Source organism: Nonomuraea antimicrobica, from assembly GCF_039536965.1.
GTDB lineage: Bacteria > Actinomycetota > Actinomycetes > Streptosporangiales > Streptosporangiaceae > Nonomuraea > Nonomuraea antimicrobica.
This window is the reverse complement of the sequence record NZ_BAAAZP010000003.1, coordinates 96,393-151,918: the sequence shown is the minus strand read 5'-3', so window position 1 is coordinate 151,918 and position 55,526 is coordinate 96,393. Positions and strand designations below refer to the sequence as shown.

Below are 55,526 nucleotides of genomic sequence, written 5' to 3'. Positions count from 1 at the left end.
CCCGCCGCCGGCCAGGGTGCCGCTCGTGTACGGACGGGCGCCGAGCGCGGCCAGGTTCAGCTCGGCCGGGTAGGACAGCTCCGCCCGCGACCCGTCGGGGAACGTGACCCGCATCGCCCTGGTCCCGCCCGTGCCGTGCGGGTCCGGGTAGACGGCGTTGGGCGTCACCCCGGCCGCATGGCGTACGGGCGAGGGGGAGACGACCGGGCCTGGCCCCGGATCGTCCCGGCGCTCGGGCACGTCGGGCGCGGGACCGAGCACGGGTGTGAGCAGGGCGATGAGCAGGGCCAGGGCCGTCAGCGCGAGCAGCGCCGCGGTCCCCGCCCGGCGCGGCCCGCGCGGGGTCTGCTCGACGATCTCGGCACCGCCGTCGGCCATGGTCTTCCTCTGTCGTACGACTGTCGCATCAAGTTCAGATCATCGGCCGCCATGGGCGCAAGCGGGCACCTGAATGTCCGGCATCGCACTGTTGCCGTTAACTTTTCTGACGGTCTGATGTATCTTCAGCCGACTTACTGTCAGCGGAGCCGCACCCCCCCGGTCATGGAGGTTTCGTCGATGGAACGCCGTAATTTCCTGCGCGCATCGGTGCTCGGCGCGAGCACCCTCGCCTTCTCCGGCAGTCTCTGGCAGGGCGCGGCGCTGGCCGCCCCGGCCCAGAACGCCCCCGGCCCCTACGGCCCCTTACAGGCCGCCGACGCCAACGGCATCCTGTTGCCGGCCGGCTTCACCAGCCGGGTGGTCGCCCGTTCCCGCCAGGCCGTCCCCGGCACGTCGTACACGTGGCACGACGCCCCCGACGGCGGCGCCTGCTTCGCCGACGGCAGCGGCTGGATCTACGTGTCCAACTCCGAGATCAACCCCGGTGGCGGCGCCTCGGCGATCCGCTTCGACTCCGGCGGGGCCGTCACGTCGGCGTACCGGATCCTGTCCGGCACCCGGACGAACTGCGCGGGCGGGAAGACGCCCTGGAACACCTGGCTGTCGTGCGAGGAGGTCAGCCTGGGCCTGGTGTACGAGACCTACCCGTTCGGCGGCACCGCCGTGCAGCGGCCGGCGATGGGCCGCTTCAAGCACGAGGCCGCCGCCGCCGACCCGGTCCGCCGGGTGATCTACCTCACCGAGGACGAGACCAACGGGCGCTTCTACCGGTTCGTCCCGACGACGTGGGGCGACCTGTCGTCCGGCACCTTGCAGGTCCTGGTGGCGGGATCCGCCACGTCGGGCTCCTTCACCTGGGCGAACGTCCCCGACCCGGACGGCTCGCCCACGGCCACGCGCAGCCAGGTCTCCGGGTCCAAGTCGTTCAACGGCGGCGAGGGCTGCCACTACGCCGACGACACGGTCTGGTTCACCACGAAGGGCGACAACCGGGTCTGGCAGGTCAACCTGACCAGCGACACCTACGAACTCGCCTACGACGACAGCCTCGTCAGCCCCGGCACCGCGCCGCTCACCGGCGTCGACAACGTCACCGGCTCCACCTACGGCGACCTGTACGTGGCCGAGGACGGCGGCAACATGGAGGTCTGCCTGATCACGGCCGACGACAAGATCTCCCCGTTCCTGCGCGTCAACGGCCAGGGCTCCTCGGAGATCACCGGGCCGGCCTTCAACCCCGCGGGCGACCGGCTCTACTTCTCCTCGCAGCGCGGCACCTCGGGGTCGTCCTCCGGTGGCATCACGTACTGCGTGACGGGGCCGTTCCGCACCTGAGGCCCGTGTCTCCGCGCGGCGGACGCCCTTTACATGGTCATATTTTCTGACTTGTATGGGGGTGTTGGCCGACCACCCGGAGGTTTCATGGTGCGGGCATGGCTGGAGGTGGTCAGGGCACCGGCCGCGGTGTCGGTGCCCGGCGACACGATGGCGGGAGCGGCGGCGGCCGGGCTGCGCTGGCGGCCGGGGCTGGGCGTGGCCTCCACCCTGCTCTACTGGGCCGGGATGGCGCTCAACGACTGGGCCGACCGCGCCGACGACGCCGTCGAACGGCCGGAGCGGCCCATCCCGTCCGGGCGGATCACCCCTGGGCAGACGCTCGGCCTCGCCCTGGGTCTGACCGGCGCGGGTCTGGCCGCCGCCGCGGTGTCCGGCGGGCGGCGCGGGCTGGCCCTCGCCGGGCTGCTCGCGGGCGCCGTGTACGCCTACGACCTCGGTCTCAAGCGCACGCCCGCGGGACCGGCCGCGATGTCCCTGTGCCGCGCCCTCGACGTGCTGCTCGGCGCCGACGGACGGCCCCGTGCCCTGCCCATGGCGCTGGCCGTGGGGGCGCACACGTACGGCATCAGCGTCCTGGGCCGGGCCGAGGTCGAGGGCGCCACTCCGGCCACGGCCCACGCCGCGCTCGCCGCCACGGCCGCCGCCGCCGTGCTCAGCCTGGCGGCCTGCCGGGACGCCACCGTGCCCGGCCGTCTGGCCGCGGCGTCCGCGCTGGCCGGGTACCTCGCCGTGGCCGTGCCCGCCCAGGCGGGGCTGCGGGTGCACGCTGGCCCGGAACAGGTGCGCACGGCCGTCCGGTCGAGCATCCTCGCCCTGCTCCCGCTCCAGGCCGCCGCGGTGGCGGGCCGGGGCCGCCTGGGGCAGGCGGGTGCCCTGCTGGCGGCCCATCCGGCGGGCCGCTGGCTGTCGGCGCGCATGGCGACCTCCTGAACCCCGCGGCGCACGATCACCCCGTACGCCGGGCGTCGACCACGAGGGCCACGGCCAGCCCGGTGACGGCCAGGGCCAGCGCGGGCACGACCGCCAACCGGGGAGCGGCGACCAGCAGCGGCGTGGCCTCGCTCACCATGCCGCCCCAGTCGGTGTCGGGCGGTGGCAGCCCGACGCCGAGGAAGCCCAGCGACGTGACGGCGACCAGCGTCCTGGCGAAGTCGGCCGTGGCCACGGTCAGCACCGTCCCCGCGATGTGCGGCCCGATCGTACGGCGCAGCAGGTAGGACGGCGACGCGCCGATCGCCCGCACCGCCAGCACGTAGCCGGAGGCGGCCACCCGCCGGGTGGCCGTGGCGGTGACCAGCCCGCAGTTCACCCAGCCGAGCGGCACCAGCGCCACCAGCACGGTCATGGCCCCGGGAAGCAGCACGCCCGCCAGGGCCAGCGCCAGCGTGAGGCCGGGCAGCGCGAGCGCCACGGTGGCGGCGAAGCGCAGCAGCCGCTCGGCCCACCCGCCGGCCAGCCCCGCCGCCGCGCCGGACACCGTGCCGAGCAGGGTGGTGACCGCCGTGATGGCCAGCGCGAACAATAACGACGTACGCCCCGCCGCGGCCGTCCTGGTGAGCAGGTCGCGGCCGAGCTGGTCGGTGCCGAGCCAGTGCTCGACGCCGGGCGGCAGCAACGCCCGCCCCAGATCGGGCGCCCGCGGATCGTGCCCCGACACCACCGGCGTGACCAGGCAGAACAGCACCACCGCGGCGAACGCCACCACCCCGGCCCGGCCCTTCACCGGCGCCGCACCCGTGGGTCGCAGACGGTCAGGAGCACCTCGGCCACGGCCAGCACCAGCACCGTGGCGACCGCGGTGACCAGCACGTACGCCTGCACCACCGGCAGGTCCCGCTGCCTGATCGCCGACACCGCGAGCTGCCCCACGCCCGGCCAGGAGAACAGGGTCTCCACCACCACCGCCCCGGCCACCAGCTCAGCGAGCACGAGTCCCGTCGCGGTGACGGCGTTCGGCGCGGCCACGCGCAGGGCGTGCACGACGACCGTGCGCCGCGGACGCAGCCCCTTCGCCGCGGCCAGCCTGGCGAACGGCAGCCGCAACGCCCCGGCGAGGTCGGCCCGCAGCAGCCGCAGCAACGTGGCCGCGCCCGGCAGCCCGAGGGTGAGCGCGGGCAGCACGACCGCGCCGGGGCCGTCGTCCCCGCCCGTGGGCAGCGCCCGCAGGCCGACCGCGACCACGCTGATCAGCAGGATCCCCACCACGTACGGCGGCACGCCCGTCACCGCCACCGTCACGAACCCGATCGCCCGGCTCACGAGCGAGTGTGGCCTGAGCCCCGCCCACACGGAGGCGAGCACGGCCAGCCCGACCGCGACCAGCGCCGCCGCCCCCGCCAGCCGCAACGTCACGGGAACCCGCGCGAGCACCTCCCCGGCCACCGGCGACCGGTCGGCGTAGGACCGGCCCAGGTCGCCGCGGAGCACGTCGAGCAGCCAGCTCACGTACCGCTCCGCCAGCGGCCGGTCTAGCCCCAGCTCGGCCCGCAGCGCCGCGACGTCGGCCGGCGTGGGCTGGACGCCCCCTCGGCGCAGCAGCTCCTCGGCCGGGTCGCCGGGCGCGAGCGACGTCAGCAGGAAGACCAGCACCGACAGGGTCAGCAGCGTGAGCAGCAGCTCCACCGCCCGCCGCAGCAGGACCGCGGTCATCTCACCGGTACGAGCTTGCCCAGGTCGACCACGTAGGCCGCGTTCTGCGTGACGCCGCCGACCTTGGCGGTCGTCACGATCGGGTTGTCCTGGTAGGCCAGCGGCACCATCGGCCGGTCGGCCGCCAGCAGCCGCTGTGCCCGGTGGTAGAGGTCGCGGCGGGCGTCCGCGTCGGTCGTGGTCGCGGCCCGGTCGATCAGCTCGTCGAACTCGGGGCTGCGGTAGCCGAGTCTCCGTTCGACGTTCCAGGCCGCGTCGGAGCGCAGGAACCGCCGGAACAGGTAGTCGGCGTCGCCGTTGGGCACGCTGTACGCGCTGAGGAACAGGTCGTAGTCGCCCGCCTCCATCACGGACTTGGTGGCCTCGACCACGCTCACCTTCGCCGGCAGGCCCGCCTGCTCCAGGGCCGCGCGCAGCACCTCGGCGACGTCGGTGTAGGGGAACTGGCCGGTCTCGGCCGAGGAGACGAGGATGGTGACCGGCTCGGCGGGCGCTCCCGCGGCCGTCACCAGCTCGCGGGCCCTTGCGGGGTCGCACGCGGGGGCGGGGCCGGGGTCCGCGAGGTCGCCGAAGGCGGGGGACAGGAAGGCGCCGCCGGGCCTGGCCGTGCCCGCGAGCAGCTTCTCGGCGATGGCCCGCCGGTCGATCGCCAGGTCGGCGGCCTCCCGCAACCGGGGGTCGGAGAACGGCTCGCGTGACGCGTTGAACGTCAGGTAGTGCGTCAGGACCGACGGGCTGCGTACGACGCGGTAGGCGCTGTCAGCGGCCACCGCGGCGACCTGCCCCGGCAGCAGCGCGCCCTTGTCGATCAGCCCGTCCACCTCACCGGCCTGCAACGCCGCCACCCGTGCGTTGGCGTCGGGGATCACCCTGACCTCGATCCGCCGGTACGCCGGGGCGGCACCGTGGTAGTGCGGGTTGGCGGTGAGCACCGCCCGCTGCCCCTTGACCCACTCGGCCAGCGTGTACGGCCCCGTGCCCACCGGCCCGCCGGCGAAGTCGCCCGAGGCGGCGAACGCCTTCGGCGACTGCACCATGCTGAAGAAGCCCGCGAGCCTGCCGGGCAGGTCGGCCACCGGCTCCTCCAGGGTGAACGCCACCTTGCCCGCCTCGGCGCGCACGCCGGTGAGCTTGCCGTAGGCGGCCTCCATCCCGGCGTCGAGGCTGAAGAACGCCGACGGGCGGGGTGCGATCCGCCGGAACCGTTCGATGTTGGCGACCACCGCCTCGGCGGTCAGCGTCGTGCCGTCGCTGAACCGTACGCCCTCGCGCAGCGTGAACGTCCAGCGCCGCCCGTCCTGGGCGCTCTCCCACGAGGCGGCGAGGGCGGGGACCGGCCGCAGCCGGTCGTCCACGGTCACCAGAGGCTCCCACACCCGCAGCGTCTGGTGTGTGTAGTAGGGGTCCTGAGGGCCGGCGACCAGGTCACGCGGGGCCGCCAGGGTGAGCTGCCCGCCGTCCTGCCCACCGTTCTGCCCGCCGTCCTGAACACTGTTCTGAACGCTGTCCTGAGCGCCGTTCTGGGCGCCGCACGCCGCGAGCACCGCTCCGAGGAACGCCAGCAGCATGATCAAAGCTCGTCTGCGCAACCTGACCTCCCCTCGGGACGGTAACCGTGTTCATCCGGCTTGACGAGATCGATCGCGCTACTCATCGGACGCAGGCCGCGCGCATGTGGTCGTCTGCCACCTTCGCCCCATCTCAAAGAAGTGATAATCATAATCGTTTCATGAGATTACGGACATGTCCGATGGGTCGTCAAGGGCCATCTTTCGCCGGGGTGCGAGGGGCGGGCGCGCTCTCGTTCCGCTATGGGTTCACTCTTTCCCGCTTGCCCGCGAGCACGACAGATGGTCAGGATGATCGGTGCGCACGTCCCCGTCCCTCCGGAGGTGCTCCATGACCGCCTTCCTGCGTGTCCTGCTCGCGGCAGCCGTGGCTCTGGCCGCGCTGCCCGCCCTGCCGGCCGCCGCCGCGGCCCCGGCCGGCATGTACCGGTTCGTGGTCGCGATCGGCGGGCTGAAGACCACCTCGCGAGAGAACTGGGTACGCCTGGCGACCTACTCGCTCACCGCCGACGGCCAGGCGTACGACTCACACTTCCACTGGTCGCAGCGCGTACGCGTGAACCGCAGCTACACCGGCGTCAGGGGCTCGGGCTGCGGGGCGCGCGACTGCGAGGTGCAGACCGCGAACGGATTCCAGGCGACCAGTTCCCCCAAGCAGCTCAGCGGCACCTACACGCTGACCGGCTCGGTGTTGCGGATCACGTGGACCGGGAACGGCTGGGAGGAGTGGACGGTCAGCGAGCCGATCCCCGGCCAGCTCGCCAAGCTCAGCTATCGGGGCAGCTCGTTCGGGGCGACCCACGGCTACGGATACGGCAGCAACGCCACCTGGAGCCAGCGGGCGTCGATGGCCCAGATCGCCGCCTTCGACCATCAGCGACTCAAGCACGACTATCACCTGTGGAAGACCGACGCCGGGACGCCTTACCTCGACGAGGGGGCCGGGGCGCCGTTCTGGATGACGGGGTGGCGGCGGTGCGCGAGCGGGCGGTGCCTGGGCGGCGCCAACAGCGCCACCGACTACTACCTGGCCACGGCGAACGCCACCTCCACCGATCGCCGCGACACCATCTGGCACTGGCGGCGCGAGCTGGCCGACGGGCGCGGCGAGCACTGCTACACCGGAAACTCGCACGTCAAGCCCATGTTGCAGATCATCGACAGCTCGGGCGGCTTCCATGGCTGGGTCGCCGTGGAGGCGTCGCTCAACCAGTCGTCGCCCAGCCAGGGCACCTCGGCCGACGACATCGGCGTCTTCGAGCTGAGCGAGTTCTGACCCACCTCCCGTCATGTCCCTCGGCCGGCATGCGCACGGCGCCGGGGCGGCGTGCGCATGCCGGCGGATCGTTTCCGGGCGGTCAGTCCTCGCTGACCTCGATCGCCGCGCCCGGGCAGACGGCGGCGGCCTCACGGACCGCGTCGTACTGGCCGGGCGCGGGCGTGGCGTCGAGCAGGATCACGATGCCGTCATCCTCACGCTGGTCGAAGACCTCGGGTGCGATCAGCACGCAGTTGCCCGCGCCGCAGCACTTGTCCTCGTCGACGGTTACCTTCATCTCGGCTTCCTCTCGTTCCGGGCTCTCGGCCTCACCAGCGGACCGGCACCGTACGCAGACCGCCGACCGCCAGCCCCTCCATGCGCTCCAACTCCTCCACCGGCACGGCCAGCTCCAGGGTCGGAAGCCTGCGCAGCAGCACTTCGAGCACCACCTGCAGCTCGGTACGCGCCAGCGACTGGCCCAGGCAGGAGTGCGGGCCCGAGCCGAAGGCGAGGTGCGGGTTCGGGCTGCGGGTCAGGTCCATCTCGCCCGCGTCCTCGAAGGCGCTCTCGTCGCGGTTGGCGGCGGCCATGCTGCAGATCACGGTCGTGCCCTTCGGCAGGACGGTGCCCGAGACCTCGCTCTCCACGGGCAGGTAGCGCGGCAGGCCGAAGCCCGCGTTGGCGTCGAGCCGGAGCGTCTCCTCCACCGCGGTACGGATCAGCGCGGGCTCGGCCAGCAGCCGCTCCCACCGGCTCCGGTCGGCCAGCAGCATCGAGACCATCTTGCCGATCATGTTGGCGGTGGTCTCGTGCCCGGCGACCAGCAGCCCCATGCCGGTGACCAGGATCTGGAGATCGGACAATCCGCCGTTCTCGGGCCCGCCGGCCGCGATCAGCTCGCTGAGCAGGTCGTCGCCCGGCCGCTCCCGCTTGGCGGAGACGTGGTCGGACATGTACTGGTAGAACTCGGCCTGGGCGACGTCGATCTCTTCCTTCGTGTACCGGGTGAGGTTGAGGAGCGTGTCGGACCAGTACGAGAACCGGTCCCGGTCGGAGGCCGGCACCCCGAGCATGTCGCAGATCACGTACACCGGCAGCGGGAAGCCCAGCCCCGCCTTGAGGTCGCCGGGCGCGCCGAGCTTGACCAGGTCGTCGATGAGGTCGTCGGCGATCTGCGTCATCTGGGGCCGCAGCGCGGACATGCGCTTGGCGGTGAACCACCTGCCGATCAGGCGCCGCCAGTGCTGGTGCTCTTCGCCGCTCTCAGGGATGATCCCCGTGAGGCCGTTGTTGAACACCCCGCCGCCGTCCGCCGACAACTGGGCCGCGTCGGGCGCGGTGAGCTGGCGGGTGAAGCGCGGGTCGGCCAGCATCTGCTTGACGTCGTCGTACCTGGTCACCAGCCGGGCCTGGTCGCCGCTGGGCAGCCGTACGTGGGCGACTGGGCACTGGCCGCGCAGCTCCGCCCACTCCGCGGGCGGGTCGAGCGCCGCGTCGTTGGCCAGCGGGTAGTTCAGCACCTGCTCATTGACACTCATTCAGCATCTCCTCTGGAACGGATGGTCGTGCCGTCCTGGCGCGGGCGGCCTCGTGTCATGTCCTGGTCGTTCGTGGCCCGCCGATCGGTCGTCGCTCAGGCGGGTGCGAGGGGCTCGGTGCCGTGCCGGGCGCCGAGGGTCTGTTGTCGCAGGACGCGCGCCTGCTTGGGCATGTTCCAGCCGAGTACGCCGGTGACCTGGCCGTCCTCGCGGTAGAGGGCGGCGAAGCGGTTCTCCTGCGGATCGCCCTCGGTGACGCTCACCTCGGCCCGCGGCGACGGCAGGCCGTGGGCCTGGATCTTGACGTCGTACTGGTCGGTCCAGAAGTACGGGATCGGCGTGTACGGGCGGTCGGCGCCCAGGAGGTTGGCCGCCACCGTCTGGGCCTGCTCGGTGGCGTTCGTCCGGTTCTCCAATCGCAGCCTGCGGCCGAGCCCCTCGTGGTGCCAGGAGGCCACGTCGCCGACCGCGTACACGCCTTCGGCGGCGCGGCAGCGCGAGTCGCACTCCACCCCGTCGCCCAGGGTGAGCCCGCTGCCCTCCAGCCAGCCGGTCGCGGGCCGGCAGCCGATCGCGATCAGTACGAGGTCGGCGGGCAGCACCTCGCCGGTGGCCAGCCGCACTCCCGTGACGCGACCTCCGTCACCCGCCGTCAGCCCGTCGACCGCGGCGCCCAGCCGCAGGCGCACGCCGTGCTCGGTGTGCGTCCGGGTGAGGTGCCCGGCGATCTCCGCGCCGAGTTGCTCGGCCAGGAGCGCCTCGCCGAGCCCGGCGAGCGTGACGTCGGTGCCCATGCCCCGGGCGGTCGCGGCGATCTCCGCGCCGAGCACGCCCTCGCCGACGACCACCAGCCGCCTGGCCGCGGTCAGGCCCAGGCGCAGCGCGAGCGCGTCGTCGAGGCCGCGCAGCACGTGCACTCCGGCCAGGCCGTCCTGACAGGGGAGCCGCCGCGGCTCCAGGCCGGTGGCGACGACCACGGCGTCACCGCTCAGCGTGCGGCCGGAGGCGGTGGTGACCGTGCGGCTCGCGGCGTCGAGGGCGACGGCGTGCTCACCCCGTACGAACTCGGCGCCCAGCGCCTCCAGTTGCGCCCGGGTGCGGAGCTGGGCCCGCTCCGGCTCCCACGCCCCCGACAGGACCTGCTTGGACAGCGGCGGCCGGTCGTAGGGGAGGTGGGGCTCGGAGTCCAGCAGCGTCAACCGGCCGGCGTATCCGTGCCGTCGCAGGGCCTCGGCCGTGCCCAGGCCCGCGGCCGAGGCGCCGACGATCAGGATGCTTCCGGGCGAGGTCACGCCGCGTCACCCGGGTGCCGGGCGGCACGTCCGAAGGTGGCCTGGCCTGCACGAATCCGCATGTATCGCAGTCCTTTCTGTCATCCTTTCCTGACAATACCCTACATCTGTAGGAAAACCTTCAAGTGTAGGCAGAAGGTAGGGTGAACTTCGTGGCAACGACGACCAGAGACGGCGGCAGCAACCCCTCGGGCGACCGGCGCGTCCGCCGTACCCAGGCGGCCCTGGCGCGGGCGCTGCTGCAACTCGTCGAGAAGCAGGACCTGCCCAGGATCACCGTCGCCGACGTCGCCGAGCGGGCCGGAGTGAGCCGCTCGACCTTCTACGACCACTACCGCGACGTCCACGAGTTGGCCGAGGTGGCCTGCACGGCGATGATCGACCGGCTGATCGAGGCCATCCCGACCCCGCGGACCGTCACACCCGAGCTGGGGCCGGACGCGATCAGGTCGCTGGAGGGCTTCTTCGCCAGCCTCGCCGAGCACGCGGGCCTCTACCGGGCGCTGCTCGGGCCGCAGGGCAGTGCGCGGGTGGCCGACCACATCCGCCGCCGTATGACCGGGGTCATCCACGAGCGGTTGAGCGAGGCCGTTGGCGAGCAGGGCGAGCAGGGCGAGCACGCCGGGCTCCCGCCGGACCTGCCGCCCGACGTGCCCGCCGCGTTCACGGCCGGCGCGCTCATCGGGGTGGCGTCCGACTGGCTCGAGCGCGGCTGCCCGCGCTCCCCGGCCGAGATGGCCGCCCTGACCTGGCCCCTCATCGGCGCGCTCTACCGCATCTAGCCCTCCGGCGCCGGGTCGTGACGGGCGCGGGATGGCTCAGAGGGCGAAGAGCAGGGCGGCGTTGATCAGCACGACCACGGCGGTCGCGAAGTGGATGCCGAACGCCACCGCCCGCGTCCCGCCGTTGCGCAGCACGATCAGCGTGTCACCCAGCGGCACCAGCGCCACCACCAGCATGAACCACGCTTCGGCGGTCGGCCCGACGAAGGCCAGCAGGGCGAGCCCCAGCAGGCCGTAGGTCCCGTCGCGCACTCCCTTGATCGTCAGGTAGGCGCGGTCGCCGTCCGCCTTGGCCGGGACGCCGTAGCCGGCGGCCGACGGCTGAGGCGCCAGCAGGAACCGGGCGCCGATGAACAGGATCATCAGGTTGAGTGCGATGGCCAGGCCGTAGGCGAGATAGGCGAGCATGTCCGTCTCCAACTGCTAGCGATGCTAGGAACGAAAGTGATGCTAACAGTGCGTCGACAAAAACTCTAGCGGTGCTAGATTTGCATGCATGTCGATCCAGGGGCGCAAAGAGCGCGAACGTGCCGAGCGGGAGAAGCTGATCATCACGGCGGCCCGGGAGCTGGCCGAGGCGGAGGGCTGGGAGGCGGTGACGACCCGGCGGCTGGCCGAGCGGGTCGAGTACAGCCAGCCGGTGCTCTACAGCCACTTCAAGGGCAAGGACGCGATCATGACGGCGGTGGCGCTGGAGGGCTTCGCCGACCTGGCGGAGGAGCTGCGCGCGGCCCGTACGTCGGCGTACGCGGCAGGGGCGCTGGCCGCGGTCAGCGCGGCGTACGCGGCCTTCGCCGACCGGCGTCCGGCCCTCTACGACGCGATGTTCCGGCAGAACGTCGACCTGCCGTTCGCCACCCCGCAGGCGCCGCCCGCCCTCCAGGCCGGCTTCGGCGAGTTGGCCGAGGCCGTACGCCCCCACGCGGGTGGCGCCGACCTGGGCCTGCTGACCGAGGTGTTCTGGGCCGCCCTGCACGGTCTGGTGACGCTCACGCGCGGCGGCCGGCTGCCCGGCGGCGAGCACGGGCGCAGGATCGAACTCCTCCTGGCCCGTTTCACGGGTCCAATCTCGTCATGATCCGCTGACGTTTGCGTAGTTGTGACCTAGATGATGAGAGATTTCCTGTTCTCTTCAGCCTCACCATGCTCATCGTTCACTCGGGCGCTCCAATGTGCCCGAGGGCCGCCCAACGGCGCCCTTGAACGTTTGAGAAGGGACTGCACCAGATGCAGCCAATGGCATCACCCAAATCACTGGGCGGTTTACTGACCCGGGGACGCCTGGCCACGGCCGCCGCGCTCGCGGTGCTGCTCGCGGGCAGCCTCGTGACGTCGGCGTACGCCGACCCGGCGCCCGCCCAGCAGGACCGCGGCCGGCCGAGCCCGACACCCACGGCCTCCCCGACCACGAACCCGCCCACGCTCACCCCGGCGAGCGGCTCCTACCTGGAAGGCACGGTGAAGGTCGCGGCGGTGCCGACCGCGGCCGGTGACAGCGTCACCAAGCTCGCCGTCGACGACACCGCGCTCGACGCCACCCGTACGGTCGGCGTCTCCAAGCTCTCCTTCGACGTCGGCTCGAACTCGACCGAGGCGCAGTACCACAGCTACGTGCTGGTCAACGGCGCCTACCGGAGCGAGATCGGCAACTTCGTCAACCAGCGGGCCACCATCGAGGTCCCGAACGAGCACCTCGTCAAGGGCGAGAACACGGTCGAGATCGTGGTCGGCGCGATCCAGTCGTCCTGCGGGCTCAACTACGACGACTTCGTGCTGTCCGAGGTGGGCCTCGAACTGCTCGGCGAGGTCGCCGACGGCGAGGACAACCCGTACACCCTCTCCTTCGGCGACGGCAGTTGCGGCACGAACACCTCGCTGCTCAAGCGCGCCACGCTGAAGTTCTTCACCCAGTCCGACCCGCAGGGCACCACGGGCCTGTCCACGGACCTGGACACGGCGAAGCTGGCCAACGGCGAGCACGTCATCACCGCCACGACCGCGTCCGGCGTCAGCGCCAAGAACACCGTGACGGTCAACAACGCCCCGGCCGGCGCGCCGCGCCTGCTGCCCACGGACGGCACGCTCGTGGCGGGCACCAAGCCGATCTTCGCGCACGTCCCGGCGAACGGCACGGGCGGCGTCAAGTCGCTCACCGTGGACGGCGAGGAGCCCGCCGCTAAGGCCACGCTCGGCAACGGCGCCGCCAAGCTCGCCTTCGACGTGGGGGCGGACCCGCTCGAGGACAAGTACGACAACTTCCTCCTCGTCAACGGCAAGCGCATCGACCTCGGCGGCTCGTACGTGAACCAGCGCGTGACCGTGGCGGTCCCGGCCCGGTTCCTGGTGCCAGGCGACAACACGATCAAGGTCGTCACCGGGGACTACAAGGAGTCCTGCGGCAACAACCGCGACGACTTCGCGATCGCGAACCTCGACCTCGCCCTCGACGGCGCCAAGGTGACCGGCAAGGACATCCAGGCGTCGTACGGGATGGGCGACGGCGCCTGCGGCGACAACCAGGGCGCGCTACGCGAGGCCGAACTGCGCTACACGATCGACGCCCCGGCCGTCCGCGTCCCCGAGACGCTCGGCTCGGGCCAGGCGACCCTCAGCTTCAACGTGGGCAGCAACTCGATCGAGGCGCGCTACCAGAACTACGTGCTCGTCAACGGCCAGAAGGTGGTGCTCGACGGCGACTTCGTCAGCCGCCGGGTGGACCTGGCGATCCCGAACGAGTTCCTGGTGCCCGGCTGGAACACGATCGACTTCGTGGCCGGCACGTTCCCGACGTCGTGCGGCAACAACCGCGACGACTTCGCGATCTCCAACATCGCCCTCACCCCCGCCCAGGGCACCGCGACCGGCCAGATGCTCAAGACCTCGTACGGCATGGGCGACGGCAACTGCGGCGACACGGTGAACCCGCTGACCGAGATCGACCTCCAGTTCCTGGTGGACGCCCCCGCCCGCGGCCTGCGCGCGGACCTCGACACCACGCAGATCAAGGACGGCAAGCACACCCTGGCCGCCACGTCGAGCACGGGCGAGGTCGCCACCCGCGTCCTGATCACCGACAACTCGGCGCCGAAGGTGACCAGGAGCGTCCCGGCGGCGGACCAGAAGATCACCGCCTCCGTGGTGCTGGACGTGAAGCTGGACGACGCCTCGGGCGTCGTGTCCGGGCCCGACGTCAAGCTCGACGGGCAGCCGATCGAACTGGGCGCCAAGGTGGGCCCCGGCCTGCGCGCGGGCAAGCACACGCTGACCGTGACCGGCGTCGACGGGCTCGGCAACGCCACGGCCCGCGAGATCGTGTTCGAGTCGGCGGGCATCCCCGACGTCCCGGCCGAGCTGTCCCCTGCGCTGGGCGCCGTGGACGTGTCCGACCCCGCCACCCTGTCGGCCAAGGTGGCCGAACCCGACGGCGGACAGGTGACCGCGACGTTCTCGCAGGCCGAGATCCTCACGCCGAACCAGGCGTACCAGGGCGAGGCCACGTCCGTGCCCACGACGCTGCGGGTGCCGGGCGAGCGCAAGGTCAGGACCGACGCGCTGGAGCCCGCCGACGGGCGGACGCTCGACGCGCCCAACGGCAAGGACCTTGTCTACCAGCGCTTCGACGTGCAGGTGAAGGGCCACGTGGACGCGCCGGTGCTGCGCTGGGAGGGCGTCATCGACCCCGAGCGGCTGGTGTCGCTGCGGGTGTGGAACACCGAGACCAAGGCGTGGGACCTGCTGACCAGCGCCCGCGGCGCCGCCGAGGGCAAGACCCTGCTGACGGCCGTCGTGGACCGCGCGTACGTCGACAAGCAGCAGGTGCACGTCATGGTGACGGGTGAGGACCCGTTCGCCGACGACATCGAGCCGGGCGACCCGAACACCTTCGCCGACCCCGCCTCGTACGACTTCTCGATCGTGCACTTCACCGACACCCAGTACCTCTCCGAGGGCGCGGTGGAGCAGGAGACGGCCGAGGAGCGCGCGGTCTGGGAGTCGGCCTACGGCGGCATCGTCGACTGGATCAAGAACAACAAGGACCAGCGCAAGATCTCGTACGTCGCCCACACCGGCGACATCATCGAGAACAACAGCCGCAAGCCCGTGGACGAGGCCACGCAGCGCCAGGTCGTGGGCGAGTTCGAGGTGTCGTCCAAGCAGCAGCGCGTGCTGGACGACGCCGGCATCCCGAACGGCGTGATCGCCGGCAACCACGACAACCAGTCGGGCCTGGAGACCGGCCCGGAGTCGATCTACAACACGTACTACGGCCCCACCCGCTACCAGGACGCCGCGCAGGGCTGGCAGCACGCCGAGTACGGCGGCCCCTGGAAGGAGGGCGACAACCAGAACCACTACGACCTGTTCTCGGCCGGCGGGCTGGACTTCGTCGTGGTCGGCCTGTCGTACGGGGTGACGAGGGACGAGGCCGAGTGGGCCGACTCCATCTTCAAGAAGTTCCCCAACCGCAACGGCATCCTGCTCTCGCACGACTACATCGTGCCGAGCACGAACCCCGACGGCCGCGGCGCCGGGTTCGCCGCCCCTGACGGGTCGATGCTGTACAAGACGGTCGTCGAGAAGAACCAGAACGTCTTCCTGATCCTCGCCGGCCACGAGCACGGCGTGGGCACCAACGTGAAGCCGAAGGTCGGCCAGGTGGGCAACGGGGTCGTCGAGCTGCTGGCGGACTACCAGTTCTACACGGTCTCGGCCGACCGGCTCGGGCTCACCGAGATCGGCGGGTACAACCCGGCCGACCAGCTCCAGTTCGGCGCGAGCTTCTTCCGGCTGCTGCAGTTCGACGTCAAGCGGGCCGAGCTGAGCGTGGACACCTACTCGCCGCTGCTCAACGAGTTCGGCGCCACCGAGTACGACCCGCTGCGCCGCTACAACGGCCTCGAGGACAACATGGTGCTGCCGGTCGACCTGACCTCGCGGACGACGACGCTGCAGACCGACTCGCTGGCGCTGTACAAGCCGACGCGGACCATCGGCAAGAGCACGGTCGCCTCGGGCCAGGTCGCCTCCGTCAAGTGGGACCGCCTCAAGGACGACACGGCCTACGCCTGGTTCGTCACGGCGCGTTCGGCGGGCGGCGGCGTGACCGCCTCCGAGCCGAGCGTCTTCGTCACCAAGGACGAGCACGGCCGCCCCGGCAAGTGGGGCCCGGACTCGCCCATGCACCGCTGGTTCAACCGGTAACTCTCACTCCGCCCGGCCCCGCGTCGAAGGGGCCGGGCGGCCTTTCCCCATGGAGACAACGACATGCTGCTGCGGGTGTCCCTCGTGGTCCTCGCCGTGTTCCTCGGCGGCCTCGCGCCGGCCGTTCCCGCACGGGCGCACGACGCGACCACGACCGCGCACGCCGAGGTCACCGCCGCGGGCGGCGTGAACGTCAGAGTCGTGCTCGACCTCGAGTACGACCTGCTCATGAAGTCCGCCTGGCTCTACGCGGAGGCGTACGAGGCGAAGGGGCGGGACGAGCAGCTCCGTCAGCTTCGGATCAACCGCGACGCCGTGACCAGCTACATCACCGAACGGTTCGCGGTCGCGTACGACGAACGGCCCTGCGCCCCCACCATGGCGTCCGAGGCCGACGTGCGTCCGCGCGGCAAGAAGACGTTCGCGCTGCTCACCCTCTCCTACGCCTGCCAGGGCGCGGGCGGGGGAGCGCACGCGATCTCCAGCGCCCTGTTCCCCGACTCCGAGACGTTCGTGCACAGCACGGAGACGCTCGTCCGCTACGCGCTCGACGGCGAGAAGGGCTCGGCCGTCCTGGTCGCCGAGAGCCCGACCCTGCGCGTGGGCGAGCGCCGGGCGGTGAACCAGATCGGCGAGTTCTTCCTGCTGGGCGCCGAGCACCTGCTGCTCGGCCTGGACCACGTGCTCTTCCTGCTCGCCCTGCTCATCGGCGCGCGCCGGGTGCGTGAGGTCGTCGTCACGGCCTCCGCGTTCACGGTCGCGCACAGCGTCACGTTCCTGCTGGCGGCGATGGGGGTGGTGAACGTGCCCGGCGGGATCGTCGAGCCGGTCATCGCCGCCTCGATCATGGTCGTCGCGCTGGCCAACCTACGCGGCCACGACGACGACCGGTTCGGCAGGTGGCGGCTGCCGATCGTCTTCGCGTTCGGCCTGATGCACGGGCTCGGCTTCGCGGGCGCGCTGGACATCGACCGGAGCGGCTCGTGGGAGCTGCTGCTGTCGCTGCTGAGCTTCAACGTCGGCATCGAGGCGGCCCAGCTCGCGATCGTCGCCGTGGTCTTCCCCCTGCTGGTGCTGCTGCGCCGTACGTCGCGGGGGTCAAGGGCGGTGGCGGCGCTGTCGATCCCGATCGTGGGGGTCAGCCTGTTCTGGTTCTTCGAACGGCTCCCTACGCCTTTCTGACCAGCACCCGGTCAAGGGCCTCGTGGACGGCCCCGCGTACGGTGGCGGGGTCGTCGAGGTCGAAGCCGACCACGAGCCCGTCGCGCAACAGCAGCAGGATGTCGGCCGTCCGCTCGGCCCCGGGGTCGCCGTCGGCGGCCAGCAAGTCGCGGAAGAGGTCGCGTATCCAGCGGCGGTGCTCGGCGACCGCGAGCCGCACGGGGTGGGCCGGGTCGGGGTATTCGGCCGCGGTGTTGAGGAAGGCGCAGCCGCGGTAGCCGGGCCCTGACCCGAACTCGCACATGAAGGCGAAGATCGCTCGCAGCCGGTCGCGCGACGGCTCGGCGCGCATCTCCTCGACCATCGCCCGCTGCGCCGCGCTCTGCGCGGTCACGTAGGCGCGGACCAGCTCGTCCTTGCTCGGGAAGTGGTGGTAGAAGGTCGCCTTGGCGACACCGGCCGCCGCGATGATCCGGTCGACACCGACCGAGTGGATGCCCTCGGCGTAGAACAGGCGCCCGGCCGTCTCCAGCACGCGGTCGCGCGCGGGGCTGGGGCGACGGCCCTCCAACGCTTCTGTGCTCACCCTGTTGACGCTACCAGACAGGTCTGTCTAGTATCGAGCCATAAAGCAGACAGACAGGTCTGTCTATTAGAAAGGACCACCATGAGCATGTACACCGCCATCGCCACCTCCGCCGGTCGCGACGCCCGCGCGGTCTCCTCGGACGGACGCCTCGACGTCAAGCTGGCCCTGCAGAAGGAGCTGGGCGGCGACGGCGAGGGCACGAACCCGGAGCAGCTCTTCGCCGCGGGCTACGCGGCCTGCTTCGCCTCGGCCCTGCGCCTCGTGGCGGGGCAGCGGAAGATCGACGTCTCCGACGCGGCGGTCACGGCCGAGATCGGCCTGTCGCCCAACGGTCAGGGCGGCTTCCAGCTCTCGGCCACGCTCCGGGTCGAGCTGCCCGACGGCCTCGCGCCGGAGACGGCCCGCGAGCTGGTGGAGGCCACCCACCAGGTGTGCCCGTACTCCAACGCGACCCGCGGCAACATCCAGGTCGAGCTGGTCGTCGAGTAATCGCGCTCGCGGTGCTCAATCGGATTTGTCGGGGAATCTCCCGAGGTTAGCGGCGAACGCGACACTGTGGTCTTCTGGTCCTCGTGGTCTTCTGGTCCTCGGGGGAGGCGAGTGAGCACGCGGTTCGGCCGGTCGTTGCGTACGCGGCTGGCGTTGTTCGCCAGCGTCACGATGTTGCTGCTGAACGTCGTCGTCAGCGCCTTCGTGCTGTACGGCATCCGCAATGAGGTGGCCGACCTGCGGGCACACGAGGTGTCCAGCAAGGCCGTACGCGTGCTGCTCCAGGTCAAGCGCAACCGGCTGCCCCGCGTGCTGCCTCTCGACGGGCTCGACGGCATCCAGGTGGTCGATCCGGGAGGCCGCCCGGTCGCCGCGTCGTCGAACCTGGTCGGCGTACCGCGCCTGACCACCACGATCCCGCACCGCGACCAGGCCAACGACTACGGCGAACTGTGCGAGCTGCGTGAGCTGTCCGACGGGTGCGTGATGGTGGTGGGGCTGGTCGCGTACCAGCCGGAGGGCGACTGGGTCGTCTACGCCTTCAGCCAGACCGTCCCCTGGTACGTCAGCCCCCAGGTGCTCCTCTTCCAGCTCTGCGTGACCGCGGCGCTGGTCGTGCTGGCCTGGTTCGGGGTGTCGCGGGTGGTCGCCAGGACGCTGGCGCCCGTCAGCAGCATCACCAGGCGGCTGGCCGAGATCAGCGCCGGCGGGGGCGGGATGCGCGTCCCCGTGCCGGAGAACGACGACGAGATCAAGGCCCTGGCCGAGACCGGCAACCAGACGCTGGAACGGCTGGAAAGCGCGCTGGAGCAGCTCCAGGTGGCCATGGAACGGCAGCGCAGGTTCGCCACCGACGCCTCCCACGACCTGCGCAGCCCGATCACCGCGATGCGCACCCAGGTCGAGGACGCCCTGCTCCACCCCGAGGACACCGACTGGGCGGTGACCGGCGACGAGGTCCTGGGCAGCCTGGACCGGCTGCAGGCCATCGTGGGTGACCTGCTCACGCTGACCAAGCTGGACGCCGGCGCCCCCGACCAGCGCGAGCCCATCGACCTGGGGGAGTTCGTCGCCACCGAGGCCGCCAGGCCGCGGGGGAAGGAGGTCGTCACCACCTTGCAGACCGGCGTGAGCGTCATGGGCGACCGGCTGCAGCTCGCCCGGCTGCTGACGAATCTGCTGGACAACGCCGAGCGGCACGCCGACCGTAAGGTCATCGTGACCGTGCGGCGGCAGGGCGACGACGCCGTGCTCGAAGTGGTGGACGACGGCGCGGGCGTCGCGTACGACCAGCGCGAGTTCGTCTTCCAGCGCTTCGCCCGCCTCGACGCCTCGCGCAGCCGCGACGCCGGCGGCACCGGCCTCGGCCTGCCCATCGCCCGCGAGATCGCGACCGCCCACCTCGGCACGCTGTCCATCGAGGACTCCGACATCGGTGCCCGGTTCGTCCTGCGCCTGCCCATCCTGGAGGACTGACGGGACCGGCCGGCGCTACGAGCGGCGTGATCCCTCGGGCACGGGGCGCTCGCCGTTCGTCCGCGGCCGGTGCGCCTGGCCGGACCTGGCGAGGTTGTCCTCGACGACCCGTTCCGACGGCGCCTGCTCGCCCCCCATGATCGCCTGCTGCGCCCGCTCGAACCGCGCGTGGGCCGCCTGGACGTAGCCGGTGCCCTGGGTGGTGTAGTCGAGCTGGGCGGCGGCCAGCTCGCGCAGGTAGGTCCTGCCGGGCTCGAACGTCACCGGGGCGGGCAACTCGGCGGCGCACACCTGCTCGGGGTCGCGGCCGTCGTGCTTCCTGAACAGTTCGGCGGCCAGCCGCAGGTGCTCCAGCTCCATGGCGAGATGCAGCTCCCAGAGACGCTTCACCCTGGGGTCCGGCTCGGTCTCCATGAACGAGTAGTACAGGTAGCACTCGTTGTACTCGTGGTTGAGCAGCATCTCCCACCAGCTCTCGCACGGATCCATCAGCGACTCGTAGTGCGTGACATGCGCCTCCTCGACCAGGGCGATCTCCTGGTAGAGCCGGCGCGCGAGCGGCTGCGCGAAGGTGGGGCCGAGGTTCATGGTGTAGGTCATGATCTGCTGCTCGACCGCCGTGATCGTCAGCGCGTGGAGCTTGGAGACGGGCGCCGCGTTCTCCCTGCCGTAGTGCTGGCGGACGTTGTCCCTCGGGTCACGGTGGTGCAGGCGGGTGGGGCGGCCGGGCATGATCTCGGTGAGGTGGTCGACGATCTTCTCGGCCCTGCGGTGCTCGGTCAGCTCGTACAGATGGGCGAACCGGTAGAGGTGGTCGACGTGCTCCAGCAGGCCGAACTCGTACGCCTGCTTCAGGTGGGGTGCGGGCTCCGTGCGGGCCACCCAGGAGGTCAGGTCGACGGCGGTCTGCTCGTAGGCGATGCTGGTCTCCAGCGCCGAGGCCAGGCCGGAAAGCAGCCAGTTGACCGCCTTCTGCTGCTGGGCCTCTACCTGGCGCACCAGGGCCAGGTGCTGCTTGATCTCCAGGTCGGGGCAGTGGCGGGCGAGCTGGTGGCTGAACTGCACGGCCTCCGACTCGATCCCGTTCATGGTGATGATCCGGCATCGCGTGTACGGGTCGGCGTGGTCGGGGTCGATCGGCGTGACGTTCAGCTCCCGCCAGTCGCGTAGCTGCTCGTCCAGTGGGATGCCCCGCTCGCGCAGCGGATTGAAGCTCATGCCTTCGAGGCTTCCCGGCTCCCTCTTTGCCGCCTCCCGCCGAAACCTCCGCATTCGGTAATGACCTCGGACACTCTTGCGGGCATTCGGCGGCATGACTGATTTGCCGGCAATTGGGGCATGCATGTCCCGGACCAAGTTTGCGTGATCAGGAGGGAGATCCATATGGACCAGCGGGGGACCGGCAGCCGGGACGCTCAGGCCGCCGACGGGCGGCCCCACGGCCACGTACGCTGCACGCCTCCGGCCGCCGCCGAGCTCTTCGAGATCGCCGTCCTGGACACCACGGGCGGCGACGGGCAGGCGTGCTGGCACACGATCGGCTGGGGTGTGGACCGGGGGGACGCCGACAGCATCGCGCAGGCGTACGTGACCCGCCCGATGAGCCCTTACGATGAGGCCCGCGTCCGCCACAACGGGCACCTGGTGGGGGTGCACCGCCGCCCTCAGTGACGGTCGAGCCCCCTTTGAGAACGCCCTCGCGCCAGGCCGCCCGGTGAGGATGTTGTCAGTCGAAGACGTCGTGGATGGTTTTGGCGGTGACGGCGAGGGTGGTCCAGGCTTCGAGTTGGGCGAGGTCGGTGCAGGCGGTGATGCGGGCGTGGGCGTCCTCCGGGACGTCGAGCCCACGGGCACCGAGCACCAGAAGCAGCATCTTGCCGGCCTCTTCTGCCTTTCCTTCTGCTTTGCCTTGGTCGAGGCCGCGGCCGAAATGTTCGCGGGCGAGTGGGCTGTGGACCGGCCAGTCGGTGGACTTCATGATCTCCTCCATCAGGCGCCGGATGTCGGCTGCGGCCATGCTGTATGCGTATTCATGATACTTCGCAGCGTGTTCGTCGTCTGCCTTTACGAGGGCTGCGGCGAAGGCTTCGATGACCTGGCGGTTGCGGCCGTGGGCCATGACGGACATGGCCGACAGGGCCAGGTGGGTGGCGGCTTCGTCGGGGTCGGTGATGGCGGGGATGTCGTCGGGTCCCAGTACGTAGGGTTCCGGCCGGTAGCCGGTCAGCCCTGTGTCGATGGGATTTGCGTAGTGGGTGGCGGTGCCCTGGTCGGGGCAGACGAGCAGGGTGATGACGTCGCAGCGGAGCAGCAGCCACAGCGCGGCGGCATAGCGTGCGAATTGCTTGGCATCCTTGGATTTGTCCTGCTGGACCTCCACGATGATCGCGTGTACCGGCTCCTGCCGCGGCCCCATGGAGAGGACCACGTCGGCGTCGATGTCGTCGGAGGGCCGGGTGTTGAAGGTGTTGCTCTCCCTCCGGACTTCGAGGTTGTCGGGCAGATCCACGCCCATCTGGTTGCGCAGGATCTCCACCGCCAGTTTGGGGCGGTCGTTGAACATCTGGACGAGAGCGTCATGTCGGGGGGACGGCATGCCGCTCATTGTGACATGACGAGTACAGAACGTGATGGTTTTTCGCATGACAGGGTCCCCGATGGCCGCGATCTCGATGAACCCGTCGGCGGTGTGCCGGCTCAGGGGGGTCAATCCGGGTTGGGCGCCCGGTCGTCCATGACGCCGTACGTGGTCGCGCGGAAAAGGAAGGAGGCCCAGGAGCGGTAGGGCCGCCAGGCGTCGGCCAGCTTCCGGTACGCCGCCGCCGGCGCGTCCTCGGGCAGCCCGTACGCCTCGCGCAGGATCGCGAACAACCGCGGCTCGTCGCCGGGGAAGGCGTCAGGCGCGCCCGCTCCCCGGATCAGGATCAGCCCCGCGGAGAAGGGCCCCACGCCGGGCAGCGCCCGCAACTCCGCCAGGGCCTTCTCGGGGGACAGCGAGCGCAGGTGCTCGGTGGTGAGCACGCCGTCGAGCGCCGCCCTGGCCAGGCCGCGCACCCACTCCTCCTTCTGCGCGGGCAGGCCGAGCCCGCCCGCCTCCAGGAGGGAGACCGGCGGCGGGAAGGCCGGGACCGGGTGCCCGTCCACCTCGACCTGCGCGCCGTACCGCTGCGCGATGCGCTGCTTGATCCGGGAGGCGATGAGCATCGAGGAGCGCTGTACGATCACCGCCCAGCACGCCGCCTCCCACGGGCTCCAGAAGCACACCGGACGCAGACCGGGACGCAGCCGTTGCAGGTCGCCGAGCACCTGGTCGGCCTCGCCCAGTTCGGCGAAGCCGGCGCCGTCGACGTCGAGCGAGAGGATGCGCGCCACCTCGCCCCTGATCGCGGGCCCGGCCGGTCGGGTCGTGGTCACCGCCACCCCGCCGGGCGCGGCCGTCACGCTCACGCCGATCGGCCGCCAGTCGGACTCGGCGCAGTACGCGAAGCGCAGCGCCCGCCCGTCGGAGGGCAGCGCGCTCGTGGCCGGCCAGTCCTCGACGAATCGCAGCGAGTCGGCGAAGTCGAACGGGCCTGCCGCGGTGAGCGTGAATCCGTGCGTGGTCATGCGCGTATGCTAGGCGGCCCCTCGAGCGCGACAGGCCAGACCTTCGCCCACCGTGGCGGTGGGTTCAGGTTTCAGGAAGAGCGCGTGAGACCTCGTTCACGGCCGGGTGGCGGGCGGAAAGCGGGCGTCCAGCGCCTTGGTGAACCAGTCGAGTGCCGGGATCAGGGATTCCGGCGGTGGCCAGCCGTTGATGACGGCGAGCAACTGGAGGTACCGCTCCCTGCGCGGGTCGGCGGCCACCGCCAGCCTCGCCCGCAGCTCCGCCGGATCGTGCTCGTGCGCGAAGCGCGCGGTGAGGGCCGTGACGTACGCGTCGGCGTCGGGCGAGGCCGGGTCGACGCCCGCCGCCAGGGCCGGGGCGGCCAGGTCGCGGGCCACGGCGGCGGGATCGGGCCGCGGCGGCGCCTGTCCGGCCCTTCTGCGGTCGGCGGCCAGGTCGTCGGCCATGCGGCGGAGGGCGGCGCGCAGGCCCGGGTCGCGGGACAGCTCGGCCAGCTCGATCCACGCCTCCACCTGCTCGGGCTCGGGGTCGTCCGGCAGTTCGGGGGTCATCGAGCGCATGACCCCCGCGAGGACGGGGTCGGTAGCGCCGAAGGCGGCGTGCAGGAAGTCGTCGATCAGGCGGTGGCGTTCGTCCTCCGACAGCCTGGCGAGTTTGTGCATGAGTTCCGTCTCCTCAGGGGTGGAGCCGCGCCTGGCCACCGCGGTCAGCACCGCGCGCCGCAGCCGCAGCGTACGGATCTGTGCCCCCAGGGCCTCCGCGTGCGCCGCGGCGACCCCGGGCAGAGAGATCTCCCGGTCGACGACCCTGCGGATCGTGGGCAGGTCGAGCCCGAGATCGCGCAGCGTGCGTACGAGGTCGAGGCGGGCGACGGCGGCGAGGTCGTACCGGCGGTGGCCGGCGCGGTCGCGTGCGGCGGGTGGCACGATCCCCTCGTCGGAGTAGAACCTGATGGTCTTGACCGTCAGCCCGGTGCGCCGGGCCAGGTCGCCGATCGAGTAGAGCGCGTCCCCGTCCATGCCCTCACTCTTCCGCCTCCCCCAACTGGAGATGCAAGCCGCCGGTTCACCCCTGGCGAAGGCTCACGGGCGTCCAGGTGCGAACTGCTCGCGGACCTCCTGAACGGCGGTGTCGAAGGCGGCGGCGGACGCCAGGTCGGCCCACACGACGCGGTGGCCGTTCGCGAGGCGCTCGGTGCCGTACCGGACGGCGAGGACGGCCACCAGGCCCAGGCCGCGTCCCGACTGCCTCATGGACCCCGGCTTGAGCGGCCTGAATCGGGGCTCGGAGGTCGTCGTTCCCGGGTCGATCACCTCCAGCCGGACGAAGTCGTCGGCGACGCCGAGCCGTACCGTGACCCAGTCGCGATGCGCTCCCGCCGGGACGTGCCGGATGACGTTGGTCACCAGCTCGCAGACGACCAGCGCCGCGCTGTCGAGGAGTTCGAGTTCGGCATCGCCCAGCCATGACCGGACCGCGTGCCTGGCCTGGCATGGTGTGCGCGCGCTGCGGCGCAGAGTCGTGTCCCACCAGCCAGTGACGCCCGGTAGCTGCGTGTTCACTGTCTGTGCTGACATGAAATCACCGACTTATCCCGATTTGCTGTCCACGATTTCCGATACACGCAGGCTGTCGTTTTCGACTGTGTCGGCTCTCCAGCATGAACATTCGCGCCGCCTCGCGATGCGCCAATCTCGCGAAACTTGGCCGACAAAGAAATACGCGGCCTTTGTATTGCCCGTCACCACCGCGTCGCAGTACGGTCACGAGCAGTGAAGGCTCCAGTTCATGACCTGTGGAGAGGCCGTGGAGACCAACCTCGGCGAACCAATGTCCCCTCGCGCCCGCTTCGCCCACGATCTGGCTGAATTCCGGAAAGCCGGAAAAATGACACAGGCCGCGCTGGCCGTACGCCTGCGTTGCCACGAATCGCTCATCAGTCATATCGAGACCGGCCGCCGCGCCGCCACGATCGAGGTCGCGGAGGAGGCCGACCGTACCTTCGGCCTCGACGGGCACTTCGTCGCGCTCTTCACGAAGATCGCCCAGTCGCCCACGCTCGGCTGGTTCGCCCGCTGGGTGGAGGAGATCGAGCCCCGCGCGGTCATCCTCCAGTCCTGGGACCCGCTGCTGGTCCCCGGCATCCTGCAGACCCCCGACTACGCCCGCGCGATATTCGAGGCGACGACCGCCCCCGACCAGGTGGACCAGCGGGTCGAGGTGCGCGTCAGAAGGATCGCCGTCTTCGACGGGCCCCAGCCGCCCACCTTCCTCGCGCTCATCGACGAGGGCGTGCTGAACCGGCCCATCGGCAGCCCTCGCATTTTGGCGGCCCAACTGCGCCACCTGCTGGAACTGACTCAACATCCATGTATCACTGTCCAGTTCGTGCCTATCGCGACCGGTTGTGCCTGTGGCATGATGAGCGGGTTCGCGCTGGCGCGATTGCGAGACGGTTCGGAAGTCGTCTCTGCCGATTCCATCCTGTCCGGCCAGGTCACCGCCGACCACGAGGCCGTCGCGCGCGTCAAACAACGGTATGACAGCATCAGAGCGGATGCTCAGCCGAAAAGCGTTACTCACCAGGCACTAGAGGATGCGATCAGGAAATGGACCAGGTGAACCTCAGCGAAGCCGAGTGGCGCAAGTCGACTGCCAGTGGTGACAACGGGCAGTGCGTGGAAGTCGCCACCAACCTGCCCGGAATCGTCGCCGTCCGTCACAGCAAGCGCCCAGAGGGTCCCGCAGTCGTCTTCACGTCGGAGGAGTGGAAGGCATTCCTCATCGGCGCGAAGCGGGACGAGTTCGACCTCTGACGATGCCCACCGCCCGAGACCAGGCGCGCGACGCGCCAGGGTCTCGACGACACCACACCCACCGCACTCGCCACGCACCAGGCCCCCGACCTCGGGGGTCTTGGTGTCTCCGTTGATGTTTCCCGCTCCCCGCCCTCGGTAGGATCCGGGGGTGCACGGTCTGGAAGACGCCGTTCCCGCGTCCGAGCGGGGCACGGAGACCGCGTTCGTGCTCGGCGGCGGCGGCGTGCTCGGCGCGTACGAGGTGGGCATGTTGCGCGCGCTCGACGAGGCGGGCATCCGTCCCGACCTCATCGTGGGCACCTCGGTCGGAGCGCTGAACGGGGCGGTCATCGCCGCCGACCCCGACAGGGCCGTGGCCAGGCTGACCGAGCTGTGGCGTTCCGACGTCGTACGTACGGCCTTCGCCGGCTCCTGGGCGGCCCGCCTGTCCACCTTGGCCAGGACCGGCACCCATCTGCACCCGAACGACCCGTTGCGAGGCGTGCTGAGCGAGACCGTGCAGGTTTCGCGCATCGAGGAGCTGGCCGTCCCCTTCCAATGCGTGGCGGCCTCGGTGGAGCGGGCGGCGGCCCACTGGTTCACCCGGGGGCCGCTGGTGGAGGCGGTGCTGGCCTCGTGCGCGGTGCCGGGCCTGCTGCCGCCCGTGGTCATCGAGGGCGAGCACTTCTACGACGGCGGGTTGGTGCACAGCATCCCGATCGGGCGCGCGGTGCTGCTCGGGGCCAGGCGCGTCTACGTCCTGCACGTCGGCCGCATCGAACAGCCCCTCGCGCCGCCCAGGCGGTTCTGGGAGGTGGGCATGGTGGCGTTCGAGATCGCCCGGCGGCACCGCTTCGCCGAGGACCTGGCCACGCTGCCGCCGGGCGTCGAGGTGCACGTGCTGCCCGCCGGGGTGACCGAACAGATCTCCCCGCTGCGCTACCGCGACGTGTCGCAGGTTTCGGCCTGCATCGACCGGGCCTACGACGCGTCTTCCCGCTACCTGGCGAACGGGGGAGGATGAAGGGAGACACCGAAGGAGGCCGCGGTGCTTCCACCACGCATCCTGCGCCGGCTCGTGCTGGCTCCGCTCGTCATCGAGGTGACCGTGTTCATGCTGGTGACGCTGCCGTTCTGGCTCGTCGTCACGGCCGCCGCCTCGCTGCGCCTGCCGCCGCCGCAGCGCAGGGGGCCGAGGTTCGTGTGGTTCGGGGTGGCCTGGCTGACGCTGGAGTCGGCGGTGCTGATCGCCTGCCTGTGGTTGTGGGTGGCGGGCGGGGCCAGGCGGCAGGAGCGGCACTACGGGCTGATCAAGTGGTTCCTGTCGAAGGTGTACGCGGCCGCGGTGCGCATCTTCCGGCTGTCGACGGACATCGAGGAGCCGGAGCCGACGGAGGAGGAGCTGGCGGCGCGGCTGACCCGGCCGATCATCGTGTTGTCGCGGCACGCGGGACCGGGCGACTCCTTCCTGCTGATCTATCACCTCCTGTCGCGCTATCGGCGGCGGCCCCGCATCGTCATGAAGGCCGCCCTCCAGTACGACCCCTCGCTCGACGTCGTGGTCAACCGCCTGCCGAACGCGTTCGTGTCCCGTAAGTCCGGACAGACCCGGATCATCGACGAGATCCGCCACCTCTCGGCCACCATGAGCGACCAGGACGCCCTGGTGATCTTCCCTGAGGGCGGGAACTTCACCCCGCGCCGCCGTCGGCTGGCCATCCGGCGGCTGGAGGAGAAGGGGCTGGACGCGGAGGCGGAGCGGGCGCGCGGCATGGACCACCTGCTCCCGCCCCGCCCGAACGGCGCCATCGAGGCCATCGAGGCGTGCCCCACCGCCGACGTCATCTTCGTCGCGCACACAGGGCTCGACGACCTGATCACGATGGGGGACGTCTGGCGCAAGCTGCCCATCGCCGCTCACATCACCGCGAAGTGGTGGCGCGTGCCCGCCGGAGAGATCCCGCACCGGCGTGCCGACCGCGTCCGCTGGCTGTACGACCACTGGGAGCAGATCGACGCCTGGATCGCCGCCCAGCGACTGGCCCGCACCTGACCGGCACGCTCTAGTACGGCTCGGGAGCGCCAGGGGGGAGGGCCGGGAGGTCCGCCGACGGGCCGTGTTCGATGAGGTGGAGCAGGGCGTCCGTGTCGAGGTTCCGCTCGACCAGGTCGGCGAGCGCGTCGAGCCGCTCCTCCCGCAGCCGCGCGAAGTCCGTCCCGGGATCCGGTACGAAGTCCCGCCCCGCCCGCCCCGCCACCTCGGTCAGGAACGCCCGCCGGAACCCGTCGTTCTCCAGGGCCCCGTGCCACGTGGTGCCCCAGACGTTCCCGGCCCGGCAGCCGTCGAGGAACGGTTCGCCGCCCTCCACCGTGGCCACCCCATGATGGATCTCGTACGCGCGCACCGGCTCCCCGTAGGCCGTCCCCTCGGGCCTGGACAGCCGCTTCTCCCGCGCGAACGCCACCCGCACCGGCAGCAGCCCCAGTCCCTCCACCAGCCCCGCCCCCGACTCGACCGTGTCCTCGATCTCCCGTCCGAGCATCTGGAAGCCGCCGCAGATGCCCAGGACGGGCCCCTTCCGCGCGCGGATCGCCGCCGCCAGCCCGGTCTTCCTGAGCCACGACAGGTCGGCGACCGTGGCCCGCGAGCCCGGCAGCACCACGAGGTCGGCGTCGTCCAGCTCGGCCGGGTCGGTGGCGAACCGCACGACGACGCCCGGCTCGGCGGCCAGCGCGTCCACGTCGGTGAAGTTCGAGATCCGCGGCAGCCGTACGACCGTCACCCGCAGCGTCTGCCTCCCGTACGGCGCGCGGACGGCGACCCGGCGGCCGTCGAGGGCCAGCGAGTCCTCGACGTCCATCCAGAGCCCGTCGAGCCAGGGCAGCACGCCGTACACCTCGCGGCCGGTCAGGCGTCTGAGCATGTCGAGGCCGGGCTCCAGCAGCTCCTTGGCGCCGCGGAACTTGTTCACCACGAAGCCGGAGACATGGGACTGGTCGGCGGCGTCCAGCAGGCCCACCGTGCCGTAGAACGCGGCGAACACGCCGCCCCTGTCGATGTCCCCGACCACGATCACGGGCAGGTTCGCGGCTCTGGCCAGGCCCATGTTGGCGAGGTCGCCGCGGCGCAGGTTGATCTCGGCGGGGCTGCCCGCGCCCTCGCACACCACCACGTCGTACTGCTTCCTGAGCCGGGCGAGCGCCTCCAGCGCCGTGGCGCGCAGCAGGTCCTTCAACGCGCCGTACTCCATGGCGTCCACGTCCGCGACCGGGGTGCCCATGAGGACGACCTGGCTGCGGCGGTCGCTGCCCGGTTTGAGGAGGATCGGGTTCATGTCGGCGACGGGTTCGAGGCCGGCGGCCTGCGCCTGCATGGCCTGCGCGCGGCCGATCTCGGCGCCGTCGGCCGTGACGTACGAGTTGAGCGACATGTTCTGGGCCTTGAAGGGCGCCACGCGTACGCCCCGCCGGGCCAGCCAGCGGCAGATCCCGGCCGTGACCACGCTCTTGCCCGCGTCCGACGTGGTTCCCGCGACCAGCAGTGCCCCTTTGACCATGGGATCACCGTACACACCACCCAGAAGGCGAAATTTCGCGGTAACGACCCATTTACGAACGCTGTGACTTATGTCACTGTAGCTAGAACATTGCCCTAGAACTGAATTCTAGAGTTACCTACGTGAAAGGCTGGGCATGGTCGGCACGTTCGGTTCGCCGCGTACAGGCACCATCGACGCGCAGTCCCGCGCGCCCTTCGGCTGGGCACCCCTCGTGGTGCTCTTCATCGTCGGACTCGTGGACCGGATCGAGCACAACCTCCTCTCGGGCGTGCTCCCGCTCATCCAGAACGAATGGGGCTTCAGCGACACCGCGGCCGGCTCCATCCCGACCGCCGCCGCCCTGGCCGCGGTCCTCGTGTCGCTGCCCGCCGGTTACCTGGCCGACCGCTTCAGCCGGACGCGCATCATCGCCGTCGTCGTCTTCTGCTGGGCGATCGCCACGCTGGGCTCCGGCCTGGCCACCGGTTTCGCCATGTTCTACGCGATGCGCGTGTTCCTGGCGGCGGCCGAGAACATCGACAACCCGGCCGCCGGCAGCCTGCTCGCCGACTACTACCCGCCCGTCAGCCGGGCCAAGGCGTACGGGCTCACCCGCGTCACCACGTACCTGGGCGGCGTCGGCACCCTGCTCGGCGGGGTGCTGGCCGAGCTGTTCTCATGGCGGGCGGCGTTCCTCATCATGGTGGTCCCGGGCGTGCTCACGGCGCTGCTCGTGTGGGTCCTGCGCGAGCCGCGCCGCGGCGAGCTGGACCGGCTGGTGGCGGCCGGACAGTTGCCCGCCGCGGACCCGTCCGGCGGTGGTACGGCACTCGGGGCGCCGAGGCGGGCGGCCGGGGGCAAGCCGCCGTTCTGGCCGCAGCTCCGCCAGGTGGCGTCCATCCCGACCCTGATCTTCGTCTGTGTCGGGCTGGCCTTCCTCAGCCTCGGGCTGGCCGGCATCTTCTTCTGGCTGCCCACGTTCATGGTGCGCGGCTTCGGCGTCGGGGTGGGCACGGCCGGCTCGCTCAGCGGCCTGATCACCATCGCGGGCACGCTCGCGGGCACCCTGGTCGGCTCGTGGCTGGGCAGGAGGTGGCACGGCACCCGCAAGGGCGGGCGGCTGCTGGCGGGCGGCAGCGGCATCACATCCGGCGCGGTGGTGCTGGCCGGCGCGCTGTCCATGGACTCGATCGCCGCGCTGACCGTCCTGGTGCTGCTCGCCTGCTCGCTCATGTCGATCGCCATCCCCAACATGACGGCCTGCCTGGCGGACGTGGTGCCGGCCGCCTCCCGGGGGATCGGCTTCGCGGTCATGCAACTGCTGCTGACGTTCGGCACCGCGTTCGGCTCGCTGGTCGTCGGCATCGCCTCGGACCAGCTCGGCTCGCTGTCGGCCGGGATGTACATCCTGGTGATCCCGATGGTCCTGGGCGGCCTGCTCACGCTCGGGGCCAGGGGCTCGTTCGAGCGGGACGCGGCCAAGGTCATGGAGGAAGCCCGCCGCTGAGCCCCGTCCAGGCGTGTGAAGGGCACACGAAGGGCACACGAAGGGCACACGAAGGGCACACGAAGGACATGCGGAGGGCGCGCGCGGCGCGCGCCGCCCTTCGCGTCAGTTCGGCTCAGCTCTGGGGTGGTGTCTGCCGGTCCCGCTCGTCCTGCGATTGGGGCGGCGGCTGCTGGCCCGGCTGTTGCCGGCCGGGCTGCTGTTCGGTGCCGCCACCGCCGTAGCGGCTCTGCACGGAGTCCACGCCCTTGTCGATCTGGTCGTCGTACTTGTGCCCGGTGCGCTCCTTGACGTACCGCTCGGCGCGATCCAGCACCTGATCGGCCTGCTTGGAGTGCCCACGGGCCAGGTTTTCTGCTTTCTTCAGCCACTCTGCGATGCGGCTCATGACCGTCCCCATTTCTTCAGACAGACTACGCGCGCCCCCTACCCCTCAACTCGCGGTTGATGTTTGACCTGCTCTTTGCCGGATCCCGGCAGCGGAACGGGAGTCAGGCTGCCGGACCCGTCCAATGACGCCAAGCCCGTCCGAGCGGGACGATGCGGCCATGACAGCAGTGGTACAGGCCGAAGGGCTGACCAAGTACTACGGTGCCCGGCGCGGCCTGGAGGATCTCACGCTCGAGATCCAGCCGGGAGAGATCTTCGGCTATCTCGGGCCGAACGGCGCGGGCAAGACCACCACACTGAGGCTCCTGCTCGACGTGATCAGGCCCACCCGCGGCTCCGTACGTGTGCTCGGCGCCGACCCGCGCGAGCCCGCGACCCGCGCCAGGATGGGCTACCTGCCCGGCGAACTGGTGCTGGAAGGCCACGACCACGCCATCGACTACCTGCGCTTCCTGGGCCGGGTCCGCGGCGGCGTGCCGGTAGCCCGCATCCAGGCCCTGGCCGAGCGCTTCGACGCCGACCTGTCGGTGCCCATGCGCAAGCTGTCCAAGGGCAACAAGCAGAAGGTCGGGCTGATCCAGGCGTTCATGCACGAGCCGGAGCTCGTCCTCCTCGACGAGCCGACCGCGGGGCTGGACCCGCTGGTGCAGCAGGAGTTCCTGGCGCTGGTGCGGGAGGTGCGCGCGTCCGGGCGGACGGTGCTCATGTCCTCGCACGTCCTGGCCGAGGTGGAGAGCGTCTCCGACCGGGTCGGCATCGTCCGGGCCGGTCGCCTCGTGGCCGTGGAGAACGTCGCGGTGCTGCGCGAGAAGGCCGTACGCCGGGTCGAGCTGCACTTCGAGTCGCCCGTGCCGCGCGCCGCCTTCGAGAACCTGCCCGGCGTACGCGACCTGCGCGTGGACAGCGCGAGCGTGCGCTGCACCATCGACGGCCGCCCGGACGCCCTGATCAAGGCCGCCGCCCGCTTCACCGTGGTGCACCTGGTCAGCGCGGAGCCGGACCTGGAGGAGATCTTCCTGACCTACTACAGCGACGAGGAGTCCGTACCATGATCGGCAGAAGCCTGCGTGACTACCGGCGGTCGCTGGTCTGGTGGAGCCTCGGCATCAGCGCCTTCATCGCCGTCTACCTGGCCGTCTACGGCAACATCAAGGCGAGCCCGGAGACGTACGGGCCCGCGATGGTGGCCAAGTTCCCCGGCCCGCTGCGCGATCTCATGGGCGGCCTGACCGACATGACCTCCGGCGTCGGCTACCTGCAGACGGTCGTCTACCAGCTCTTCATCCCCATGCTGTTCGTCGCGTGCGGCACGCTGCTGGCCAACCGGGCGCTGGCCGGGCCGGAGGAGTCCGGCACGCTGGAACTGATCGTCACCCTGCCGGTGGACCGGCGGCGGCTCGTGCTCGACAAGCTCGCGGCGCTGGCGCTGGGCCTGCTCCTGGTGGCGGTGGTGACGCTGCTGGTCGCCGTGGGGATGAGCGCGGCCATGGAGACCGGGGTGCCGTTCGACCGGATCCTCGCCGGACAGCTCGGCGTGCTCCTGCTCGGGCTGTTCCACGGCACCGTGGCCGTGGCCGTCGGTGCCGCCGTCGGCCGCCGCCTCGTCGCCTCCGCCGTGGTGGGCGTGTGGGCGGTGGCCGGGTACACGGTCGTCACCATGGGCCGCTCCATCGAGGCCGTCGCCTGGCTCAAGTGGGTCTCGCCGTTCCACTACTACGCCGAGGGCAGACCACTCTATGAAGGGCTGCCGGTGGGGGACTACCTTGTCCTCGCGGGGGCGACGGCCGTGCTCGGGCTCACCGCGGTGCTCGCCTTCGACAGGCGTGACGTAGGAGTCTGATGGCGATCTCCGAGTCGCCCGCCGACCTGCTCGGCGGGCATCGGCGGCGACTGGCCGACCACGCGGCCACGGGCCGCTCACCGGATCGCGAGACGCTCGACGTCTACCGCGCCGCCGGCACCAGGGCCGCCGAACTGGGCGTCCCGCTGCGCTCGCTCGTCGACGCCGCGCTCGCCGCCGGCGAGGGACTGCCAGGAGTGCTGCCCGTGCTGCGCAAGGCGGTCTCCGCGCTGATGGAAGGGTACGAGCAGGCGCAGCTCGCCGCCATCCGCCGGGAGGAGGGCGCGCGCCGGGAGTTCGTGGACGACCTGCTCCAGGGACGGGCCGAACGGCTGGCGGAACGCGCCGAGCACTTCGGGCTGCGGCTGGCCGAGTCGTACGTGGTGGCCGTGGCGCGTGGCCTGCGCGACGGCGACCAGGACCGCATCGAGCGCGACCTGATCGCCCGCTTCGGCTCGCACAACGTCCTGGTCGCCGTACGGGACGGGCTGCTGGTCTGCGTCGCCCCCGCGACGTTGCCGGCCGCCGTGGGTGAGTTCGTCCACCACGTACGCGGCCGCTTCCCGCCCGGCTGGCGCGTGGGCGTGGGACGGGCGCAGCGGGGGCCTGGGGGAGTGGTGACCTCGTACCGGGAGGCGGCGCAGGCCCTGGAGCTGGCCGACGGGCTCGGCCTCAGGGTCGACGTGGTCAAGGCCGCCGACCTGCTGGTCTTCCCCGTGCTGCTACGCGACAGGAACGCCATCGAGGACCTGGTGACGAGCGTGCTGAACCCGTTGCTGGAGGCCAGGGGCGGGCACGAGCCGCTGCTGGAGACGCTGGAGGCCGTCTTCGCCTCGCACGGCAACCAGACGGCCGCGGCCCGGCGGCTGGGGCTGAGCCCGCGGGCGGTGACGTACCGGCTGGAACGCATCCGGCGCCTGACGGGTTTCTCCCCCGACGACCCGACCCAGCGCTTCACCCTGGAAACGGCCGTCCTGGGCGCCCGCCTCCTCGGCTGGCCCACCGCCTTCCGCCACTGACGCCCGCCACACCGGCCGTCCCCTGTCCGGGCCGTCGGAGATCGCCGGGTGAGAGGCGCGTTCAGTCGCTGACGGCCAGGCGTACGCCGAAGCCCACGATCGCGACGCCGGTCAGCCGATCGAGGAACCGCCGCACCGCGGGCGACCGCAGGAAGCCGCCCATCCACGACGCGAACCCGATCAGCAGCGCACTCCACACGAGCCCCTCCGCCACGTGCACCCCGGCCAGCAGCAGCCCCATCAGCGCGTGCGGCGCGTCGTCGGGGATGAACGGCGGCAGCATGGCCACGTAGAACGCGCCCACCTTGGGGTTGAGCAGGTTCGTCAGCAGCCCGCGCCGCAGCCCCGTCCCGAACCGCACCTCCTGCTGCTGCTCGGGCACGTGCTCCTCGCCGCCCCTGGACAGCAGCAGGCGCAACCCCATCCACACCAGGTACGCCGCACCCGCCCAGCGCAGGACGTCGTACGCCGGTTGCGAGGCGGCCAGCAGCGCCGACAGGCCGGCCGCGGTGAGCACGCCCCAGACGAGCGTGCCGAGCTGGATGCCGAGCGTCACCCCCCACGCGGGACGCCGCCCGGCGAGCAGGGACGTACGCAGGATGAGGGCCGTGTCGAGACCGGGAGTGACGGTGAGCAGTGCCACCACGGCGGCGAACGACCAGACCGATCCTGCGATGTCCATGGACGTCAGGGTACGAGAAGCAATTTCCCGGTGGTACGGCGGCCCGCCAGGTTCTCGTGGGCCTGCTTCGCGTCGGCCAGCGGGTAGCGGTGCGAGACGTTGATCGCGAGCTGACCGGCGGCGATCCAGCCGAACAGGTCGGAGGCCCGCTGGAGCAGTTCCTCGCGCTCGGCGATGTAGTGGGCGATCGTGGGCCGGGTCAGGAAGAGCGAGCCCTGCTTGTTGAGCGTCTGCGGATCGACCGGGGGGACGGGGCCGCTGGCGGCGCCGTACAGGGCCATGAGGCCGCGCGGGCGCAGCGCCTCGAGGCCGCCGTCGAACGTCGTCCTGCCGACACCGTCGTAGACGACGTCGATCCGGCCGCGCAGGGCCTCGGCGAAGTCGTCGTACCGGAGCACCTCGTCCGCGCCCGCCTCTCGGGCCAGCTTCTCCTTCTCGCTGGTGGAGACCGTGGCGTACGCCCTGGCTCCCCGGAGCTTGACGAGCTGGACGAGCAACTGGCCCATGCCACCCGCCCCGGCGTGCACGAGGACGTGGTCGCCCGCCTTGACCTCGTAGGTGGAGTGGGTCAGGTAGTGAGCGGTCAGGCCCTGCAGCATGGCCGCCGCCGCCACCTCGGCGGGCACACCGTCCGGCACCGGCACCGCCCGCTCGGCCGGGATCACCGCCTTCTCGGCGTAGCTGCCCAGGACGCCCGCCCACGCGACCGTGTCGCCGACCGCCACTCCGTCCACTCCCGCGCCGACGGCCGACACGGTCCCGGCACCCTCGGAGCCGATGGGGGTGGGCAGGGCGAGGGGGTAGGCGCCGGAGCGGTGGTAGATGTCGATGAAGTTCACGCCGGCGGCGGCGACGTCGACGACGATCTCCCCTTCGCCGGGCCGGGGATCGGGACGCTCGACGTACTCGAGGACCTCTGGGCCGCCTGGGGCGGAGACGATGATGGCATGCATGGCCCTAGTCAACTCCGCCCTCCCTCCCCACCGCCACTCGGGCCGTCCATCATGAGGGCTCGCCGCCGACGGGGATCGCCGGTCGGCGGTGTGGTGGTTGTGTCACGGCGACGAGGGGGTGGTCTCCTGTGGGCAACGGGGCGTGGTGGGGGATGGGCGTGCCGAGTAACGGGCGCGCCCACGTGACGGTCGGGACCGCGTCGCTGGCGCAGGCCCATGACCGCGACGGTGGGGATGCCGAATGCCGGTCGTGCCTGGCACGGTTCCCTGGTACGGGCCTTGGCACAGCTCGGAACGGGGCCTGGCGCGGACCGGTGATGCGGGCCTTGCGCGTCAAGGTGGGTGCTGGGTGCTGGGTGCTGGGCGGTGAATGGTGGGCGGTGGATGGTGGGCGGTGGATGGTGGGCGGTGGATGGTGGTGTCGCACGGGACGGTGAGGTGCTCGGGGGCGGTTTGGGGGTCAGGTGAGGCGGGCCAGGGCGCCGGCTTCCAACGCCACCCAGATCGCTCCATCCGGCCCGACCGTCAGCCCGTGCGGCTCGGCTTTCCTCGCCGGAGGCTCGCCCTCACCCTCGTGAGGTGGTCTGGTCGTGCGGGGTTGAGGATGTTCAGCTCCAGGCTCGGTGTCGGCTTCGTACGGCCAGCCGGGGATGGGGTGCTCCTCGATGAGCCCGTCGGTGGTGATGCGGCCTATCCGGTCGGTGGCCCATTCCGTGAACCAGAGGGCGCCGTCGGGGCCGGGGATGATCGCGTGGGGGCGGGCGGCTCGGTCGGGGAGCGGGAATTCGGTGATCTTGCCGTCGGTGTCGATCCGCCCGATCTGGCCCGCGCCGATCTCGACGAACCAGAGGGCGTCGTCAGGGCCCCGCGTGATCCCCACCGGGGCGGCGCCCGCTGTGGGGAGCGGATGGACGCTGACCTCACCCGACAGCGAGATGCGTCCGATGGCGTGGCCCTGGGTGAGCGTGAACCAGAGTGCCTCGTCGGGCCCCGCCGTGATGAACGCGGGCATGCCGTCCTCCACCGGCACCGCGAACTGCGTCAGCGATCCATCGGCCCCGACGCGTCCGATCTGTGCGGTCTCCATCTGGGTGAACCACATCGCCTCGTCGGGCCCCGCGACGATCCCGAACGGCGAGGCCGCCTCGTGGGCGGTACGCCGTCCGTCGGCGGTGATGCGGCTGACCCGCCCGCCCTTCCCCTCGGTGAACCACATGGCTCCGTCGGGCCCCGGCGCGATCACCGTCGGCAGCCCGTCAGCCGGGTCGAGCTGGTGGATGACGGGCTCCTCGCCGGGCACGAGCCTGCCGATGCGGCCCTGGTGCACCAGCGTGAACCAGAGGGCTCCGTCGGGGCCGGTGGCTATGCCGTACGGCGCGCCCGCGTCGATCTTGGTCAACATCGTGTTCCCCCTGATGGTCCTGGTCGGGTGGGATGGACGCCAGTCTGCGCCGCACCGGTTGCGGCGGGTGAGCGCGCGACCGGGTGGAACTCCAATCGCAACTGTTGTAGCTTTACTGTGCCATGCTGGGGCGGCTAATGCAACTGGAGTAGTTTTTGGGGACGTCCGGGGAGTTCAAGGAGGCCGAGGAGCCCAAAGAGGCCGGGAGACGGCCTGGAGGGCGGAGTGCGCGGGTTCGCGACGCCGTGCGCCAGGCCACGCTCGCCGAGCTGGTCGAGCGCGGCTATCCCAACCTGACCGTGGAGCACGTCGCCGAGCGCTCGGGGGTGCACAAGACGACCGTCTACCGGCGGTGGGGCGGCGTCGAGGGGCTCATCTCCGACGCGCTCGAACTGGCCAGGCACGAGCCTTGGCCCGTTCCCGACACCGGCTCGATCGAGGGGGATCTGCGGGGGATCGTCCAGCTCGTACGCAGGGGGTTCGACGATCCTGAGCTGGGGCCGGTGTCGTCGGCCTTCGTGGCCGCCGCCGTGCAGAACGCCGCCGCCGCGCAGGCGCTGCACGAGTTCTTCGTGTCACGGCACGAGCAGTCGGCCGAGGTCGTTCGCCGGGCTGTCGAACGTGGTGAGCTGCCCGACGTCGTCGACCCCCGAGAGGTGATCAGGGTGGCGGTCGCGCCTGTCTACTACCGGCTGTTCGTCGCGCACGAGCCGGTGACCGAGCGCGACGCCGACCGGGCCGCCGACGCCGCCCTCGCCGCAGCCCGAGCCGGGGTCCTCTGACCTGCCTCTGACCCGGCCGCTGCGGCCCGATCCTTCGACCCGTCGTGCGTCAGTCAGGTCTGCCGGTTGGCGGTCGGCGTCCGCCGCTTTGGGCCGGCCGACCGCACAGGCCGGCCGGGCGAGGCCGAGCCGAACCGGACCGAGCCGAACCGGACCGAGCCGAACCGGACCGAGCCGGTTGGGGCGAGCCGACGGGGCCGAGCCCGCTGAGTCACCCTGTCGGGCAGGGCCGGTCGGAGGGACAGGCCCGGTGCGAGAGCGCGGGTCCCCTCGCGGGCGGCGTCAGGGCGTGACAGGGACCGACGGCGGGGCTCGGCGTCCGAGCCGGGAGGTGTCTGTGGCCACTCATCGCCCAGGACCGCGCGGAAAACCAGAAGCGGCGCCCGCGCCATTCCGACGCTCCCGACGGCGAGCCGTCATGGAAGGAAGTCCCACGGGAAGAGGACGGTCACATCGTCCCGGCGCAAGTGGAGAAGCTCACCGGTCAACGCTCTCCTCGGACAGGGCTGACGTCTCTTGATCCACCTCCACGATCTCCACGCTTGAGGCTCCCGACTCGGACAACCATTCCGCGAAGGTTTCCGCGTCCTCGCGGCGTGGGAACTCCGCCCACTCCGAGGAGCCGTCTCGGTCATAGGTGAGCTCGTACGGCACTCCCTATCCCTCCTCGGCTCAGGTGGCAGGCCGGACAGGGCCGTGCCGAGGGTCCACCTGGGCCAGGGCAGCCACAGCGGTCGTGATGACCTGGCGGGTACGCCGGGAGATTCACCATGGCACCGGTCCGGCGTCGTTGAAGAAGCCGCCCGTGGGGCCGTCAGGCCCGAGAGTCGCCAGCCGTACGGCGACGGCCGCGCCCTGAGCGGCGGTGCGCTGGACGGGAAGCCCGGTCGGCCTGGTGAGATCGGTGTCGCAGCCGCCGGGATCGGCGGCATTGACCAAGATGCCGGCCTCGCCAAGGTCCTTGGCGTACTGCACGGTCAGGGCGTTGAGCGCGGTCTTGGACGGGGCGTAGGCGGCCGATCCCGGCAGCCGGGCCATCGGGCCGCCGGGGCCATGGGCGCTCAGCGACCCGACACTGCTGGAGAGGTTGACGACCCGCGGGGCGGGGGAGCGCCTCAGCAGGGGCAGCATGGCGTTGGTCACCGTGATCACGCCGAAGACGTTGGTGTCGAACACTGCCCGCACCGTATCGAGGCTGGCGGTGCCGGGTGACTGCCGGGCGAGGTTCCCGGAGATTCCGGCGTTGTTGATCAATATGTCGAGGCGGCCGAAGCGCCGCTCGATCTGTCCGGCGGCGGTCGTGGCGGTGGTCGGGAGGGTGACGTCAAGCATGATCGGGTGGACGTCGCCGCCGGTGGCCCGCAGCGCCTCGACCGCCTGGCGGCCCCGCTCCGGATCCCGGGCCGCGAGCAGAACCGTCATGTCCAGCGCGGCGAGCTGGGCGGCGATCTCGTAACCGATGCCCTTGTTCGCGCCGGTGACCAGGGCGATCTTCGGGGGTGACTCGTTGTCGTCCGTCATGATCGAACCTCACCACGGGCGGCTGCCAAAGGCCATGATCAGCTCGATCACGAGCGATACCTTGGAGGTATGGATGGGATGGAGGCCCGCGAGCTGGCCTACTTCGTGGCGGTCGCCGAGGAGTTGAGCTTCACCCGGGCCGCGCAACGTCTCGGTATCGCGCAGCCGCCCCTGTCCCGGGCCGTCAAGCAGCTCGAACGCCGTCTGGGTGTCATATTGCTTGAGCGGACCAGCAGGAGGGTCGCACTTACCGTGGCGGGCCAGGTGCTGCTGGAGGAGGGCAGGAGGGCCCTGGAAGGGCTGGCGGCGGGCACCCGGCGCGCCCGCCGGGCGGGACGCCCGGATCCCCGGCTCACCCTGGCGATGAAAGCCGCCGGCGACGGCGGCCTGCTGCCGGACATCCTGGCCGCCTTTGAGAGCGAACCGGAGGCGGTGGCGATCGAAGTGCTGTTCTGCGGCTTCGGCGAGCAGGCGGCCCTGCTGCGGGGCGGGTTCGCCGACGTCGGACTGCTGCACGGCCGGCCTGACCTGACCGGGCTCGACTCCGAAACCCTGCTGGTCGAACGCCAGGTCGTGGTGGTGCCGGTGCGGCACCGGCTGGCCGGACGGGCGGTGGTGACCCTGGCGGATCTGGACGGTGAGGTCATGCCGCGCTGGGCGGGCCCGCCCCAGGGCGACGCCGACGGCCTCGAAGGTCCCGAGGTACGTGACGCCGGGCAGTTGATGCAGCTCATCGCCATGGGGCGGACTGTCGCCGTCCTGCCGGAGTCCGTCCGCGCCTACCTCGGCGGCGACGTGGTGTGCATCCCCGTGCTCGATGCGCCGCCGACCGCGATGGTGATCGCCTGGCCGGAGCAGAGCCGGTCGCCGGCGCTCGCCGCCTTCGTCCGGGCGGCGACCGGCGTCGTAGCCCACCGGGGAGCAAGGTGGGGTCCTGACGGCGACCGCTCCGGGGCCGGGGTACGGGAGTGGTGATGCCTCTGCCGTGCGGTGCCGAGGGGATTCGTCGCTCATGACCATGACGAGTGCGTCGAAGGTGAGGCGGGGGCGAGTTCTCTCGCCGCCGCGAGGCCGTCCTGCCGGGTGTCGCGCGCCACGACCTCGATTGGTGGGGGTCAGGGGTTTTTCTGGCCGCGTAGTTCGAAGTCGTCGAAGGTGGTCTTCAGTGACGACTGCCCGTCCTTGCTCGTACGGGCGAACAACCCGAGTGACCCGTTGCCGATCCCGTTCGGGTCGTCCACCTGGTGCACCTGCTTGTCGTTGACCCACATCGTCAGCCGCACCGCGTTCCCGACCTGCTCGCACGACGCCACCACGCGGGCCTTCCCCGGCAGGTGGTCCACCTGGACGGGCCTGGCCAGCGTGCCGCCCGCGCCCTTCTGTATGCGCCGGATCCTGGCCTTGCCGGTCGTGTCGAGGCCGAACTCGTAGTAGGTGTCGTCCTGGTCGGAGTTGTGGCAGTAGATGCCGTACTCGCCGATCCCGATGGAGCGCCTGACCTCGGCGGTGACGCCGATGACGACGGACGCGGGCAGCATGGGCGTGGGGGTGGCCGCGGGGTCGCGTGTGGTCGTCGGTGTTGTAGTCGGCGGGGTGATCAGGAAGGGGACGGGGGCCCTGGCCCACCGTTCCGCGTAGCCGTCCCCGGCGTCGAGCCCGTAGGTGCCGTCGGTGCGGTAGCCGTAGCTGGCGCTCTCGCGCGTGTCGTAGACGCCGTTCCAGCCGCCGATGGTCTGCGTGAAGTCCTCCCGGTAGAGGACGGCCAGGTCGTCGGGCGGTCCCTTGGGCGTCAGCACGGCCCAGGCGGTCACGCCGCCCGCGACGAGGAGTGCCGTGGCCGCCGCGAGAGCCGCGTACAGCCTGCCCCTGCGCGGCTTCGAGCCGGGCGCGCCCGTGTAGGGGAGGGCGGACCGCTGCCACGCCACCTGTACGTTGTGCGCCGCCTGCTCCGGCTCGGCGGCCCGCCCGACGAGGTGGTCGAGCAGTTGCTGCGCCGTGGGCCGCATGGCCGGGTCCTTGTGCAGGGCGGCGGCGACCAGCTCGCGCAGGCCGGGTTCGACGGCGTCGAGGTTCGGCTCGGTGTTGAGCACCTGGTAGACGATCGCCGGGAGCGTGTCGCCGACGAACGGATCCCGTCCGCTGGCCGCGAACGCCACCAGGCAGCCCCACGAGAACACGTCGCAGGCGGGGGAGACCGGGTCGCCCCGCAGCACCTCGGGGGCCATGTAGCGGGGCGTGCCGACGATCTCGCCGGTGCTCGTGACGCTGCCGAGAGTGTCGAGCGCCCGCGCGATGCCGAAGTCGATCACCCGGGGGCCGACGGGGGAGAGCAGCACGTTCGACGGCTTGAGGTCGCGGTGGACGACCCCGGCCGCGTGGACGGCGGTGAGCGCCGTGGCCACGCTGACGGCCAGCGCGTCGAGGCTGGAGCCGCGCAGAGGGCCGGAATGGCGTACGGCCTCCTCGAGGTTGGGGCCTGACACGTATTCGGTGACCACGTAGAGCTGGTCGCCGTCGAGCGTGGCCTCGATCACGGCGGCCGTGCAGAACCTGCGTACCCGCTGCGCCGCCTCCGCCTCCCTGCGGAACCGCATGCGGAACTGCTCGTGCTGGCCCAGCTCCGGGTTGATCACCTTGACGGCGACCCGCAGCCCGGTGGGGTCCTCGGCGAGGTGGACCGTGCCCATGCCACCCCGCCCCAGCACGCTCAGCAGCCTGTAGCGCCCGAGGTGGGAGGTTTCACCGCTCACGTCGCGTTAGCTTACCGATTCGGAGCGTCACGCCGTCGATCTGCGGCGGGACACGCGCGTACCGGGCCCGCGCATGCCCAGGAAGACCCCGTCCGGCTGCCCGCGCGAGCCGTCCTCAGCCCTCCCCGGGGGCGAGGGCGGCACGCAGGCGGTCGAGTGACGGCAGCCCGTGCTCGGGCCCCGCGACGAGGACGCGGCACCCCGCCGCCGTGGCCGCCGCGATCCCCGCCGGGCTGTCCTCGACGGCCACGCATCGCGACGGCGCGGCCCCGAGGCGGCGCGCCGCCTCCAGGTACGGGTCCGGCCACGGCTTGCCCCGCTCGGTGTCCTCGTTCGCGATCACGAGGTCGAAGGCGTGTCCCAGCCGGGGCAGCACCAGCTCGACGACGCTCCGGGGCGAGGCGGTGACCAGGGCGGTCGGGATGGCGGCGGCGGCCAGGCCGGACAGCAGCTCCGGCGCGCCGGGCACGATCGTCAGCTCACGCGCGACCCGGTCGGCGAAGGCGCCGGCCAAGGGCTCGGTGAGGCGGGGCTCGCCCAGGTGGCGGGCCACGTCCTCGATCGTGCGGCCGTGGACGTACGGGACGTCCTCACCGGTCAGCGGACGCCCGGCGACGGACTCGACCGCCTGCCACCACAACCCCTCGGTGTCCACGAGGGTGCCGTCCATGTCCAGCAGGACGGCGGCCGGGTCAGAGCGCATCGGCCGCCACGACCGGGGCGGGGACCGTGACCGTGCGGGCCGCGACCAGTACGGGCCGTTCGACGAGGCGCACCGCGACGCGCGTGCCAGGGCCGAGCCGGGCGGCCTCGTGCCCGGGTACGTCGGCGAGCACCTCCCCGCCCTCCACCGAGAGCCGCAGCCGTACGGAGGCGCCGCGGAAGGACGCGGCCAGCACCTCGGCGGCCCCTTCCGTGGACGGCGTGACCTGGACGGCCTCCGGACGGACCAGTACGTCCACGGACGGATCCGCGGGAGCCGGGCCGTCCAGCGGCAGGAGCTGACCCAGCACCGTGACCCGGTCGCCGGACACGCGCCCGGCGAGGTGGTTCATGGTGCCGACGAACTCGGCGACGAACGGCGTGGCCGGGCGGTCGTACACCTCGGCGGGCGCCCCGACCTGCTCCAGCCGCCCGTCGCGCAGCACGGCCACCCGGTCGGCGACCGACAGGGCCTCCTCCTGGTCGTGGGTCACGAAGATGGTGGTGATGCCCAGGTCGAGCTGGAGCCGGCGGATCTCCTCGCGCAGCGTCACGCGTACCTTGGCGTCCAGCGCCGACAGCGGCTCGTCGAGCAGCAGGACGCTCGGCTCCAGGGCGAGCGCGCGGGCCAGAGCGACGCGCTGCTGCTGACCGCCGGAGAGCTGGTGCGGGTAGCGGTCGGCGTGGGAGGGCAGGCCGACGAGTTCGAGGAGTTCGTCCGCCTTGGCCCGTCTGGTGGCGACCGGCACCTTGCGGACGCGCAGGCCGAAGGCGACGTTGTCGCGGGCGTTCAGGTTGGGGAAGAGGGAGTACGACTGGAAGACCATGCCCGCGTCCCGTTTGTTGGCCGGGACGTCGGTGACGTCTTTGCCGTCGACCAGCACGGCGCCCGAGTCGGGCCGCTCGAACCCGGCCACGCACCGCAGCGCCGTCGTCTTGCCGCAGCCCGAGGGGCCCAGCAGGGCCACGAACTCGCCGGGCGCGACGACGAGGTCGAGACCGTCCAGCGCGACCGTCCTGCCGAACGTCCGCCGCAGCGCGCGGAACTCCACCGATGCGGTCATTTCCCCTTCTCCTTACGCGACGTACGCGATTTACGCGACGTAGTACGCGATGAACGCGGCTCACGCGACTTGCGTGACCTGCCGAAAACGGTGGACACGGCGAGCAGCAGCACCCAGATCAACAGCAGGCTGAGGATCGACACCGCGACCGAGAGCTGCCCCTTGGAGCCCGAGACGGTCACGATCCACACCGCGAACGGCTCGTACCCGAGCAGGGAGGCCACGGTGTACTCGCCCAGCACCAGCGCCAACGTCAGGAACGACGCGCTGGCCAGGGCCGAACGCAGGTTGGGCACGATCACCCGCGCCAGCACGTACGGCCACGAGGCCCCCAGACTGCGGGCCGCCTCCACCAGCGTGCGCACGTCCATGGTGCGCAGCCCGGCGTCCAGCGACCGGTACACGAACGGCAGCACCAGCACCACGTACGCCAGCACCAGCACCACGGGGAACGCCGGATCCTGCACGGCGATCAGCGTGGCCCAGAACGGCGTGGGCGCGAGCACCTCGGTGCCGTCGCGCAGCGACGTGCCGATCCCCGCCACGAACGTGATCGGCGGCACCACCAGCGGCAACGTGCACAGCACCTCCATCACGGGCCCCAGCCGCGGCGCGAACAGCCGTACGGCCAGCATGGCGGGCAGCGCCAGCAGCAGCACGAGCACGATCGTGGCCAGCGCCAGCCCGAGCGAGAGCGACAGCGACCGGACGAACCCGTCGGCCGTGAGCAACTCGCCGTACGCCGAGAAGGACACCCCGGCGCCGGGCGTGTGCACGGTGTACCAGAACGAGGTGCCCAGCGGGACCAGGAAGTAGATCCCGGCCGTCAGGAACACCAGGCCGCGCCACCACGCCCGCGGTCGCCGCGCCTCGGCGCCCGAGACGCGTTCCAGGCCGGTCAGTGCAGCCATCGGGAGGTCCTCCTCTGCAGCGGCAGGTAGACCGCCATCACCAGTCCCGCCACGACGACCATGTCCAGGCTGAGGGCCAGCGCGATGTTCTCGTAGCCGACCAGCACGTCCCCGGTCAGCGCGCTGGCGATCTTCAGCGTGACGAGCGGGACGACGGTGCCGACCATGGCGTTGGCGGTGGCGTACGCGGAGAAGGAGGCGCCGAACAGCAGCACGATCCCGCCCAGCATGGCCGGGGCCAGCACGGGCAGCGCCACGAAGCGCCAGTAGTGCCAGGCCGTGGCCCCGCTGTTGGCGGCCGCCTCGCGCCACTGCGGGCGCAGCCCGTCCAGCGCGGGCGCCATGGCCAGCACCATCAGCGGGACCGCGAAGTACAGGTACACCACGGCCAGCCCCCAGAACGTGTACAGGGCGCCGGAGGGCAGTCCCAGCAGGCCGCTGATCACGCCGGAGTTGCCGAGCGTGGCGATCCAGAAGAACGCCAGCGGCACCCCGCCGAAGTTGGCCAGCACGCCGGACGCGGTCAGCACGGCCTCGCGCAGCAGCGTGGAGCGGGAGGTGACGACCGCGTGGGCGAGGAACGTGCCCAGGACGGCCGCCAGCAGCGCCACCACGGCCGACAGGCGCACGCTGCCGATCATGGCGGTGAGGTAGCCGCCCTGAAGGCTCTGCGTCAGGTTGGCCAGGCTCGGCCGTCCCTGCGCCGTGAACGCCCCCGCCACCAGCGCGATGGCGGGGACGCCGAACACGAGCGCGAAGAACGCCAGCAGCGGGAGCGTGCCGAGCCAGCCCTTCGAGCGGGGCCGGCTCATCCCGAGATCGCGGCGTCCCAGCCGGCGGCCAGCTTGGCCTTGGCCGCGTCCACCTGCTCGGTCGTCGGGAACGTGGGCGTGCCGTCCACCGCGGGCAGCTTGTCGGCCAGCGCCTGGTCCACGGTGCCGTCGGTGGTCATCGCGGGCAGCAGGACGGGGCGGGCGAAGCCCTTGAGGTAGAGGTTCTGGCCCTCGGGGCTGTAGAGGTACTCCTGCCACAGGCGGGCGGCGGCCGGGTGGGGGGCGTCCTTGTTGATGGCCTGGGCGTACATCTGGAAGTACGCGCCGTCGGAGGGCACGTTCACCTTCCAGTCGATGCCCTTGGCCGTCATCTGGGGCGCGTAGGCGGCGTTGTTGTAGTCCCAGTCGATGCTGATCTTGGTCTCGCCCTTCTCGATGGTCGCGGGCGTGGTCTCGACCGGGTTGTAGTTGCCGGCGGCCTTGAGCTTCTTGAAGAACTCGATGCCGGGCTGGATGTCGTCGAAGGAGCCGCCGTTGGCGATGGCGGCCGCGTACACGCCGGCGAAGGCCGAGCCCGACTTGGTCGGGTTGCCGTTCATCGCGACCTGTCCCTTGTACTCGGGCTTGAGCAGGTCGGCGAAGCTCGTCGGGCAGGTCTTGATCTGCTTGGCGTCGCAGCCGATGGAGACGTAGCCGCCGTAGTCGTTGACCCAGAGCCCGGTCGCCTCCTTCTGGCCCTCGGGGATCTTGTCGAACGCCTGCACCTTGTACGGCGCGAACAGCCCCTCCTGGGCCCCGCTGATCGCGAACGACTGGCCCAGGTCGAGCACGTCGGGGGCGCGGTCCTGGCCCTTGCGGGTCTTGACGGCGTTGATCTCGTCGGCGCTGGCCGCGTCGGGCGTCTCGCTCTCGATCTTGATGCCGTACTTGGCCTGGAACTTCTCGATGATCTCGCCGTAGTTGGCCCAGTCGGGCGGGAGCGCGATGACGTGCAGGTTGCCCTCCTTCTTGGCCGCTTCGACCAGCTTGTCGAGCCCGCCGAAGTCGGCGGCGGAGGTGGCGGTGGCCGCGTTCACCCCGCCTTGGGACGCCTGGGTGGTCTGCTGGGTGCTCGGTGCGGCGCCGCACGCCGCGGTGACTACGGTTAGGGCTGCGACAACTCCGGCCGCACGGGCGAGAGGTGCGAACACGACGCCTCCACCTTCCAGGAGATTTAGCAAGAACGTCAGGAAACTTGTCCAAACAAGCGAGCCCAGTAAGTCGTATGAATATTGCTCTTTCGTGAATTGGGATGGTCGGGGATGGTTGCGCGTTATGAACGGATCGCGGATGAGCTGCGGGAGGAGATCCTCGCCGGCGTCCATCCGGTCGGCTCCCAGCTCCCCAGCGAGGCGGAGCTGGCCGAGCGGCACGCCGCCGCCCGCGGCACGGTCCGCCAGGCGGTGGCGGTGCTGGCCGCCGAGGGGCTGGTCGGCTCCCGGCAGGGCGCCCGGCGCATCGTGCTCGGCAGGGCGCGCAGCCAGAGCTTCGCCGAGCTGCACAGCTTCGCCCAGTGGGCCCGCGCGAACGGCTACCGCTACGGCGGCCAGGTGATCGGCCAGCGCCGCCGGCCGGCGAGCGCCGCCGAGTTCGCCAGGCTCGCCTCTGAGGAGGTGCTGGAGGTGCTGCGCCTGCGCTCCCTGGAGGACGAGCCCGTCCTCGTGGAACGCACGGTCTACGCGAGCTGGGTCGCCCCCGCCGTCGAGAAGCTGCCCGCCGACTGCGAGTCGGTCACCGAGGCGCTGTACGAGTCGATCGGCCTGGTGTTCGCCTACGGGGAGCACCTCATCGACGCGGTGCCCGCCGGGGCCCAGGACGCCCGCCTGCTGAGGGTGCGCCGGGGCAGCCCGCTCCTGCGCCAGAGACGGGTGACGACCACCCACGAAGGCCGTCCCGTGGAGTCGTCGGACGATCGTTACCGCGCAGGCAGCGTGGCCTTCAGCATCCGCAACTCGATCGGCGCGAACCCCCTTGTGCGGCAGGCCGGCGACTTGCGTTTCGGGCCGGGAGAACATATGTTCGAGTCGTAAGCGCCCGTCTTCCCCCGGGTGGCTCAGCACAGGCACCAGAGCCGCGGGGAGAAGCGATCTTGAGCAGACTCTATGGCGATCCGATCGAGGTGTGGACCAGAGACGGGGAGCCGACCCAGTTCGTCTGGCGCGACCGCCTCTATCTCGTCCGCCGGGTCCTCGACCACTGGGTGGTCGCCCGGGAGTGGTGGAAGACCGGCGAGGGCGATCCGGGCGAGCGCCAGTTCTGGCGGGTGGAGGCCAGCCCGGGGCGCGAGGCGGGCTCCTACGAGCTGCGTTACGACACCGCCGGCAACGGCTGGCTGCTGCTGAGGGCGTGGGACTGATGGCGCCCCCGTTCCCGCACCTGAACGTGAGCTCCGCCTACTCCATGCGCTACGGCACCGCCTTCCCGCGAGCCCTGGTGAGCCGGGCGGTGGAGCACGGCATGGACATCCTGGCCCTCACCGACCGCGACGGCCTCTACGGCGCCGTCAAGCACGCCCAGGCGTGCGCGGAGGCCGGCGTCGCGCCGGTGCTCGGCGTGAACCTGGCGCTCGACGTCCCCGCCTCGGCCTTCACCCCGGTGCCGGGCATCCGCGCGCCGCGTCCCCGCACCGGGCCCGACGCGGAGGACCGCGTCACGGTGCTGGCCCGCGTCAAGGGCTGGTCCCGCCTGTGCCGCCTGGTCACGGCCGCGCACCACACGGGAGAGCGCGGCGCGCCCAAGGTGACCCGCGAGCTGGTCGGCGAGTGGGCCGGGGGCCCCGGCGGCTATCACGGGTTCGGCGCGGACGACGGGCTCGTGGTGCTGCTCGGCCCCAGGTCCGACGTCGGCCGCGCAGTGGCCGCGCGGCGCGACGAGCACGCCAGGACGCTGCTGGGCCTGTGGCGCGCCGCGGTGCCGGGCGTGGTGGTCGAGCTGGTCGACCAGTACGGCTTCCGCGACGCCACCACCGCCGTGCGCATGCTCGCCCTGGCCGAGTCGATGGGCGTGCCCGCCGTGCTGACCAACGCGGTGCGCTACCTCGACCCGGCCGACCACCAGGTGGGCGACGTGCTCGACGCGGCCCGCCAGCTCGTCCCGCTGCACCCGCGTCACCTGGAGCGCACGACCTCCCACGCCTACCTCAAGGGCGTCAAGGAGATGCGGCAGGTCGCGGCCAAGGTGTGCGCAGGAGACCAGGAGCGGGTGGCGCGGCTGCTGTTCACCACCAGGCGGCTGGCGGAGGCGTGCTCGATGGACCCGCTCGACCTGCTCGCGCTGCGCAACGACCCGCCCGCGCTGCACCTGCCGGAGATCGGCGGCGACCCGGTGCCGCTGCTGCGCGGCCGGGTCGAGGACGGCCTGTTCAGGCGCGGCCTCGACCGCTCCGGCGAGGCCAGGCGGCGCCTCGCGGACGAGCTGGCGATCATCGAACGCAAGCGACTGTCCGGATACTTCATCGCCGTGGCCGGCATCACCGACATGATCCGCGACATGGGCATCCGCTGCGCCATCCGCGGCTCGGGCGCCGGCAGCCTGGTCAACTACCTCATCGGCATCGGCGAGGTGAACCCGATCGACCACGGCCTGCTCATGGAGCGGTTCCTGTCCGAGGGCCGCATCGGGCTGCCCGACATCGACGTGGACGTCGAGTCGGCCCGCCGTCTCGACTGCTACCAGGCCATCTTCGAGCGCTACGGCGAGTCCCGCGTGGCCTGCGTGTCCATGATGGAGACCTACCGGGCGCGCAGCGCCATCCGCGACGTCGCCGGGGCGATGGGCCTGCCGCCGCACGAGATCGACGCGATCGCCAAGGCGTTCCCGCACATCAGGGCCAGGCAGATCACCGCCTCCCTGGAAGACCTGCCCGAGCTGCGCGAGAGCCGGCTCGGCGAGGCGGGGCTCGACCGGGTGTTCCGGCTGGCGGAGAAGCTCGACGGGCTGCCCAGGCACATCGCGCTGCACCCGTGCGGCGTGCTGATCGGCAACGCGGGGCTGCGCGACCGTACGCCGGTGGAGCGCAGCCTGCTGGAGTTCCCGATGTCGCAGTTCGACAAGGACGACGTGGAGGAGGCCGGGCTGCTCAAGCTCGACGTGCTGGGCGTGCGGATGCAGTCGGCCATGGCGTACGCGCTGAGCGAGATCAAGCGCGTGGACGACGTCGTGGTCGAGCTCGACACCCAGCACGGCGACAGCCCCGGCGACGAGCCCAGGGAGGAGTCCGGCGTCCAGTACGTCCCCCACGACGACCAGGACACCTACGACATGATCTGCGCCTCCCGCACCCTCGGCTGCTTCCAGATCGAGTCGCCGGGCCAGCGCGAGCTGGTGGCCAAACTGGAGCCGCGCAGGATGCACGACCTGATCGTGGACATCTCGCTGTTCCGGCCGGGGCCGGTCAACTCCGACATGGTCACCCCCTACCTGGAGGCCAGGCACGGGTGGCGGCAGCCGTACTACCCGCACGAGAGGCTGCGCGAGGCGCTGAAGGAGACGCACGGCGTCGTGGTCTTCCACGAGCAGGTGCTGAAGATCATCGCGGTGATGACCGGGCGCGACCTGTCGTTCGCTGAGAAGCTGCGGCGCACGCTCGACACGCCGGAGGGGCGCGAGCGGGTGCGCAAGACGTTCGTCCCGATGGCCAAGGCGGGCGGCTTCGACGACGCGGCCGTGGAGCGGGCCTGGCAGGTGCTGGACGCGTTCGGCGCGTTCGGGTTCTGCAAGGCGCACGCGGCGGCGTTCGCGCTGCCCACGTACCAGTCGGCCTGGCTCAAGCGGCACCACGCGGCGGCGTTCTTCGCGGGGGTGCTCACGCACGAGCCGGGCATGTACCCGCCGCGGGTCATCATCGACGAGGCCAGGCAGTGCGGGGTGAAGATCCTGCCCCTCGACATCAACAGGTCGGGCAAGGACTGGCGGGTCGAGCGGCTCGGGCCTCGCGTCCAGGTACGGGTGCGGCCGTCGGCTCTGGAGGGCGGCGGCTCCCGCGTGCGCAAGGAGTTCCGGATCGGGGACATCGGCAAGGGGTACGCGCTGCGGGTGCCGTTCTCGGCGATCAAGGGGGTGAGCGAGGCCGAGGTCGAGCGCATGGTGGCCGGGCAGCCGTACACGTCGCTGGCCGACTTCTGGGACCGCGCCCGGCCCTCGCGGCCCACGATCGAGCGGATCGTCCAGGTCGGCGGCCTCGACGCGCTGCACGACCTGCACCCGGGCGGGCCGCGCTGGCGGCCGGGCGAGCTGACCCGACGCGACCTGATCGCCCAGGTGGGCGTGCTCGACCGGACCTCGGCGATCGGCGTGCGGACCGGCCCGCGCAAGTCGAGGCGTTACCGCCCGCACCTGGACCTGACCTCCCAGACCGTGGCTCCCCCGGCGGTGCAGCTCCCGCTGGGGTTCGGCGAGAGACTCCCGCCGGGGGAGTTGCCCGAGATGACCGAGACGGAGATGGTCGAGGCCGAGCTGGAGATCCTCGGCATCGACGTCAGCCGCCACGTCATCAGCTTCCACGACGACCTGCTCGACGCGCTCGGGGTGGTACGTTCCAGAGATCTGCTCGCCCAGCGCAACGGGGCGCAGATCCTGGTGGCGGGGGTCAAGGTGGCGACCCAGACCCCGGCCGTGCGCTCGGGCCAGCGCGTCATCTTCACCACGCTCGACGACTCGACGGGGCCGATCGACCTGACGTTCTTCGAGTCGGTGCAGGGGCGGTGCGCGTCGGTCGTGTTCGGCTCGTGGCTCGTGCTGGCCAGGGGGGTGGTCCGGCGCACGGGGGCGCGGGCGGTGTCGATGCGGGCGGTCGACTGCTGGAACCTGGCCGACCTCGACGCGCTCTGGCGCTCCCAGGGCATCGAGGCGGTGCGCGCCGTCATCGACCGGGCCCCGGAGGAGCTGGCGGGCGTCGGGGGCAACAAGATCGAGTACGCCAACGGCTTCCGCCTCTCGCCCTACTCCGACCTCGGCCCGGCCATCGCGGCCAACCCGCCCAGGCGGCTCTGGCACGCCAGCCCCGGCAGCTCGGGCCCCACCGCGGCCTGATCACGACCGCGGCCGGGCGGGATCAGCTCGTACGGCCGATCGGGGTGGAGCCGTGGGCCCGCGGCGGCGGGGCGGGCGAGAAGGCGTGCACGGTGCCCGGCTCGGTGGCACGAGCCGACCGGGCCAGCCGCTGCAGCCGCGTCAGCTCGCGTACGGTGGCCGCGCACAGCAGCGCCGCCACCGCCGCGCAGGCCAGCTCCACCAGCCCCACCCCGGTCAGGTCGCCGGCGGAGGAGTCGAGCGCCAGCCGGATCGTCACCAGCGCGAGCGCGGTCAGCCAGCTCAGCCACCATCCGGCCAGCAGCGCCAGCCACCGGCCGCGCCGCCCCGCGGGCGGCCGGGTGCCGCGCCACACCTCGTCGACCAGCACCACCGGGGCGACCAGGTTGACGCCGGGCAGCAGCCAGGCCGCCGCCACCGGCCCCGTCGCGGCCGAACGGTCGTTGGCCCGCCTGGCGCGCACCAGCCAGGTCACGTAGGCCGCCGCGGCGGCGATCGTGGTGCCCGCCACCAGCATCATCAGCACGGCGAACACGGTCACCGCGCCGACCACCGCCTCCGCGTCGGCCCCCTCGGGACGCCCGCCGAACGCGGCGAGCCGGGCGGCGAGGTCGCGCCCGCGAGCCAGCTCGAAGAGCACGAGAGCGCCGAGGGAGACGACCTGAGCGGTCAGCGTCACGTAGACGGCAGAGGCGGCTCTGGTCGGCGATGCCTGGGTGTAGCGCACGTTGATCTCCCCCCGGGCCATGCGCTGAGGTTCTGATTCACTTGTATCCCGGGATCCCCGCTGTTAATCAGCTCACCACGCCGGATTCCCACGCCCACGCCGCGATTCCCACTCGATTGCGGACACCGAGTTTGGCCTGGATGCTCCCGAGGTGTGTCTTCACGGTGGAAAGCGACACGAACAGCTCCGCGGCCACCTCCTTGTTCGTCCGCCCCCTGGCCACCAGCCTCACGACGTCCAGCTCCCGATCGGTCAGCGGGTCGTCGGCCGGGAGCGCGACCCTGCGGGGCCCGGCCAGGTGCTGCAGCAGCCGTACGGTCACCGACGGCGACACCAGCGCGTCGCCCGCCGCGGCGGCCCTGACCGCCTCGATCAGCAGCGTGGGCCCGCTGTCCTTGAGCAGGAAGCCGGTGGCCCCGGCGCGCAGGGCTCCGTAGACGTACTCGTCCAGGTCGAAGGTGGTGACGATGACCACCCGCAGCGGGTTCTCCACGCCGGGGCCGGCCAGCACGCGGGTGACCTCCAGCCCGTCGAGCTTGGGCATCCTGATGTCGAGCAGGCACACGTCCGGACGCAGCCGCCTGGCCTCCGACACGGCCTCCGCCCCGTCCGCGACCGCGGCCACCACCTCCATGTCCGGTTGAGCGTCCAAAATCATCTGGAAGCCGGTACGCACCAGTTGCTGGTCGTCGGCGATGAGCACCCGAATAGTCACAGCCCAACTCTAAGGATCGGCCGTTCGGCCGAGGCGGTTATGGACGCACGGCCGATACCCGGGCACCGCGCTCCCGACAGGCTGTACGCCATGAACGACGTGCTTGTTGGACGAGCCCTGGCCAAGAGGTTCGGGCAGACGGTCGCCCTCGGCGGCGTGGACATCGCGGTACGGGCCGGCGAAGCCGTGGCGATCATGGGCCCGAGCGGTTCAGGCAAGTCGACCCTCCTGCACTGCCTGGCCGGGATCATGAAGCCGGACGCGGGCGAGGTGCACCTGCTCGGCCAGCGCATCGACGCGATGGGGGAGCGGCAGCGCAGCGCACTGCGCCGTACCAGGTTCGGCTTCGTCTTCCAGTTCGGCCAGCTCCTGCCCGAGCTGCCCGCCGAGGAGAACGTGGCGCTCCCGCTCATGCTGGGCGGGGTGCCGAGGAGCCAGGCGGTACGTCAGGCCCGCGAGTGGTTCGGCCCGCTCGGCCTGCAGAGCATGGAGACCCGGCGGCCGGGCGAGCTGTCCGGCGGCCAGGCGCAGCGGGTGGCCATCGCGCGGGCGCTGGTGAGCAAGCCGGCCGTGGTCTTCGCGGACGAGCCCACCGGGGCCCTCGACCAGCAGACCGGGCAGGAGACGATGCGGCTGCTGGTGGCGGCGACCAAGCACAACGACGCCTGCCTCATCGTGGTCACCCACGACCCGAACGTGGCCGCCTGGTGCGACCGCACCGTGGAGGTCCGCGACGGCCGGCTCCTGGCGAGCGGGGCACTGGCGTGAACCTCGACCTGACCTGGCGCCTGCTCAGGGGCGGCGGCCGCAGGGGGATGCTCGGCACCTGGCTCACCCTGGGCGCGGTGGCCGTGGCCACGGCGCTGCTGTTGTTCGCGGTGGCCGCGAACTTCGCCTTCCAGGCCAGGGCCGAGCGCGGCGCCTGGCGCAACCCGGTCCCCGCCACCACCGGCGCGGTGGCGATCGAGGCGTCGCGCTACGACTTCGTCCGCGACCAGGAGATCACCGTCGTCGACCTGGCCGCGCTACCGGGCAGGTCCCCGGCGCCGCCGCCCGGCCTGCCCCGCTTCCCCGGGCCCGGCGAGGTCTGGCTGTCGCCCGCCCTGGCCGCCCTGGCCGAGGACCTGCCGCCGAACGAACTCGCCGCCCGCTACCCGGGCCAGGCCGGCGTGCTCGGCGACGAGGCGCTCGTGCACCCGGACGAGCTGGTCGCGGTCGTCGGCCACGAGCCGGACGCCCCCGCGGTGACGGCGGAACGCGTCCACGACTGGATCATCGCCAAGCCGCCCGCCAGGGTCGCGAGCCTGGCCGGGACGCCGAGCGAGGACGCCGAGGCGTACCAGGTGCTCTCGCTCATCGCCAGTGTGCTCATGGTGGTGCCGCTGCTGGTCTTCGGCGGGGCGGCGGCCCGGCTCACGGTGGCCCGGCGTGACCAGCGGCTGGCCGCGCTGCGGCTGGTCGGGGCGAGCCCGGGTCAGGTGGTCGCGATGACCGTGGCCGAGGCGGTGATCGTCGCGCTGGCCGGCGCGCTCACCGGGGCCGTGGCCTTCGCCCTGGCCGTGCCGCTGCTGGCCGGGATCGAGATGCAGGGCGGGCCGTGGTTCGTCGCGGACCTGTTCCCTGGGCCGCTCGTCCTGGCGGGGGTGCTGGTCGCGGTGCCGCTGCTGGTGGGGCTGTCGGCGGTGGCGGGGCTGCGGCGGGTGGTGGTCAGCCCGCTCGGCGTGGCCAGGCGGGAGACGCCGCCCGGCCTGCGGTTCGTACGGGTGCTCGCCCTGCTGGCGGTGCTGGCCGCGTTCCCGCTGCTGACCAGGGGCACCAGCGTCGCGGTCGTCGCGGTGGCGCTGGCCCTGGCGTTCCTGTGCGTCAACCTGGCCGGCCCGTGGGTGGTCGGCGTGATCGGCCGGATCGCGGCGAGGAGCGCTCGCGGGCCCGCCCGGCTGCTCGCCGCCCGCCGCCTCGTGGACGACCCGCGCTCGGCCTGGCGCACGGTGAGCGGTGTGGCGCTGACCGGCTTCGTGGCGGGCTTCCTCGGCCTGCTCAGCCCGGCGG

At 71.6% G+C, this 55,526-nt stretch carries 54 protein-coding genes (1 of these 54 only partly in view); 25 read left to right on the top strand and 29 right to left on the bottom strand.

The features are described 5' to 3' along the window. Positions 1–378, bottom strand: partial view of a hypothetical protein gene (locus ABD844_RS00785; RefSeq protein ID WP_344871830.1) — the beginning only. 540 nt of this gene lie to the left of the window's left edge; only the first 378 of its 918 coding nucleotides appear in the window; it begins with the start codon at positions 376–378; the stop codon falls past the left edge of the window. A gap of 180 nt (positions 379–558) precedes the next feature. Between ABD844_RS00785 and ABD844_RS00780 the strand changes: the two genes are divergently transcribed. After that, positions 559–1,716, top strand: coding sequence for an alkaline phosphatase PhoX (locus tag ABD844_RS00780; RefSeq protein WP_344871828.1), 1,158 nt, complete (start codon positions 559–561; stop codon positions 1,714–1,716). 87 nt (positions 1,717–1,803) lie between these two features. Further along, positions 1,804–2,649, top strand: coding sequence for an SCO3242 family prenyltransferase (locus tag ABD844_RS00775; protein WP_344871826.1), 846 nt, complete (start codon positions 1,804–1,806; stop codon positions 2,647–2,649). A gap of 16 nt (positions 2,650–2,665) precedes the next feature. On the opposite strand, the gene ABD844_RS00770 is transcribed toward ABD844_RS00775, so the two are convergent. Genes ABD844_RS00770 through ABD844_RS00760 form a run of 3 tightly spaced genes read right to left on the bottom strand, consistent with a single transcriptional unit; the run spans position 2,666 to position 5,957 of the window. Further along, entirely contained in the window at positions 2,666–3,442 is a 777-nt protein-coding gene (locus ABD844_RS00770) for an ABC transporter permease (protein WP_344871824.1), read from the bottom strand. Further along, a complete protein-coding gene (locus tag ABD844_RS00765) occupies positions 3,439–4,368 on the bottom strand; it encodes an ABC transporter permease (protein ID WP_344871822.1) in 930 nt (309 codons plus the stop codon). Before ABD844_RS00765 ends, ABD844_RS00770 begins: the two co-directional genes overlap by 4 nt. After that, positions 4,365–5,957, bottom strand: a complete 1,593-nt coding sequence (locus ABD844_RS00760) for an ABC transporter substrate-binding protein (protein WP_344871820.1) — start codon at positions 5,955–5,957, stop codon at positions 4,365–4,367. Before ABD844_RS00760 ends, ABD844_RS00765 begins: the two co-directional genes overlap by 4 nt. Positions 5,958–6,267: 310 nt before the next feature. Between ABD844_RS00760 and ABD844_RS00755 the strand changes: the two genes are divergently transcribed. Then, on the top strand, positions 6,268–7,212 hold the full coding sequence (locus ABD844_RS00755; protein WP_344871819.1) for a hypothetical protein: 945 nt from the start codon (positions 6,268–6,270) through the stop codon (positions 7,210–7,212). An 82-nt stretch (positions 7,213–7,294) separates the two neighbouring features. Here ABD844_RS00755 and ABD844_RS00750 read toward each other — a convergent pair whose 3' ends face one another. The 3 genes from ABD844_RS00750 to ABD844_RS00740 form a co-directional block, all read right to left on the bottom strand. Further along, positions 7,295–7,492, bottom strand: a complete 198-nt coding sequence (locus ABD844_RS00750) for a ferredoxin (RefSeq protein ID WP_344871817.1) — start codon at positions 7,490–7,492, stop codon at positions 7,295–7,297. Between the two features lie 31 nt (positions 7,493–7,523). After that, positions 7,524–8,735, bottom strand: coding sequence for a cytochrome P450 (locus tag ABD844_RS00745; protein WP_344871815.1), 1,212 nt, complete (start codon positions 8,733–8,735; stop codon positions 7,524–7,526). 95 nt (positions 8,736–8,830) lie between these two features. After that, positions 8,831–10,027: an NAD(P)/FAD-dependent oxidoreductase gene (locus ABD844_RS00740; RefSeq protein ID WP_344871813.1), complete on the bottom strand. Its 1,197-nt coding sequence runs from the start codon at positions 10,025–10,027 to the stop codon at positions 8,831–8,833. A gap of 152 nt (positions 10,028–10,179) precedes the next feature. Here ABD844_RS00740 and ABD844_RS00735 point away from each other — a divergent pair, with 152 nt between their 5' ends. Then, complete coding sequence (locus ABD844_RS00735) at positions 10,180–10,809, top strand: TetR/AcrR family transcriptional regulator (protein WP_344871811.1); 630 nt, start codon at positions 10,180–10,182, stop codon at positions 10,807–10,809. Positions 10,810–10,845: 36 nt separating this feature from the next. Here ABD844_RS00735 and ABD844_RS00730 read toward each other — a convergent pair whose 3' ends face one another. Continuing rightward, a complete protein-coding gene (locus ABD844_RS00730; RefSeq protein WP_344871809.1) occupies positions 10,846–11,217 on the bottom strand; it encodes a DUF4267 domain-containing protein in 372 nt (123 codons plus the stop codon). An 88-nt stretch (positions 11,218–11,305) separates the two neighbouring features. On the opposite strand from ABD844_RS00730, the gene ABD844_RS00725 reads away from it, so the two are divergent. The 3 genes from ABD844_RS00725 to ABD844_RS00715 all read left to right on the top strand — a co-directional run bounded on the left by ABD844_RS00725 (position 11,306) and on the right by ABD844_RS00715 (position 17,193). Continuing rightward, the gene (locus ABD844_RS00725; protein WP_344871807.1) at positions 11,306–11,887 is read left to right on the top strand and encodes a TetR/AcrR family transcriptional regulator; all 582 of its coding nucleotides are present in this window, start codon (positions 11,306–11,308) and stop codon (positions 11,885–11,887) included. Positions 11,888–12,045: 158 nt separating this feature from the next. Continuing rightward, positions 12,046–16,011 carry a metallophosphoesterase gene (locus tag ABD844_RS00720; protein WP_344871805.1) on the top strand — a complete coding sequence of 1,322 codons (3,966 nt, stop codon included), beginning with the start codon at positions 12,046–12,048 and terminating at the stop codon, positions 16,009–16,011. A gap of 63 nt (positions 16,012–16,074) precedes the next feature. Further along, the gene (locus tag ABD844_RS00715) at positions 16,075–17,193 is read left to right on the top strand and encodes a HupE/UreJ family protein (protein ID WP_344871803.1); all 1,119 of its coding nucleotides are present in this window, start codon (positions 16,075–16,077) and stop codon (positions 17,191–17,193) included. Here ABD844_RS00715 and ABD844_RS00710 read toward each other — a convergent pair. After that, a complete protein-coding gene (locus ABD844_RS00710; protein ID WP_344871801.1) occupies positions 17,180–17,758 on the bottom strand; it encodes a TetR/AcrR family transcriptional regulator in 579 nt (192 codons plus the stop codon). The two genes, ABD844_RS00715 and ABD844_RS00710, sit on opposite strands and share 14 nt — an antisense overlap. Positions 17,759–17,839: 81 nt before the next feature. Here ABD844_RS00710 and ABD844_RS00705 point away from each other — a divergent pair, with 81 nt between their 5' ends. Beyond that, complete coding sequence (locus tag ABD844_RS00705) at positions 17,840–18,250, top strand: organic hydroperoxide resistance protein (protein WP_344871799.1); 411 nt, start codon at positions 17,840–17,842, stop codon at positions 18,248–18,250. Between the two features lie 111 nt (positions 18,251–18,361). Further along, a complete protein-coding gene (locus tag ABD844_RS00700; protein WP_344871797.1) occupies positions 18,362–19,726 on the top strand; it encodes a sensor histidine kinase in 1,365 nt (454 codons plus the stop codon). 15 nt (positions 19,727–19,741) lie between these two features. Here the strand turns inward: ABD844_RS00700 and ABD844_RS00695 are convergent, their stop codons facing one another. Then, the gene (locus ABD844_RS00695; protein ID WP_344871795.1) at positions 19,742–20,944 is read right to left on the bottom strand and encodes a hypothetical protein; all 1,203 of its coding nucleotides are present in this window, start codon (positions 20,942–20,944) and stop codon (positions 19,742–19,744) included. A 165-nt stretch (positions 20,945–21,109) separates the two neighbouring features. Between ABD844_RS00695 and ABD844_RS00690 the strand changes: the two genes are divergently transcribed. After that, on the top strand, positions 21,110–21,397 hold the full coding sequence (locus ABD844_RS00690; protein ID WP_344871793.1) for a hypothetical protein: 288 nt from the start codon (positions 21,110–21,112) through the stop codon (positions 21,395–21,397). Between the two features lie 55 nt (positions 21,398–21,452). On the opposite strand, the gene ABD844_RS00685 is transcribed toward ABD844_RS00690, so the two are convergent. The 4 genes from ABD844_RS00685 to ABD844_RS00670 all read right to left on the bottom strand — a co-directional run bounded on the left by ABD844_RS00685 (position 21,453) and on the right by ABD844_RS00670 (position 24,910). Continuing rightward, positions 21,453–22,370 carry an RpnC/YadD family protein gene (locus ABD844_RS00685; protein WP_344871791.1) on the bottom strand — a complete coding sequence of 306 codons (918 nt, stop codon included), beginning with the start codon at positions 22,368–22,370 and terminating at the stop codon, positions 21,453–21,455. Between the two features lie 62 nt (positions 22,371–22,432). Continuing rightward, a complete protein-coding gene (locus ABD844_RS00680) occupies positions 22,433–23,332 on the bottom strand; it encodes a DNA-3-methyladenine glycosylase family protein (RefSeq protein ID WP_344871789.1) in 900 nt (299 codons plus the stop codon). A gap of 96 nt (positions 23,333–23,428) precedes the next feature. Then, positions 23,429–24,352, bottom strand: a complete 924-nt coding sequence (locus tag ABD844_RS00675) for a MerR family transcriptional regulator (protein ID WP_344871787.1) — start codon at positions 24,350–24,352, stop codon at positions 23,429–23,431. A 63-nt stretch (positions 24,353–24,415) separates the two neighbouring features. Next, positions 24,416–24,910 carry an ATP-binding protein gene (locus ABD844_RS00670; protein ID WP_344871785.1) on the bottom strand — a complete coding sequence of 165 codons (495 nt, stop codon included), beginning with the start codon at positions 24,908–24,910 and terminating at the stop codon, positions 24,416–24,418. A 229-nt stretch (positions 24,911–25,139) separates the two neighbouring features. Here ABD844_RS00670 and ABD844_RS00665 point away from each other — a divergent pair, with 229 nt between their 5' ends. From ABD844_RS00665 to ABD844_RS00650, 4 genes are all read left to right on the top strand, one after another. Continuing rightward, a complete protein-coding gene (locus tag ABD844_RS00665; RefSeq protein ID WP_344871783.1) occupies positions 25,140–25,955 on the top strand; it encodes a helix-turn-helix domain-containing protein in 816 nt (271 codons plus the stop codon). Then, complete coding sequence (locus ABD844_RS00660) at positions 25,943–26,149, top strand: DUF397 domain-containing protein (protein ID WP_344871781.1); 207 nt, start codon at positions 25,943–25,945, stop codon at positions 26,147–26,149. The genes ABD844_RS00665 and ABD844_RS00660 overlap by 13 nt, the downstream gene beginning before the upstream one ends. A 151-nt stretch (positions 26,150–26,300) precedes the next feature. Further along, entirely contained in the window at positions 26,301–27,155 is an 855-nt protein-coding gene (locus ABD844_RS00655) for a patatin-like phospholipase family protein (RefSeq protein ID WP_344871779.1), read from the top strand. Between the two features lie 24 nt (positions 27,156–27,179). Beyond that, the gene (locus ABD844_RS00650) at positions 27,180–28,184 is read left to right on the top strand and encodes a 1-acyl-sn-glycerol-3-phosphate acyltransferase (RefSeq protein ID WP_344871777.1); all 1,005 of its coding nucleotides are present in this window, start codon (positions 27,180–27,182) and stop codon (positions 28,182–28,184) included. Between the two features lie 10 nt (positions 28,185–28,194). Here ABD844_RS00650 and ABD844_RS00645 read toward each other — a convergent pair whose 3' ends face one another. Then, positions 28,195–29,688 carry a cobyric acid synthase gene (locus tag ABD844_RS00645; protein WP_344871775.1) on the bottom strand — a complete coding sequence of 498 codons (1,494 nt, stop codon included), beginning with the start codon at positions 29,686–29,688 and terminating at the stop codon, positions 28,195–28,197. Positions 29,689–29,824: 136 nt separating this feature from the next. On the opposite strand from ABD844_RS00645, the gene ABD844_RS00640 reads away from it, so the two are divergent. Continuing rightward, positions 29,825–31,177, top strand: coding sequence for an MFS transporter (locus ABD844_RS00640; RefSeq protein WP_344871773.1), 1,353 nt, complete (start codon positions 29,825–29,827; stop codon positions 31,175–31,177). Positions 31,178–31,292: 115 nt separating this feature from the next. On the opposite strand, the gene ABD844_RS00635 is transcribed toward ABD844_RS00640, so the two are convergent. Further along, positions 31,293–31,565 (bottom strand): antitoxin, encoded by a 273-nt coding sequence (locus tag ABD844_RS00635; RefSeq protein WP_344871771.1) that lies wholly within the window; start codon positions 31,563–31,565, stop codon positions 31,293–31,295. A gap of 160 nt (positions 31,566–31,725) precedes the next feature. Between ABD844_RS00635 and ABD844_RS00630 the strand changes: the two genes are divergently transcribed. Genes ABD844_RS00630 through ABD844_RS00620 form a run of 3 tightly spaced genes read left to right on the top strand, consistent with a single transcriptional unit; the run spans position 31,726 to position 34,426 of the window. Continuing rightward, on the top strand, positions 31,726–32,619 hold the full coding sequence (locus ABD844_RS00630; protein WP_344871769.1) for an ABC transporter ATP-binding protein: 894 nt from the start codon (positions 31,726–31,728) through the stop codon (positions 32,617–32,619). Beyond that, positions 32,616–33,407 carry an ABC transporter permease subunit gene (locus ABD844_RS00625; protein ID WP_344871767.1) on the top strand — a complete coding sequence of 264 codons (792 nt, stop codon included), beginning with the start codon at positions 32,616–32,618 and terminating at the stop codon, positions 33,405–33,407. Before ABD844_RS00630 ends, ABD844_RS00625 begins: the two co-directional genes overlap by 4 nt. After that, positions 33,407–34,426, top strand: coding sequence for a PucR family transcriptional regulator (locus ABD844_RS00620; protein WP_344871765.1), 1,020 nt, complete (start codon positions 33,407–33,409; stop codon positions 34,424–34,426). Before ABD844_RS00625 ends, ABD844_RS00620 begins: the two co-directional genes overlap by 1 nt. Positions 34,427–34,487: 61 nt before the next feature. On the opposite strand, the gene ABD844_RS00615 is transcribed toward ABD844_RS00620, so the two are convergent. The 3 genes from ABD844_RS00615 to ABD844_RS00605 form a co-directional block, all read right to left on the bottom strand. Further along, positions 34,488–35,108, bottom strand: a complete 621-nt coding sequence (locus ABD844_RS00615) for a LysE family translocator (protein ID WP_344871763.1) — start codon at positions 35,106–35,108, stop codon at positions 34,488–34,490. A 5-nt stretch (positions 35,109–35,113) separates the two neighbouring features. Further along, on the bottom strand, positions 35,114–36,061 hold the full coding sequence (locus tag ABD844_RS00610) for a quinone oxidoreductase family protein (protein WP_344871761.1): 948 nt from the start codon (positions 36,059–36,061) through the stop codon (positions 35,114–35,116). A 460-nt stretch (positions 36,062–36,521) separates the two neighbouring features. Continuing rightward, positions 36,522–37,463: a virginiamycin B lyase family protein gene (locus ABD844_RS00605; protein ID WP_344871759.1), complete on the bottom strand. Its 942-nt coding sequence runs from the start codon at positions 37,461–37,463 to the stop codon at positions 36,522–36,524. Positions 37,464–37,618: 155 nt separating this feature from the next. Here ABD844_RS00605 and ABD844_RS00600 point away from each other — a divergent pair, with 155 nt between their 5' ends. Beyond that, positions 37,619–38,245 carry a TetR/AcrR family transcriptional regulator gene (locus ABD844_RS00600; RefSeq protein WP_344871757.1) on the top strand — a complete coding sequence of 209 codons (627 nt, stop codon included), beginning with the start codon at positions 37,619–37,621 and terminating at the stop codon, positions 38,243–38,245. Between the two features lie 477 nt (positions 38,246–38,722). On the opposite strand, the gene ABD844_RS00595 is transcribed toward ABD844_RS00600, so the two are convergent. Both ABD844_RS00595 and ABD844_RS00590 read right to left on the bottom strand, forming a co-directional pair. After that, positions 38,723–38,899, bottom strand: coding sequence for a hypothetical protein (locus tag ABD844_RS00595; protein ID WP_344871756.1), 177 nt, complete (start codon positions 38,897–38,899; stop codon positions 38,723–38,725). 111 nt (positions 38,900–39,010) lie between these two features. Further along, positions 39,011–39,766 (bottom strand): SDR family oxidoreductase, encoded by a 756-nt coding sequence (locus tag ABD844_RS00590; RefSeq protein WP_344871754.1) that lies wholly within the window; start codon positions 39,764–39,766, stop codon positions 39,011–39,013. A gap of 69 nt (positions 39,767–39,835) precedes the next feature. Here ABD844_RS00590 and ABD844_RS00585 point away from each other — a divergent pair, with 69 nt between their 5' ends. Then, positions 39,836–40,741, top strand: a complete 906-nt coding sequence (locus tag ABD844_RS00585; RefSeq protein WP_344871752.1) for a LysR family transcriptional regulator — start codon at positions 39,836–39,838, stop codon at positions 40,739–40,741. 140 nt (positions 40,742–40,881) lie between these two features. Here ABD844_RS00585 and ABD844_RS00580 read toward each other — a convergent pair whose 3' ends face one another. From ABD844_RS00580 to ABD844_RS00555, 6 genes are all read right to left on the bottom strand, one after another. Beyond that, positions 40,882–42,516, bottom strand: coding sequence for a serine/threonine-protein kinase (locus ABD844_RS00580; protein WP_344871750.1), 1,635 nt, complete (start codon positions 42,514–42,516; stop codon positions 40,882–40,884). A gap of 115 nt (positions 42,517–42,631) precedes the next feature. Further along, positions 42,632–43,219, bottom strand: a complete 588-nt coding sequence (locus tag ABD844_RS00575; RefSeq protein ID WP_344871748.1) for an HAD family hydrolase — start codon at positions 43,217–43,219, stop codon at positions 42,632–42,634. Then, positions 43,209–44,282, bottom strand: a complete 1,074-nt coding sequence (locus tag ABD844_RS00570; RefSeq protein WP_344871746.1) for an ABC transporter ATP-binding protein — start codon at positions 44,280–44,282, stop codon at positions 43,209–43,211. The genes ABD844_RS00575 and ABD844_RS00570 overlap by 11 nt, the downstream gene beginning before the upstream one ends. Next, on the bottom strand, positions 44,279–45,193 hold the full coding sequence (locus tag ABD844_RS00565; protein ID WP_344871744.1) for an ABC transporter permease: 915 nt from the start codon (positions 45,191–45,193) through the stop codon (positions 44,279–44,281). The genes ABD844_RS00570 and ABD844_RS00565 overlap by 4 nt, the downstream gene beginning before the upstream one ends. Further along, positions 45,181–46,005: an ABC transporter permease gene (locus ABD844_RS00560; RefSeq protein WP_344871742.1), complete on the bottom strand. Its 825-nt coding sequence runs from the start codon at positions 46,003–46,005 to the stop codon at positions 45,181–45,183. Before ABD844_RS00560 ends, ABD844_RS00565 begins: the two co-directional genes overlap by 13 nt. Continuing rightward, entirely contained in the window at positions 46,002–47,156 is a 1,155-nt protein-coding gene (locus tag ABD844_RS00555) for an ABC transporter substrate-binding protein (RefSeq protein WP_344871740.1), read from the bottom strand. Before ABD844_RS00555 ends, ABD844_RS00560 begins: the two co-directional genes overlap by 4 nt. A gap of 111 nt (positions 47,157–47,267) precedes the next feature. On the opposite strand from ABD844_RS00555, the gene ABD844_RS00550 reads away from it, so the two are divergent. The 3 genes from ABD844_RS00550 to ABD844_RS00540 are packed head-to-tail and all read left to right on the top strand — an operon-like array spanning position 47,268 to position 52,035. After that, positions 47,268–48,035 (top strand): GntR family transcriptional regulator, encoded by a 768-nt coding sequence (locus ABD844_RS00550; protein WP_344871738.1) that lies wholly within the window; start codon positions 47,268–47,270, stop codon positions 48,033–48,035. Between the two features lie 59 nt (positions 48,036–48,094). Next, positions 48,095–48,361, top strand: a complete 267-nt coding sequence (locus tag ABD844_RS00545) for a DUF6504 family protein (RefSeq protein WP_344871736.1) — start codon at positions 48,095–48,097, stop codon at positions 48,359–48,361. Then, positions 48,361–52,035, top strand: coding sequence for a DNA polymerase III subunit alpha (locus ABD844_RS00540; RefSeq protein WP_344871735.1), 3,675 nt, complete (start codon positions 48,361–48,363; stop codon positions 52,033–52,035). Before ABD844_RS00545 ends, ABD844_RS00540 begins: the two co-directional genes overlap by 1 nt. A gap of 22 nt (positions 52,036–52,057) precedes the next feature. Here the strand turns inward: ABD844_RS00540 and ABD844_RS00535 are convergent, their stop codons facing one another. Together ABD844_RS00535 and ABD844_RS00530 are read right to left on the bottom strand one after the other, a co-directional pair. Then, complete coding sequence (locus ABD844_RS00535; protein WP_344871733.1) at positions 52,058–52,783, bottom strand: DUF4328 domain-containing protein; 726 nt, start codon at positions 52,781–52,783, stop codon at positions 52,058–52,060. Positions 52,784–52,829: 46 nt separating this feature from the next. Continuing rightward, positions 52,830–53,477 (bottom strand): response regulator, encoded by a 648-nt coding sequence (locus ABD844_RS00530; protein WP_344871731.1) that lies wholly within the window; start codon positions 53,475–53,477, stop codon positions 52,830–52,832. Positions 53,478–53,567: 90 nt separating this feature from the next. On the opposite strand from ABD844_RS00530, the gene ABD844_RS00525 reads away from it, so the two are divergent. Together ABD844_RS00525 and ABD844_RS00520 are read left to right on the top strand one after the other, a co-directional pair. Continuing rightward, positions 53,568–54,245, top strand: coding sequence for an ABC transporter ATP-binding protein (locus ABD844_RS00525; RefSeq protein ID WP_344871729.1), 678 nt, complete (start codon positions 53,568–53,570; stop codon positions 54,243–54,245). Continuing rightward, positions 54,242–55,526, top strand: a 1,285-nt coding sequence (locus tag ABD844_RS00520; RefSeq protein WP_344871727.1) for an FtsX-like permease family protein, incomplete at its 3' end; no start/stop codon positions are given. The genes ABD844_RS00525 and ABD844_RS00520, both read left to right, overlap by 4 nt.

Coding starts and splice junctions, on each gene's coding strand:
- ABD844_RS00780 (WP_344871828.1), top strand. CDS start 559: ATGGAACGCCGTAATTTCCTGCGCGCATCGGTGCTCGGCGCGAGCACC.
- ABD844_RS00775 (WP_344871826.1), top strand. CDS start 1,804: ATGGTGCGGGCATGGCTGGAGGTGGTCAGGGCACCGGCCGCGGTGTCG.
- ABD844_RS00765 (WP_344871822.1), bottom strand. CDS start 4,368: ATGACCGCGGTCCTGCTGCGGCGGGCGGTGGAGCTGCTGCTCACGCTG.
- ABD844_RS00755 (WP_344871819.1), top strand. CDS start 6,268: ATGACCGCCTTCCTGCGTGTCCTGCTCGCGGCAGCCGTGGCTCTGGCC.
- ABD844_RS00750 (WP_344871817.1), bottom strand. CDS start 7,492: ATGAAGGTAACCGTCGACGAGGACAAGTGCTGCGGCGCGGGCAACTGC.
- ABD844_RS00745 (WP_344871815.1), bottom strand. CDS start 8,735: ATGAGTGTCAATGAGCAGGTGCTGAACTACCCGCTGGCCAACGACGCG.
- ABD844_RS00730 (WP_344871809.1), bottom strand. CDS start 11,217: ATGCTCGCCTATCTCGCCTACGGCCTGGCCATCGCACTCAACCTGATG.
- ABD844_RS00725 (WP_344871807.1), top strand. CDS start 11,306: ATGTCGATCCAGGGGCGCAAAGAGCGCGAACGTGCCGAGCGGGAGAAG.
- ABD844_RS00720 (WP_344871805.1), top strand. CDS start 12,046: ATGGCATCACCCAAATCACTGGGCGGTTTACTGACCCGGGGACGCCTG.
- ABD844_RS00715 (WP_344871803.1), top strand. CDS start 16,075: ATGCTGCTGCGGGTGTCCCTCGTGGTCCTCGCCGTGTTCCTCGGCGGC.
- ABD844_RS00705 (WP_344871799.1), top strand. CDS start 17,840: ATGAGCATGTACACCGCCATCGCCACCTCCGCCGGTCGCGACGCCCGC.
- ABD844_RS00695 (WP_344871795.1), bottom strand. CDS start 20,944: ATGAGCTTCAATCCGCTGCGCGAGCGGGGCATCCCACTGGACGAGCAG.
- ABD844_RS00690 (WP_344871793.1), top strand. CDS start 21,110: ATGGACCAGCGGGGGACCGGCAGCCGGGACGCTCAGGCCGCCGACGGG.
- ABD844_RS00685 (WP_344871791.1), bottom strand. CDS start 22,370: ATGCGAAAAACCATCACGTTCTGTACTCGTCATGTCACAATGAGCGGC.
- ABD844_RS00680 (WP_344871789.1), bottom strand. CDS start 23,332: ATGACCACGCACGGATTCACGCTCACCGCGGCAGGCCCGTTCGACTTC.
- ABD844_RS00675 (WP_344871787.1), bottom strand. CDS start 24,352: ATGGACGGGGACGCGCTCTACTCGATCGGCGACCTGGCCCGGCGCACC.
- ABD844_RS00670 (WP_344871785.1), bottom strand. CDS start 24,910: ATGTCAGCACAGACAGTGAACACGCAGCTACCGGGCGTCACTGGCTGG.
- ABD844_RS00660 (WP_344871781.1), top strand. CDS start 25,943: ATGGACCAGGTGAACCTCAGCGAAGCCGAGTGGCGCAAGTCGACTGCC.
- ABD844_RS00645 (WP_344871775.1), bottom strand. CDS start 29,688: ATGGTCAAAGGGGCACTGCTGGTCGCGGGAACCACGTCGGACGCGGGC.
- ABD844_RS00640 (WP_344871773.1), top strand. CDS start 29,825: ATGGTCGGCACGTTCGGTTCGCCGCGTACAGGCACCATCGACGCGCAG.
- ABD844_RS00635 (WP_344871771.1), bottom strand. CDS start 31,565: ATGAGCCGCATCGCAGAGTGGCTGAAGAAAGCAGAAAACCTGGCCCGT.
- ABD844_RS00630 (WP_344871769.1), top strand. CDS start 31,726: ATGACAGCAGTGGTACAGGCCGAAGGGCTGACCAAGTACTACGGTGCC.
- ABD844_RS00625 (WP_344871767.1), top strand. CDS start 32,616: ATGATCGGCAGAAGCCTGCGTGACTACCGGCGGTCGCTGGTCTGGTGG.
- ABD844_RS00620 (WP_344871765.1), top strand. CDS start 33,407: ATGGCGATCTCCGAGTCGCCCGCCGACCTGCTCGGCGGGCATCGGCGG.
- ABD844_RS00615 (WP_344871763.1), bottom strand. CDS start 35,108: ATGGACATCGCAGGATCGGTCTGGTCGTTCGCCGCCGTGGTGGCACTG.
- ABD844_RS00610 (WP_344871761.1), bottom strand. CDS start 36,061: ATGCATGCCATCATCGTCTCCGCCCCAGGCGGCCCAGAGGTCCTCGAG.
- ABD844_RS00605 (WP_344871759.1), bottom strand. CDS start 37,463: ATGTTGACCAAGATCGACGCGGGCGCGCCGTACGGCATAGCCACCGGC.
- ABD844_RS00590 (WP_344871754.1), bottom strand. CDS start 39,766: ATGACGGACGACAACGAGTCACCCCCGAAGATCGCCCTGGTCACCGGC.
- ABD844_RS00585 (WP_344871752.1), top strand. CDS start 39,836: ATGGATGGGATGGAGGCCCGCGAGCTGGCCTACTTCGTGGCGGTCGCC.
- ABD844_RS00575 (WP_344871748.1), bottom strand. CDS start 43,219: ATGCGCTCTGACCCGGCCGCCGTCCTGCTGGACATGGACGGCACCCTC.
- ABD844_RS00570 (WP_344871746.1), bottom strand. CDS start 44,282: ATGACCGCATCGGTGGAGTTCCGCGCGCTGCGGCGGACGTTCGGCAGG.
- ABD844_RS00565 (WP_344871744.1), bottom strand. CDS start 45,193: ATGGCTGCACTGACCGGCCTGGAACGCGTCTCGGGCGCCGAGGCGCGG.
- ABD844_RS00560 (WP_344871742.1), bottom strand. CDS start 46,005: ATGAGCCGGCCCCGCTCGAAGGGCTGGCTCGGCACGCTCCCGCTGCTG.
- ABD844_RS00550 (WP_344871738.1), top strand. CDS start 47,268: ATGGTTGCGCGTTATGAACGGATCGCGGATGAGCTGCGGGAGGAGATC.
- ABD844_RS00540 (WP_344871735.1), top strand. CDS start 48,361: ATGGCGCCCCCGTTCCCGCACCTGAACGTGAGCTCCGCCTACTCCATG.
- ABD844_RS00535 (WP_344871733.1), bottom strand. CDS start 52,783: ATGGCCCGGGGGGAGATCAACGTGCGCTACACCCAGGCATCGCCGACC.
- ABD844_RS00525 (WP_344871729.1), top strand. CDS start 53,568: ATGAACGACGTGCTTGTTGGACGAGCCCTGGCCAAGAGGTTCGGGCAG.